This is a genomic window from Embleya sp. NPDC055664 (assembly GCF_053618075.1).
In genome coordinates this window covers 1-56,576 of sequence record NZ_JBSHGZ010000042.1, presented here as the reverse complement: position 1 = coordinate 56,576, position 56,576 = coordinate 1, and the positions used below count along the sequence as shown (strand labels likewise).

Genomic DNA, 56,576 nt, shown 5'->3' with positions numbered 1-56,576 from the left:
GACGGGGAGGCAATTGACGAGTGGGCAGACGCCCATTCATAGTGGGCACATGCCCACTATACCGTCGGGGCAGGAGCACACCCCCCGACCCGACCCCCCGATCCCACCCCACCGACACCGCGAGACGGCGGAGTCGTTCGGCGTGGACGCCGAGCGCTACGACCGGACCCGCCCCCGCTACCCGCGGGCCCTGGTGGACCGCATCGTCGCCGCCGCCCCGGGCCCGGAGGTCCTGGACGTCGGCTGCGGCACCGGCATCGTCGGCCGACGCTTCCGGGCGGCCGGATGTACGGTGCTCGGCGTCGACCCGGACCCGCGCATGGCCGACTGGGCGCGCGGACGCGGACTCGACGTCGAGGTCGCCACGTTCGAGGACTGGGACCCGGCCGGACGCACCTTCGACGCGCTCGTCTGCGGCCAGGCCTGGCACTGGGTGGACCCGGTCGCGGGCGCGGCCAAGGCGGCGCGGGTGCTGCGCCCGGGCGGCCGGCTCGCCCTGTTCTGGAACGCCGCCTCGCCCGAGCCCGAACTCGCCGCCGCCTTCGCCGAGATCCACCGCCGACTGCTGCCCGACTCCCCCGCCGCACTGCCGACCCCGGCGGACATCGACCGGGCGTACGCGACCATGTGCACCCAGGCGGCCGACGGCCTCCGGGCGGCGGGCGCATTCGCCGAACCGGAGCAGTGGCGGCTCGACTGGCGACACACCTACAGCCGGGACGAGTGGCTGGACCAGGTCCCCACCATCGGCGTCTACACCCGACTCGCTCCCGAAGTCTCAACCGAACTCCTGGCCGCCCTCGGCGCCGCGATCGACGCGGCGGGCGGCAACGTCCCCGTCGACTACGGCACGCTGACCCTCACCACGACCCGCAACCCCGCCTGACCGCCTGACCGCCTGACCGCCTGACCGCCACAAGCCTGCCTCGCCCCATCGGCGGGCGCAGTCGAGGGTGGTCGAGGGGTTGTGACCTTGGGGGGTGGGCGTGTCTGATGGTCGCACTCATCGCGAGGGTGGAGGCGTTCGGTGCCTCCCGCGCCGACCCGTGATGCCCGCTCCGCCGCTGCCGTCTTGTCACCGTGCCCCGGCTCGGGAGGTCGATCGTGGATCACGAGGGACTTCGGCGCGCCCTCCTGCACCGCATGCTGATCGGATATCGCACCCGGCTGGTCCCGGCCGTACCCGGGCTCGGCTTCGCGGGCGCGGCGAACCGGGTTCCGCGCCAGGAGGACGTCGCCGACCGGGCCCGGGTAAGTCTGCGCTGGTACGGGCATCTCGAACGGGGCGACCGGGTCGCCTTCGACCCGCATCGGCTCGCCCGGGTCGCGGACACGTTGCGCGTCCCGCACCGCGAGCGCGGACTGCTGCACCTGCTGGCCACGGGGCCGGACTCGACGGTGTTCCCCCGGCCCGTGCCCAGACCGGACCCGGACGTGTCGCACGACGACCGGGAGACCCTGTGCCGGTTGTCCCCCAATCCGGCGATCCTCACCGACCACGCCTGGAACGTGCTCGCCGCCAACGACATGGTGTTCGCCTGCTTCCCCGCGCTGCACCACCGCCGGGCGCCGGCGGGCCCGCCGAACGTGCTGGACTGGATCTTCGGCGACGAGGCGGCGGCGACCTTCGCCGACATCGACGCGGTCCGCCGCGACGCGGTCACCACCGCGCAACTCACCTACGTACGCTACGGCGACGACCCGACGGTCGCCGCGCTGGTGCGGACCCTGCTGGCCCATCCGGCCGCCGCGACCCGCTGGCACCGGTGTGTACTGCCGTGCAGTCCGCGACTGCGCCACCACGTACGGCTCCGGGTGTTCGGCACCTGTGAGGTGGTGTTCCTGCACCACGAGGACACCGACGGCCGACACCTGTTGGCCATGCTCCCGGCGGTCGAGTCGCGGCCGTCCTGAGCCGCGATCCGCGGCCCGGGCCGGACGCCGGGCGTGGTCAGGGACATGCCGGTTGCGCCGAGCCGAAGGTACGGCGGTAGGTGTGGGGGCTGACGCCGGTGGTCTTCTTGAAGCGGTCGCGGAAGGCGGTGGGCGAGCCGAACCCGACCTGGGCGCCGATGCGTTCGACCGGGTCGCCGGTGGTCTCCAGGAGGTGCTGGGCCTGGCGGATGCGCGCGCGGTGCAGCCATTGCAGCGGCGTGGTGCCGGTGTGCTCGCGGAAACGACGGATCAGGGTCCGGGTGCTGGTTCCCGCCCGGGCGGCGATGTCGGTGAGGGTGAGTTCGGCGCCCAGGTTGTCCCGCAACCACGCGAGCAGCGGTTCCAGGGCCGAACCCTGCGGTGTCGGGACATGGTCGTGCACGATGAACTGCGCCTGCCCGCCCTCGCGTTCCAGCGGCATGACGGACAGCCGGGCGGCGTCGGCGGCGACCGCCGAACCGTAGTCGCGGCGGATCATGTGCAGACACAGGTCCATCCCGGCGGCGGCGCCGGCGGAGGTGAGGATGCGGTCGTTGTCCACGTACAACACGTCCGGATCGACCTCGACGGACGGGTGGTGTTCGGCCAGGAGATCGGCCGCGATCCAGTGCGTGGTGGCACGCAGGCCGTCCAGCAGCCCCGTGGCGGCCAGGGGGAAGGTGCCCACGCAGATCGACGCGATCCGGGTCCCGTTCCGCGCCGCCGTGCGCAGCGCTTCGCGCACGGCGGGGCTGAGCGGGGTCAGCGGGTCGGCGGTCCCGGGCACGATGATCGTGTCCGCGCCCACCAGCCCGTCCAGCCCCCACGGCGCCCGCAGGGTGAACAGGCCGGCGTCGACCTCCGGCTGCTCGGCGCACACCCGCACGTCGTAGCCGGGCCGACCGTCCGGAAGCCGGGAGAGGGTGAACACCCCGATCGGGGTGGCCAGATCGAACGGGATCACCCCGTCCAGGGCGAGGATGGCGACGATGTGCATGGCAGGAATGTACTCGGCCACCGGAAAACCGCCACAGCCGCACCCGGGGTCGGGCATCGTCCGCGCGCCGCCCGACCCGGCCCGGTCCGGCCCGGACAGCCGCTCACCTCACCTCTCCGGCGGGAAGTCCGCGCCCAGGCTCAGCTGCCGCCACGCCGCGAACCCGTCACGCAGCGCATCCAGTCGGGCCTCGGCGATGTGCACCGCCGCCTCCCCGAGCAGCAGCCGCAGCGGGGGTTCGGGGGCGTCGACCACGGCGGCGATCGCGGCGGCGGCACGGTCCGGGTCGCCCGGCTGCCGCCCGTACGTCGCGCGCGTGGCGGCCCGGCGAGCGCCGGCGGTGTCCGCGTAGTCGGCGATCCGGACGGCGGACTCCCGCATCGAAGGGCCGGACCAGTTCGTCCGGAACGCGGCCGGCTCCACGATGGTCACCCGGATCCCCAGCGGCGCGACCTCGGCTGCCAACGACTCGGTTGGTGCAAATGATGCAGTCCTGGGATCGGCAGCCGGCCGTCGTACTGGGTCGCTACATGGACATCCTGGCCGCGAACACGCTGGGCGCGGCGCTGTTCGATGGGCCCGAACGCAACCTGCTCAGGCTGCTCTTCCTCGATCCGGCCGGGCGCACGTTCTACCCGGACTGGGAGCAGGCGGCGCGCAACACCGTCGCGTCGCTGCGCTCGTGCGCGGGCGATGATCCCGGGGACCCGGCGCTGGTCTCGCTGGTGGGCGAACTGTCGCTGCGCAGCCAGGACTTCGCCCGGCTGTGGGCCCGACACGAGGTGCGCCGCAAGAGCACCGAGGCCAAACGTTTCCGGCCTCGCGCGGTGGGCGAACTGGAGTTGTCCTACGAGTCGTTGACGGTGAACAGCGCGCCGGGGCAGCAGTTGGTGGTGTATCAGGCGGAGCCGGGCAGCGCCACCGAGCAGGCACTGTGCCTGCTCGGCAGCTTGGCGGCGGGCCGGGCGGAACCCGAAGACGAGCCCCGATAGGGCGGGTCCGCGAGCCCTATGCCCCGGCGTGGCGGGTGTGGCGAGTGTGGCGGGTGTCCCCGGTCGTCCCGGCCTTCCTCACAGTGGCTTCACCTTGTTCGACGCGACCGCGACCGTCACCGACCGGGTGCCGCCGAGGAGGCCCGCCAGGGTGAAGGCGACCTCCAGTCGGCCGTCGAACCGGCTGCCCACAACGACGCCCCGGGTTCCGGCGGGGACGGATTGGGTGAGGCCGCCGCCCAGGTCCCCGACCGCTTCGACCCTGGTACCGATGTCCATGGGATGTTCCTCCGTCCGGGCGGGCCGACTACGCGCGCGGCGCGGATTCGGCGCCCCGGTCCTGTTGCAGCCGCCACAGTTCGGCGAACAACCCGTCGTGTTCCGCGAGGAGTTCGTCGAACGTGCCCTGCTGGGTCACCCGCCCCGAGTCCATCACCACGATGTGGTCCGCGACCGCGACGTTGGCCAGTCGGTGGGTGACCAGGACGACGGCGCTGTCCCGGGCGATCTCGCGAAGGCCCGCGAAGATGCGGTGTTCGGCTCGGGGGTCGAGGGCGGAGGTGGGTTCGTCCAGGCAGATCAGCCCCGGCTCGCCGTACAGCGCGCGGGCGATGCCGAATCGTTGCCACTGACCCACGGACGGGTCGACGCCACCCCACCATTCGCGGGCCAGGAGGGTGCCGAGACCGCGTGGGAGGCCGGCGATCACGTCGTCCGCGCCCGAGGCGCCGGCCGCGCGCTCGATCGCTTCGTCGTCGTCCTCGCGGGGTTGGCCGAGGTTGATGTTCAGTCGGGCGGACAGCGGCCAGCGGGCAATCTCCTGCGGGACGTAGCCGACGTGGGACCAGGCCGCGTGCGGATCGAGGTCGCCCACGTCGTCGCCGTTCCAGGTGACCCGGCCCTCGTGGGCCAGGTACAGGCCGCACAGCAGACGGGACAGGGTCGACTTGCCGGAACCGTTCTCCCCCACCAGGGCCAGGATGGTGCCCCTGCGCAGCTCCAGGTCGATGTCGGCGACGGCGGGTGCGGCCTTGCCGGGGTAGCGGTAGGTGACGTTCTCGGCGCGGACCACGACGGGCGGCTTGGGGACGAGGTCGCCGCGCGTCATCGCGTGGCCGCCGGCCTCGTCGAGGAAGCGGGCCCAGTCGTCGAGGTACAGGCCGACGCTGTAGAGCCGACTGCCGGAGACCACCAGACCGCCCAGGGCCGTACCGACCGTACGCAGCGCGATCACCGCGGTGCCGGCGGCGGCCACCGACATACGGTCCGTGGACAGCAGGTACGCCAGCGCGGCCCACACCAGGCTTGCCGCCAGCCCGCCGACGGCGGCGCCGACCAGGCCGATCTTGGCGGTGGTCCAGGCGCCGGACTGGGTGACCCGCTGTACCCGATCGGCCGCGACGGCGTAGCGACCGAGCAGGAACGGCGCCATGGTGCCGGCCCGGAGCTGGTCGGCCCAGCGCTGGTCGGAGATGTGCCAGCGCAGCATGTTGAGCAGCCGCCGCTCGTCCTGGGTGTGCAGCGTGGTCAGGTATTCGACGCGCGCGCCGCGTACCGCCGCCACTCCGCGCGGCAGCGCGCCCAGGAGCAGCAGGGGCAACAGCACCGGGTGCAGGAGGGTGAGTACGGACGCGGCGGCGATCAGCGAGGCGCAGGCGGCGAGGACGTCCTGGGACTGCGGCATCAGGCCGCGCATCGATTGCAGGCCCCGGTCCGCGGCGTCCCATCGGTCCTGGTAACCGGGGTGGTTGTAGGCGGCCAACTCGGCCCGGGAGGCGGCCTGGAGCAGCAGCCATTCGGACTCGCGGGTCAGCCGCGGGGTCACCCGCGCGGACAGCGCCACCACGGCGATGCCGAGCACGGCGCGCAGCCCGACCGCCGCGCTCAGCAGGAGGATCGAGGGCAGCGCGTCGCGCAAGCGGTCGGTGACGTCACCCGACGCGATCAGCGCGGTGATCGTGCCGGTCGTGGCGAGCAGTCCGCCGGCTTCGAGGACGCCGGCCAGGACCTGACATACCATCAGCGCGACCAGGGCTCGCGGGTCGGCCTTCCAGGCGAGGCGCATGGCGCGCACGAGCAGGTGCGGCAGGCGGGCGGCCATGGCGCGGGTGGTGATCTTCGTCAGCGCGACGGCGGTATCCCGGCCCGGGGGCGCGAACGCCAGTTCCTGGTCCGGGCGTTCGTCGGCGGGCGGGGCTTCGGCGGGGTCTTCGGTCGAGGCTCGGGTCGGCGCTTCGGCGGGGAGCTCGGGCGGGACTCGGGTAGAGGCTCCGGCGGGGCGCTCGGTCGGGACGCGGGTCGGGACTTCGGTGGGGACCTCGGGCGGGGTCTCCGCGGGGGCCTCGGGCGTGGTGGCGCTCTGGTGCGGGATGGCGTTCGGCCCGGGTTTCGAGCGGGCGTCGCTCAGGGGGGTGGGATCTTCTCCGGCGGGTTTGGGGGTCACGACGGCGCCTTCCGATCGTGCGGGTGGGATCGCTCGGCGGAGCGTCCGCCAATGCTGGTGCGGTGGGGTGACACCCCGGCAGAGCGCACCGGTGTGAGAGCGAGGCGTGGAACCGAATCGGGCGCCTCGAACGGGCGCTCGACCAAACGATTCGCTGCCCGGCTCCGCCGACCGATCGGCGCCGGACACTCCACGACACGCGCCCTCGTCCGATCGACCACACCGCGCGCCGGGCGCGCCCGGGAGGCGCGTCGGCCGGCCGGGGTGACGCGCGACGAACGACTCCCGCCCTCGCGTTGGCGCGTGTCTTCAAGCCCCCGTCGGGCTCCGCGGCGTGAGCGCAGCGAGGAGCCCGACGGGCGGATGCCGTGCATCGGCGTGCCGGAGAAGCAGGTGCACAGTGGTTCCATTCGCCTGTTTCTCCGGGGCGGCGAGGTGCGGTGCCGGGCGTCGTGGAGCTCGGCGGGAGATTGAAGACACGCGCTAGGGGCCGAACCGCCGCGCACGCCGCCGCCCGCTGCCCCGTCGGGGCGCGGCGCCGAGGGGCTGCCTATCCTGGCGGGGACGGAGCGGCCGGACCAAGGGTGAGGTGCGACGATGAGCGCTGCCGTACGAACCATTCGCTGGGGCATCCTGGCGACCGGCGGTATCGCCGCCGAGTTCACCGAGGCGCTGCGGAGCCTGCCGGACACCGAGGTGATCGCGGTCGGGTCGCGCAGCACTCCGAGCGCGAAGGCCTTCGCCGAGCGGCACGAGATCCCCCGGGCGTACGGCAGTTGGGCCGAGTTGGCCGCCGACGACGACATCGACATCGTCTATGTCGCCACCCCGCACTCGGCGCATCGCGAGGCGGCGGGGCTGTGTCTGGCGGCCGGGCGGGCGGTGTTGTGCGAGAAGGCGTTCACGCTGAACTCGCGCGAGGCCCGCGAGCTGGTCGAACTGGCGCGGGAGCGCGGGTTGTTCCTGATGGAGGCCATGTGGACGTACTGCCACCCGCTGATCCGCCGGATGCGTGAGCTGGTCCGGGAAGGCGTGATCGGCGAGGTACGCAGCGTGTCCGCCGCGTTCGGCTTCGCCGAGGACCTCCCGCCCGAGCACCGGCTGCGCGACCCGGCGCAGGGTGGCGGCGCGCTGCTCGACCTGGGCGTCTACCCGGTCTCCTTCGCCCAGTTGCTGCTCGGCGAGCCCGACACGGTCCGGGCCTGGGCGCACCGGACCCCCGAGGGGGTGGACGCGAACACCGGGATCGTCCTGGGCTGGAACAGCGGTGCCGTGGCCACCCTGGGCTGCTCCATGACGGCCGACACCGATGCGCCCGCGACCGTCGCCGGCACCCTGGGGCGGATCGAGTTCACCGACGGCTTCTACTACCCGGACCGGTTCGTCGTGCAGCGCCGGGGCGAGGAGCCGCGGACCGTGCTGCTCGCGGACGTCACCGACGATCCCGAACGCGGCACGATGCGGCACGAGGCGATCGAGGTCATGCGCTGCCTGCGCGCGGGCGAGACCGAATCCCCGCTGGTGCCACTGGCGGGCACGCTGGCCGTGATGCGCACGCTGGACACCGTGCGCGAGCACATCGGGGTGCGCTACCCGGGCGTCGATTAGCCGACGCGGGCGGGCCGCCGACGCGTCCGTCGGCGGGCCCGATCCAGGCAACCGACGTGCCGGCCAAGGCCGTTGCCGTGCCCGACGGCTCAACACGGCCCCTGGCGCTCTGCCGCGAGCAAGCGCAGCGCCGCGACATGCGCCCCGTCGGTCCGTACCCGACCGGCAACCGCCGCGGCGCGCTGCGCCGGCTCGGGCCGCAGGACGTCGTCGAGCGCCGCGATGAGCGAGTCGGTGGTCGCCGTCCCGGGCGCGTGCGCGTGTCCGATGCCGAGTTCGACCACCCGCCGGGCGAAGTAGTGCTGGTCGTAGTGCCGCGGGACGATCACCTGCGGCGCGCCCGCCCGTGCGGCCGCGGTGGTGGTACCGGCCCCGCCGTGGTGCACAACGGCCGCCACCCGGCGAAACAGCGCCCGATGGTTCACCTCGCCGATCGACAGGCAGTCGGATTCCCGGTCCGGGATCGCGAGTTCGGCCCAACCTCGGAGCACGATCGCACGGCGTCCGAGCGCCCGAGCCGCCTCGATCATGCTCTTGCCGAGGTCGTGCGGGGCACGGACGCTGCCGAAGCCGAAGTACACGGGCGGTTCGCCGGCGTCGAGGAATGCCTCCACCTCGGCGGCGAGCGGGCGTTCGTCGGGCAGGATCCAGGCGCCGGTCTGCACCACACCCGAATCCGCCGGCCCGGGCCAGGGCGCGAGCGTCGGATCGGCGGCCAACCACGGCTGTTCGGTGAACATGTGGCCGCGCACGTCGTCGACCGGCCCCAGTCCGAAGCCGGCGCGATGCGCGTCGAGAGCGGGCCCCCAGAGGTCGTTCAGGCGCCGGGCGTCCTCGGCCCACAGCGCGGCGTGGTCGGCGCCGCCCTCGCTCGGCGGCCGTCCCGGCATCGGGGGCGGCGCATGCCGGGTGGACGGCAGGGCGATGGGGCAATAGCTCGCGTAGACGTAGCGGATTCCCATCGACTCGGCCACCGAACGCGCCGCGATCTGCAGGGCCGTGGCCGCCACGATGACGTCGCAGTCCGCGGCCGCCGCCGGGATGGTGTCGAACTGGGTCGCCACCGTGCCCTCGATCAGCCGCCGCCGCTGCTCGGGCGTGGGCGGACCCGCGGCCGGGTCGGCCTTTGCGGTCCCGGCCAGTTCCGGACCGATCGGCACGAACTCGATCCCGAGTCCTTCGAGCCAGGCCCGGAAGTCCGGCGGCGCGCACACCCGTACGTCCTCCCCGAGGTCGCGCAACTCCAGCGCCAACGCGACGATCGGTTGCACATCGCCCCGCGACCCGATCGTCGACAACAACACACGCATCGAAACTCCCTCTCCCGCATCGACCTCGGACCCGGCCGTCGCGACACCGTCGTGGTCACGATCAGCCGGTAGTCGATCACCGTGAGTCGGCATTGTGGGCCCGCACGGGGGCCTTGCCGCAAGTCCCCCCGCCCGCCCCGACCCGAACATGCGCGACGAACCCCCTCCACCGGCCGCTTTGTCCGGGCGGCGGGCTAGAAAGGGGCCATGGCACACAACTTTCAGGCGATCGACGACGAGGGTGTGGCCGCGGCCGTCACCGGGTTGCTCCACACGGGCGGGAGTTGGCGGGGCGCCTCGCTCGCCGGCCTCGAACGCGTCGGCGGATACCTGGCCGGCACGTGGGACCCGCCCGCCGGGCATCCCGCCCCCGAGCCCGTCGGGCACGGCGAATGGGCGGCGCTGATCGGCCGGATCGGCGCGATCGCGTTGCGCGCCGCGGCGCCGTCGGCCCCGGAGGAGGCCCGCGAGCGCCTGCTCGCCCTGTTGGAGGTCTGGTCCGACACCGCATTCGTCGATGCCGACGCCCGATGGCGCACCGGAAAGGTGTCCGAACCGAGCGTGTTCGCACCCGGGATACGCGACGAACACGGCGCCACGATCAAGCTGTTCCACGTCTGGAAGGGCATCCGCGTCCTGGAGTTTCGGCGCGGGGCCGCCGAGGCACCCGAGTTGGGCCCGATGACCGATGTCGTCGACGTGCCGCGCGGCGCCTGGGGCAGTGCCGGGCAGATCCGCGAACTGGTCGCCCTGGTGCGGACCCGCGGCCCGATGCCGTGGGACCCCGAGGCGGTTGCCCTGCTCGTCGACGCCACCGGGATCTCCCGCGCCGCGGCCACCCTCCTGCTGGCCGCCAACCCCGGGACGCCGTCCTCCCCCGACCCGTTCCCGGCGCGCGAGGAGCGCCACGCCCTGGGCCTGACCACCACCGAGGCCAAGCCCGCCGAGGCCGAATTGGCACCGCTGACCGACACCGACCGGCTCGACCTGTTCGCCCACGCGCTGCCGGCCGACCCCGCCGAGTTGTGGTCGCCGACCGGCCCGCGCGAGGTCGCCGGCCGGATCGCCGCCGCGTGGCGGGCCCGGCGCGGTCACCACGCCCCGATCCCGGAGACCTCACGGGCGCTGATCGCCGCGCAGAAGCCGCGGACACCGGCCGCCGAGATCTGCGCGACCCTCGCCCACCCCGCCGACGAGCCGCTGGTCGCCAAGGATCTGGACACCCGGCCGCACGCCTCGGAGACCTCCATCAGGCTGGTCGACGCCTCGGGCACGACGGACGAACCCCGGCGCCTGGCCCACCTGCTGCAGGACGTGGCGATGCTCGTGCCGACCGTGTACGCCGAACTGCCCGCCGGGGACCCGATCCGGGAAAGTCTGCCCACCCTGATCGAGGAACTTCGCGCGCGACTGGCCCATCCCGGACTGCTGCTCCACGGCGGCGACGGCCCGCGAGAAATCACGGACGACGACCTGCGCGCGCTCTTCGGCCCGGATCCCTACCGGAGCCCGGAGCCGTTGACCGCGCCGGCGTTCGACGACGGGCTGACCGTGGCGATCGGGGCACCGCCGCCGTCGCACTACGGCCGGTACCGGCACTCCCCCCAACTGTGCTTCCGTCCCGCCCTGTTGGATGTCGACGCCGAGCGCACGAGGCAACTCACCGACAGGCGCAACGGCTTCCATGGAAGGGGCGCCGTCGACCACGTCCGGCGCATCCGCAGCGACTACTTCACCGGCGTGGTCGAGCGAGTGCGTTCCGGCGCGCTGCCCCCGGGCGCGTACGAGGCGAACCCCGCCGCGAGCGTCCCGGAACTGGTCGACCGGGTCGCCGCGTCACTGGCACTGTCGCCCGACGCGGCGGCCCTGTACCTGCAACTGCTGGTCCTGGAGGCCCCGACCGACCGCAGGGTGCGCACCTGGAACGGCTGGACCCCGACCCGCCATCGCAAGGCCGCGACGGCCCTGATCGACGCGGGCCTGGCGGTCCCCGACAAACGCTCCCGGGCCTACCGGGGCCTCTTCCTGCCGGGCCCGTGGGCGGAGGCGCACACGCCGGAATACCACTCGATGGAGACCTGGAAGGCGACCTTCCTCGGTATCCGTCTCGTACCCGACAGCCTCACCATCTACTTCCGCGCCGACTTCGACCGGACCCTGCCGGAACTGTTCGCCGACGCCTGGAAGCGCGTCGAACAGGGCAACGGCCCCCGCTGACCCACCGATGGGCGGGATCGGGATCCCGCCCACCTTGCCGAGGGTTACTTCGCGGCGATCGCCGCGGCCGTCGTGGGATACCAACCACCCATGACGGCATCGGCGTTCACGAACAGCTGGCCGCTCGGCTTGTCGAGCGCGTGCACCGGCAGCCGTTTGCCGGTCTGCCCGGCCTTGTTCGCCTCCACCGCCACCTGGATGTCGGCGATCTCCGAGCCGCCGCCCGGGGCCGGCGGTGCCGGGTGGAAGGCGGCGTAGGCGGTGCCGCCGGGCTTGAGCGTCTGGAACGGGTATTGGTAGTCGTTGCCGTGCTCGACGTCCCGGCCGGCCGTACCGCCCGCGTACACCTGCGGCCAACCCGGCAGCACACAGGCCGCCGCGCCGGTGTTGGTGCCCACGACCAACAGCACGTCCTTGTGCCCGGCCGGGTAGTCGACCTTGAGCGAGATCTGGTCCTGTGCGCACTCCCCGCCGGGGGTACCGGTCGACTTGGCGGTCGAGGTCGGCGTGCCGGCGGGCCTGGTCGCGGCGCCGGAGGCGGTCGGGGAGGGTGTGGTGCCGGTCGCGGCGGCGGTGGCCGGGGCGGTGATGGCCCGGCCTCCCGGGTCCGCCGTGGTGGCCTTCTTTTCCTTGTCCTCGTCGTTGCAGGCGGACAGGCCCAGCACCGCACAGCCGGCGATCACGACCGCGCCGAGGCGCACGAAAGCAGACATGGTGATTCCCCCGTGTAGTGCCCGGTTGTTGGTTCCCCGGGCAGAGCGCAGATCAATATAGGGGTACGAATCGCCTGCCGTACGCGTGGTGCGGTCGGTGATCATTCGGTGACGGAGGGGTCGTGGGCACCCGCGCGGGGGTCGGCCCCGGCCCGACCCCCACGGTCCGCGAGGCCGTCGCCCGCCACCGCGCCCGACCCCCGCCCGACCCACACCCGTCGACGTGATCCACGCGGGTCCCATCGGTACCGCCGGTCACGCTGGACGGGCGAACGGGCCGGACGGGTCAGCGGATTCTGGCTCCGTAGACGTGGTCGACCGTCATCGTCATCAGCACCCGACGATCGGACACCATCACCGACCGGTACTCCGCCCAGTCCGGGTGCTCCCCGGCCGCCGCGCGGTAGTAGTCCACCAGCGCGTCGACCTCGGGACCGTCCGGGTCGGTGCCCGGTCCGATCAGCGTCGCGACGCCCTCGGCGGTGGCCCAGGAGCCGCCGTCCGAGCTGGTGACCTCGAGTGTCGCGCGCGGGTCGCGGCGCAGGTTCGCGGTCTTGGCCCGGCCCTCGGTCATCGAGACGTGCAGCACGCCGGCCGCTCGATCGTAGAAGGGCATCACGGGGGACAGTTGGGGGCGGCCGTCCGCCTTGATGGTCGCGAGCACGCCGAGGCGGCTCTGCGCGAGCAGCGAATGCGGGTCGAACGATGAGGTGCTCATGTCAGGGCCCAATTCCCGATCGGGCGCCGCGTATTCCCCCCGCGCCCGGCCCGATCGCCGATCACGGGCGGGTCCCGGCCGGCGCACGGAGCTGTTCGATCACGGCCGCGTAACCACTGCCGCCGTGCCCGTCGGCCACCGCCCGCTCGGCCACGGCCCGGACCAGCCTCGGGAACGCGGCGTCGACGCCCAACGATTCGCTCTCGTGCACCAGGTGTTCCATCGACGCGAGGTGCGTGTCGATACTGGCGTCGAGCACCGGATAGCTGCCCTCGTCGATCTGCGCGGCGTAGCCGGCCAGCCAGTCGGCCACCGTCGCCAACCCCTGCCGGGCCACCGGCGCGAACGTGCCCGCGCTCACCCCCGCGGTGTCGAGCAGCGCGGCCCCCTGCAGGAAACCGTTCAGGATGCCCCACATCAGACCGAGCATGGACGCGTCGTAGAGCGCGGAAAGACCCTGGTCCGCGCCGAGGTACGCGGTCCCGCCGCCCAGGCTCCGCAGCGCCGCCTCGTGCCGCTCGAAGGCGGCCGGCGGGCCGCTGTACAGGATCACCCCCTCGGGCGTACCGATCGCGGTCGGCGCGCCCAGGATCGCGCCGTCGAGGTAGTCCGCGCCGTGCCCCGCCGCCCACGCGGCGGTCTCCCGGGCCTCCCGCGAGGTGCCCGTGGTCAGGTTGACCAGGGTCCGACCGGCCAACGTCCCGGCCGGCGGGTCGAGCAGTTCGCGCACGGCGGCATAGTCCGTGACGCAGACGACCACGAGCGCGCCGGCCGCGACGGCGTCCGCGACCGACGGGGCGAGCCACGCGCCCCGCGCGACGAGGTCGTCGGCCTTGGCCGGCGAACGGTTCCACACCGTGGTGGGGTATCCCTCGCGCAGGAGGGTGTCGGCCAGTGCCCGACCCATGTGCCCCAGACCGATGACCGTCACGGGTGTGCGGTCGACGTCGTGCCTTCCCATCGTGGCTCCTTCGTGTGACGCGATGCCTGTGGCAGGATCATCGACGTTCACACCGGTATGAAGGTCAACCGCGAAGGTCGACCACGAACGTCCACCAGGAGCGCGCACGTGCTGATCGGGGAACTGAGTCGACGGACCGGGGTACACACCCACCAACTGCGCTACTACGAGGCCCAGGGCCTGCTCGAACCCGCGCGCGGCGCCAACGGCTATCGCGAGTACGACGCCGATGCCGTCCTCACCGTCACCCAGATCCGCAGCCTGCTCGAAGCCGGGCTGTCCACCCAGGACATCGCGTATCTGCTGCCCTGCGCGATCGGCGCGGCCCCCGAGTTCGCCCCCTGCGGCGAGCTGACCGACTTCCTGCGCACCCGCCTGGACGGACTGGACCAGCGCATCGACGCGCTCACCCACACCCGCCGGGCGCTGCACACCTACCTCGACGCCTCCGAACGCGCCGGCGCCCCGCACTGACGCCCCGGCCGTCGGCGGACCTGCTCAGGGCTCGTGACCCAGTTCGCGGATCGCCGCGCGCCCCTTCTCGATCGGCGAATTGCTCGGACGCACCGTCGAGGTAGTGCCCGGAGTCGGTCACGCCCGGAATCCTCCCCCGCGCCCGACTCCGGGAATCGCCGCCGTCCCGGGGCGGGATCGACCCCGATCACCCGTCCAGGCGCGGGTAGTCCAGGTAACCCTCGGCACCGCCGCCGTAGTGGCCGGTCTTCAGCGGTCGGTTGAACACGGCGCCGGCGGCGAGGCGTCGGGGCAGATCGGGGTTGGCCAGGAACAGTCGACCGAAGGCGTACACGTCGGCGAGCCCGGTCCGCACCGCGTGCTCCGCCCGTTCGTGGCCGCCCGGTTCGGCGCCGTCGTACGTCGCCATCAGCGTGCCGCCCCAGCGCGGCCGCAGGTCGGCCAGCGCCGGATAGACCCCCGACTGCACCACGTGCAGGTACGCCAGCCCCATCCCGTCCAGCGCGCCGACCAGTCGGCGGTAGCGCGTCGCCGGATCGGCCTCGATGATGTCGAGCTGCGTGTTGTCCGGGGAGATCCGCAAGGCCGTGCGCTCCGGCCCGATCGCGGCGGCGACCGCCTCGACGACCTCGATCGGGAAGCGCACGTGGTCGGCGTAGCCGTCGGCGCGCCGGTTGGCGCTGTCGGCGAGGAACTGGGCGAGCAGATAGCCGTAGGCGGCACTGATCTCGACTCCGTCGAAACCGGCGTCGACGGCATTGCGCGCGGCCTCGGCATGCGCCTCGACCGACGCGGCGACCTCGGCGGTCGACAACTCGCGCGGGCGCACATAGGGCTTCGGGCCGGCGGCGGTGTGGATGGCGCCGGAGGTGATCGCCACGGCGGAGGGGGCGACCGGCCTTGCCCCGTCGAGGAGATCGGGGTGGCTGACCCGGCCCACGTGCCACAGCTGGGCGAAGATGCGCCCGCCTTCGGCGTGTACCGCGCGGGTCACCTCCCGCCAGCCGGCCACCTGCGCCGGGTCGGTCAGGCCGGGCACGCCGGGGCCGCCCTTGCCGAGGCGATGCGGCCAGATGCCCTCGCTGACGATCAGGCCGGCGGCGGCGCGCTGGGCGTAGTAGGCGGCCATGATCGGCGTAGGGACCCCGGTGGCGTCGTCGGCGCGCGAGCGGGTCATCGGCGCCATCGCCGCCCGGTTGGGCAGGTGCAGGTTCGGGCCGCGATAGGGGTCGAGCAGGGGAGAGTGCATGGGGGCTCTTTCGCCGGAAGCGGAAACGGGGGCGGTAGCGGCACCGATTGTGTGCATGTACCTGCACTCGACCCTGCCCGCCCCGGGCCCGCGCTGCCAGACCTCCGTTCCGCTCAGGACCGCCGTTCCTACCACTGCCAGGGTCAGCCTCGGCCCCCGCGCCCGCCCGCCCGGCCGTGGACAATGAACGACATGAACGGCACGAACGGCGTCCACGATCGCATCCGTACGGACGAGGCCGCGCGCCCCGGCGGGGGGCGGCCGATCGATCCGCGCGACGGGATCGGCGAGTTCCTGCGCACCCGGCGGGCCCGGCTCGGCCCGGAGGACGTCGGGCTGCCGGTCACCGGGCGGCACCGGCGCGTACCGGGGCTGCGCCGTGAGGAGTTGGCCCAGCTGGCCGGGGTGTCGGTCGCCTACCTGACCCGGCTCGAACAGGGCAAGGGCCACAACGTGTCGACCGAGGTGATCGACGCCATCGCCCGGGCGCTGCGGCTGACCGAGATCGAGCACGCCCACCTCACGCACCTGTCCAAGTGCCGGCACCAGCCGCACCGGCGCTACACCGCGTCGCGGCGCCAGCAGGTGCGGCCCGGCCTGCGGGCGCTGCTGACCGCCATGGACACGATGCCCGCGTACGTCACCGGTCGGCGGCTGGACGTCCTCGCCTGGAATCGCCCGGCGGCGGCCCTGTTCGGCGACTGGGACGAACTCCCGGACCGGGAGCGCAACTGGGGCCGGCTGGTCTTCCTGAACCCCGGCTACCGCCGCCTGTTCGTGGACTGGGAATCGAAGGCGGTGGACGTCGTCGGCACCCTGCGCCTGGACGCCGGCTGCTATCCCGACGACCCGCGCCTCACCGCGCTGGTGGACGAACTCTCGTCCGGGAGCGAGGAGTTCCGCCGGTTGTGGGCCCGGCACGACGTCCAGGAGCAAAGTCACGGCAGCCGGCGTCTGCACCACCCCGTGATCGGCGAGCTGACCCTCCCGTTCGAGACCCTGCGCCTGCCCGACGACCCCGAACAGTGCCTGACGATCCACCACGTGCCGACCGACCCGATCGCCGCGGAAAACCTGCGCCTGCTGGCCAGCTGGGGCACCGACCCCACACCGCAGGAGCTACCGGACCCACGCCCCTGACCGGCACACCGGGCCGACGCCCCCGGCGTCACAGGCCGTGCCGACGCTCCCCCAGCACCTTCTCGCACACCCGCGCCTCGCTCGCGGCCGAGAACACGTCCCGGTACGCGGCGACCGCGCGCCGGGTGTCCTCGGCGACCAGGTCGGCGTTGATCTGCGCGCCCGCCGCCGCGCCCCCGGCCGCCGCGGCGCCGACCTGCGCCATCAGGTCGGTCACGTTGCCCGCGAGCCAAACTCCGGGCACCTCGCTGCGGCCGGTCGGGTCGGCGGGGACGTACTCGCCCGCCCCCGACGGATGCGCCACCGCCCGCAGCCCGAGACCGGCAAGGAAGTCGGCGCGTGCCACCATCCGCGTGGCCACCGCCAGCGCGTCGCGCTCGATCAGCGTCCCGTCCGCGAGCCGCAGACCCACCAGCCGGTCGTCGACGACCTCCACCGATGCCACCTCGCCGGCCACCACCCGGATCCCCCGGGCCGCCAACTGCTCGGCCTCCTCCCCGGTCGGCGGCGCCATGGTGTGCGGGAAGAAGGTGATGTCGTCGCTCCACTGCCGGAACAGCAATACCTGGTGCATCGACAGCGGCCCGCTCGCCAGCACGCCGATCGCCCCGTCGCGCACCTCCCAGCCGTGGCAGTACGGGCAGTGCAGCACGTCCCGCCCCCACCGCTCGCGCAGCCCGGAGACCTCGGGCAGTTCGTCCACCAGCCCGGTGGTGACCAGGAGCCGCCGGGCCCGCACGGTACGCCCGTCGGCCAACGCCACCATGAAGCCGTCGGCCTCCCGGGCCACCGCGTCCACCTCGCCGGTCACCACGTGCCCCCCGTATCCGCGCACCTCCGCCCGGCCCCGCTCGACCAGTTCGGCCGGTGGCATGCCCTCCCGGGCCAGCAGGCCGTGCACCCCCCCGGCCGGGGCGTTGCGGGGTGCGCCCGCGTCGATCACCACCACCGAGCGGCGCGCCCGGGCCAGCATCAGCGCCCCGTTCAATCCGGCGGCACCGCCACCGATCACCACCACGTCATAGCCGTCCATCAGCCGATCGGTCATCGCGACCACCTCCGATTACGACCATGCGACGCATCCACAATTCCGGCAACATTACTTGCCGATATGGCAAACTCGACGGCATGGACGACGATCTCGACTCCGCCCTCACCGCCGTCGGCCCACGCCTGCGCGCGCTGCGCCGCGACCGCAAGATCACCCTGGGCGACCTGGCGGCGGCCACCGGCATCTCGGTGAGCACGCTGTCCCGCCTGGAATCCGGCTCCCGCCGCCCCAACCTCGAATTGCTGCTCCCGCTGGCCCGGGCACACGGGGTCACCCTCGACGAACTCGTCGACGCCCCGCCGACCGGCGACCCGCGCATCCATCTGCGTCCGATCACCCGCTTCGGCATGACGATGGTGCCGCTGACCCGCCGGGCGGGTGGCATCCAGGCGTACAAGCTGGTCATCTCCGCCGGCGGCCTGCGCGGGGAGCCCGACCCGCAGACCCACGAGGGCTACGAGTGGCTGTACGTGCTCAACGGGCGGTTGCGGCTGATCCTGGGCGAGCAGGATCTGGTGCTCACGCCCGGCGAGGCGGCCGAGTTCGACACCCGCGTGCCGCACTGGTTCGACGCGGTCGACGCCCGATCGGTGGAATTCCTCAGCCTGTTCGGCACCCAGGGCGAGCGCGCCCACCTGCGCGCCCGCCCCACCACGACGCCGCCGGGCAGCGCCTGATCCCCGGCACGACGACCGACGACTACCCGGCGGTCGACTGCTCGGCGCGCACGTGGGCGACCAGCGCGTTGGCGTGACCGTGGCCCAGGCCATGCTCGCTCTTGAGCCAGGACACCAACTCCATGTGCTTGGTCAGCGGCGAGGAGCGGACCAGGCCCAGCCACTCCTCGATCGGCCGACCGTACTTCTCCTCGATCGAGGGAAAGTAGGCCGCCGGGCCCTTCGGCTTGTCGCTCATGTCCGTATTCCTCACGCGGTCGTTCCGATGCCGTCGAGGATAGGACCGCCGGCCCCCCGGGAACTCATCGATATGCCGTGGAGATCCGGGTCACACCCGGTTCGACCGGCGGTGGGCGGCTGCTTCGGGACGGTCCGGAGTTGCCCCCGACCCCGTCCCGGGGGTGTCCACCCAGGTCGTCCGGGCGCTTCCCCATCGCGCGCGGCGCGCCGTCCTTCTCCACGATCCAGGACTGCCCCACTCCCGCGTCGCGGTCGCGGAGTCGGATCGGCGCGCCGTTCGCGGGAGCCGGCCGCCCGACGGCGCCACCACGCCACCGCCGCACCGGCCGTCCGGGGTGCTCTCCCGTCCGGGAAAACCGGCCGCCCCGAGGGGTGTTCATGCCTCGCGCGGGCGCCGCAAAGCGGCCGAGCGCGACCCCGCCCGCGACGGCCCGGCGGCGGATGATTGGGTGGAGTATCCCGACGGATGGCGCGTAACGTCGGCGGGCGGCCCGGGAACGCGCGCACGAGAGAAATGGCACGGCATGGCGGAGGCGGCGTTCATACGTTTGTTGTGCCACGCCGACGCCGCCGAAGTGGAGGCGGTGGCCGCGCGGTTGGGCGCCCCGACCCGCGGTCGGCTCGTGGCCGGGGCACTCGGCAGCCCCGACGCCCTCCTGGACTGGATGTACGCACACGGCGACGACATCGACCGGATCGTACTGGCCGGCGATCTCGAGTTCCGGGCCAAGCCGGGACACCTCACCCACTACGACAGTCCGCTGTGGGACCTGTACCGCCGCGCCGAGCCGGACACGAACGCCCTTCTCTACCAACCCGATTCGCCGCTGATGTGCCGGCTGATCCTGGCCGGCGGTCCACCCGGATGCCTGCCGCCGACCGAGCGGGTGGCGGCCGGGCTCGTGCCGGTCGGACCGGTACCCGTGCATCCCGCGCTCCGGGCCCGCCTGCTCGCGACGACCGAGTACACCGTGCTCGCGCCCGCCGTGGTCGCGGCCGATCCCGACCTGGTCCGGCACACGCTGCACACGCTCGGCGCCGACGGTCGGCTCACCCGCGCCGAACGGGCCTTGGCCCTGCTGCGGCTGTGGGACCTGGAGGGACCCGATGCCGTGCGACCGTGGACGCGCGATCTCGACGGCGCCTATCGGGGACTGCACCGGCAGATGCGCGAGGCACTCGACCGGCCCAAGGTCCGGGCCGACGTGGAGACCACCATCCTCGACGCGGCCCGACCGGAGGGCTTCGTCCGGCGGTTGCGAGCGATCGAGGACCCGTCGCGCTCACGTCTGTCCCCGGCGGTGAACCGGGTCATGGTCGCCCCGCACACCTTCGCGTGGGGCCCGGTCCTCGACGCCCACCACCGATCGCCCCTGTTCTCCGACGACGTGGTCTGCCTCGTGCGCCGGTACGGGCTCGACCACGCGGCGCTGCGGGCGCTGGTCGGCGTCGGCCCCGACGGCCGGCCGCGGCTGGAGCGGTGGCCCGCGGCCGAGGGCGTGGACGACGGCGATCTCACCGCCGCCCTGTTGGACGCGTGCGAGCCCACCCGTACCGCCGACGCTCCGGCCGCGGCCGACCTGGTCGCCGAGGCCGCGCCGGCGTGGGCGTTCCTGGAGAACTACGTCCAGGCCGCGGCGCGACCGGCGACGCAGCGACGCCGGCGGGAGCGTTTCGCGCTGGTCGACGCCGAACTGGCCCGACTCGTCCGCGACCGGCTCGGTGACGACGTCCCCGGGTGGCTGCACCTGGCCCGGCTCGGCCCGGAGTACCCCGGCACCCTGCCCGATCTGCTCGACGCGGCGTCGGCGGCGGCCGACGGCCCGGACCCCGCCCCGCCGATCTGGGCCGACTACCTCCGGCCCTACAGCCACGACTCCGGCCGGCAACGCCACGCCGCGTTGTGCGCACTGTTGCGCGAGACCACCCCGGACACGATCGCGCGCGTCGCCGCCCATCTGCCGCCCGAGTTCACCGCCGATCTGTACGGCCGGCCCGGCGGCGCCGACGTCGACGCCGCGCTGCTCGCCGCCGCCGCTCCCGCGATCGACGTGGGAATCTTCACCCGTCCGCGCACGTCGCCGCGGGTTCGGGAGCGGTTGCTGCGCGACCCCGCCCGGCTGCCCGCGCTGCGCCGGACACTGATCGCCATCGCCGTCGAAGACCCGACCGCCCGGCCGTCCCGGCTCTATCGCGACCACTACCGGGCAACCGTCCACGAGTCGCTGCACGCCTACCGCGCGGCACTGGCCGTCGGAGACTCGCGCGTCACCGCCATGCTCGCCCAGAACACCCTGCACCCGGACGGCGCCGACCACGTCCGGGAAAACCTCGGCACGGACCCGAGCGGGGTGGTCGCCCGGGCGGACCGGGCGACACCCGCCGATGCCGATCGGCTCCTGGCGGAAACCATCACCGACTGGGAGGAGCGGGCCCGGGCGGGCGGCGTGGTCGCGTTGTTGCCGAGCCTGGGCGCACGCGGCTTCCTGGAGACCGTCGCCGACCCCGGCTGGTCGACGATCCTCGCCGCGCACCGCGCCGAACCGCTCTCCGTCAAGGCGCTCGAAGTACTCGCCGACGTCCGGCCGGACCTGCCCGAGGAACCGACCCGGGCACTGGCCGAACACGCCGGCGAGTACTGCGACCTGGCGGAACTCGCACGGCATGCGTGGCCCCTCGCTCGCGATCTCCTGCGCGCCGTGTACCCGTTCCTCGGCCGGCGCCGATCCGCCGCCGATTGGCCCGGGTTGATCACGGACGCACTCACCGACGGCGCGGTCGACCCCGAGCAGTGGCTCCGGCACGGCCGCCCCGCCGGCATGGTGCTGCGCACGTTGACCGACGCGCCGCACGGCGTCGTCCCGCAGGCGGTCGACGAGGCCTTGGACCTGCTCGTCGACATCCACCTGGCGGGCAGCCCCGACGCCTGGACGACCGCCTACGCGATGTTGCCGGACTTCACCGGCACGGTGAGCGAACTGCTGTCCACCGCCCGCGCGGCGACCGGCACGTAGGCACCGGCACTCGCTCCGGCACCGGTCAGTGCTTCGCCCGCTCCCGGTCGCGCAGCCAGGCGAGCAGTTCCGGGACGTCGGTCTCGATCAGCCCGAAGTGCGCCCCCAAGCTGCCGCCGTCGGCGACCCGCGCATGGATCCGGTAGACGATGTCATTGCCCAACTCGCCGAGTTCGGCCACCAGTCTGGTGCTGTACGCGATCTTGACCCGTTCGTCCCGCTGCGCGTGCGAGACGCGGATCGGCACCGGGATGGTCAGGGCGGGATTGGTGCGTTCGACCTGGCGCAGGAACTCCCGCTGATGCGGATTGGGATCCTGGGTGAGGCTCCCCCGGAACTGGGCGTTGCCCTTGATGCCGCCCCACGCCTCGCACGCGGACAGTTCGACCCGGCATCGGTCGGCGGAGGCGGTGAACAGCGTGTACGCCTCGGTGCTCAGCACCTCCAGCGCGTCGATGGCCGGCCGCTCCTCGGTCGCCTCCGCCCGGGAACCGATGATCGCGCCGGTCAGCAGCAGGGGCGTGAAGGCGAGGCCGCCGGTGTAGCCGTCGTAGTCGCTTCCGGCGATCAGGTCCTCGACGATGTGCGAGGCCGGGGCCAGGGCCGCCACGCCGAGCAGGGTGAACTCCGGGATGCGATCGGCGTGGTGGGCGGCGAACAGCGCTCCCTGGCCGCCCTGGGAGTGGCCGACGAGGGCGAACCGGTCGGAGATCACCGGGTACAGCCGGCGCGCCGCGCGGACCAGGTCGAGCACGCCGTGCGCCTCGGATCGGCCCAGCAGGAAGGGATGCGGGCCGGGTGTACCCATACCCTCGTAGTCGGTCATCGCGACCGCCCAGCCGGCTTCGAGCAGCGCGTTCAGCAGCACGTGCGGGGACTGGTTGATCTCGTGGTGCTCGGGGAGTTCGGCCGCGATCTCCTCGTTGTCGCGCGAGGGCGCGCACTTGTCACCCAGTCCGAGGGTGCCGTGCGCCCAGCCGATCAGCGGATAGCCGCCGTCGGGCGCGGGCGCGGGCGGCAGCGCGACGATGCCGGACACCGCGATCGGTGTGCCGTCGACGGCTTCCGAACGATAGAGCACCAGTTCGTTGTGGCTCGCCGAGCGGAGCGCGGCCACGCCGGTGAGCGGGCGGGATCGGATCACGTCCCCGTACTCCCCCGGCGGCAGCGGGACGGGTGGAAGGTAGAAGTCGTCGCCCTCCGGCGGTACGACCCGTTCGGGTGCGGTCATCGCGACCCCGCTTTCCGAGAGGTGTGCCGGTCGCCCTGCCGGCGCGCGGCGCGTATGGGGTCATCCTGGACACCGTCGCCCGCCGGCGAGGCCCACTTGACCAAACTTGGCTCGAAGCCACCCGCGCCCGGCCGCCGGAGCGACTCGGCTCGGCGTGGCGACTCGGCTCGGCGCGGCGGGTCGGCTCGGCGTGGCGGGGTCCGGTGAGCCGGAAGGTGGGCGGACTTGGCTGGCATCGTGATCACCCGTCTTCACGCGCGTCGTCGCCCGGAGTGACCTTTGCTGGTATCCGATAGCCCCGAGGGTTCCCGCTGGGGCACCCTGCGGACCGACTTCGAAGTGCTCGCCGTCGTCCGCACGCTCACCTCGGCCACGCGTCTGCTCGACGTGCTTCCCCTGCTGCGTCCCGAGCACGGCATCCAGGTGTCGTTCACCATCAACCCCGGCTCGGCGTTCGCCAACGGGCTGCCGGAATACCTGGGTTCGCTCGGTGTGCGGGTGTTGTCGTGGGCCGAGGCGACGAGTCGTCGCTTCGATCTCGCGGTGGCGGCGGCGGTCCACGCGGACATGCGGCACCTGGACGCGCCGCTGGTGGTGATGCCGCACGGCGCCGGATACAACCGCCTGGTGCCGGCGTCGACGGGGGACGGCGAGTCGCCGGCGGGGTTGTCCCGGCGGGAGTTGACCCACGACGGGCGGGTGTTCCCGGCCGCGATCGGGCTGTCCCACGAGGAGCAGTGGGAGTTGCTCGCCCGCACGTGCCCCGAGGCGCTGCCGGTTTCGGTGGTGATCGGCGATCCGTGCTTCCACCGGATCGTGCTCAGCCTGTCCCGGCGGCGCCGCTACCGGCAGCCGTTCGGCGCGGTGCACGGCCGGCGGCTGGTCGTGGTCAGTTCGACCTGGAGCGAGCATTCGCTGCTGGGTCGGCATCCGGAGCTGCCGCTGCGGCTGATCGGCGAACTGCCGGTGGACGAGTTCGTGGTGGCGGTGGTGCTGCATCCGAACGTGTGGAGCTATCACGGGCCGTTCAACGTGCGGGACCGGCTCCTGGCCGACGCGCTGGACGCCGGGTTGCTGATCGTGCCGCCCGAACGGGGTTGGCAGGCCGCGCTGATCGCCGCCGACTGGGTGGTCGGCGACCACGGTTCGGTGTCGTTCTACGGCGCGGGCCTGGATCGGGTGACGCTGCTCGCGGCGACCGGCGAGGGGGAGGTCGATCCGGCCTCGCCCACGGCCGCGTTCGCCCGGGAGGCGCCCCGGTTGGACCCGGACGGGGATCTGTACGCGCAGCTGCTCCGGACCGCCGAGGAGCACAAGCCGGGAGCGCTGCACCCGATCACCGCCCGCTCGTTGGGGGCGATCGGCGAATCGCCGCGCCTGCTGCGGGATTTGCTCTACGCGCAGCTCGGCCTGCCGCCCTCCGCCGAGGAGCCGGTGGTGCGGCCGGTCGCCGATCCGCGCCCGGAGTTCGGCGGCGGTCCCACCCGGTGGGATGCGACGGGTTCGGTGGTGCCGGCCGAGGCGACGGCTTCGACGCGGGCGACGGCCACGGTGACCGTCCGGCGGTTCCCGGTGTTGCCCGGGCACGACGAGGCGCGGGGGTTCTACGCGGTGACCGCCGACGAGGTGGACCTGCGGCGCCGGGCCGGCGCGGAAGTGGTGGTACGCACCGACCCGTTCGCGGAACCGGCCGCGCCCGCGTGGGCGGCCGAGACGGCGGGCGAACTGCCGGGGCTGAGCGTGGCGGTGGCCGCGCTGGACGAGGGCCGACATCTGGTGCGCCTGCGCGGCGGCATCCTGCTGGAGGCGTCCACCGTGCGGGCGTGGGGGACGAACCGGCCGTGGCTGGACCCCGTGGTGCTCGGCTGTGCGCTGCATCTGTGGGCGATGGCCGGCGGACATCCCACGACGCTGCGCGAGGGCATCCGGATCCGCACGGGCGAGCGGGAGGTGGAGGTCGCGTTCACCATGGAGACCCCGGGGCCGGGGACGGGGTCGAGCCGGGGCTGATCGGCGTCGCCACAGCGGTGGTTCGGGGCGGTTCGAGGTCCGAGCCCGATGCGGTTGCCGCTCGGGCCCGGCCGGCGGTCAGGGCCGGTCGGCCCCCGGCTCCGGCGCCGGCACGCCCAGTTCGCGGTACAGCACGCCCAGTCGGGCCCGGCCGTGTTGCTCCAGGTCGGCGTCGCCCGTGTGTACCGCGACCTCGACCAGCGCCTCCAACGCCTGGGCCTCCTTGACGTGTTGCCCCAGCCGCGCGGCCGTCCGCACCGCCTCGGTCAGGCTCGCGACGGCCCGGTCCGTGGCGCCGAGCGTGTGCTGGACCCGGCCGCGCACGATGGCGATCCGCGGCCGCATCGCCTCGTCGCCGGCCGCGTCGGCCGTGGCCAGCGCCTCGTCCAGCACCCGCAGCGCCTCGTCCGGCCGACCGGCGGCCAGCAGCGCCCCGCCGAGGTTGTAGCTCTGCACCACGATGCCGTGCGCGTCGCCGGCATTGGCCTCCCGGGCCCGGGTGAACGAGCGCACCGCGTCCTCGGGGCTCGACCGGGCGAGGTGCAGCAGGCCCTGGGTCTCCCACACCACCCCGCTCAGGCGCGGGTCGGACACGATCGACAACAGCTCCTCGGCCCGCCGCAGTTCCGTCTCGGCCCGCTCGTGGTCGCGCAACTCGTGAAACGCGCGGGCGAGTTGATTGCGCATCCGGACCTCGGCGTCGGGTCGGCGCTCCCACTGCGCGGCCACGATGCCCAGTTGATGGCTCTCGATCCAGTCGGCGTAGTGCTTGCGACTGTGGTACAGCGCCCACAACGACTCGCACAGGCGCCACACCGCGTCGTGCCACCCCCGGCTCGCCGCCGCCCGCAGCACCGCGAGCAGGTCGGCGCGTTCGGCGTCCAACCAGTCCAGCGCCTCGGCGCGCCCGGCGAACCGCGGGGCGGTCGGCGTGGCTGCCGATGCCGTACTCGCGTCGCCGCCGAGCCGGAGCCGGGAGCCGAGCACGAGGCGGTCGGCGGTGTCGGCAGCGACCAGGTGATACGCCACGATGCGGCGCAGCGCCGCCTCCCGTTCCGGCTCCGGATCGCGCAGCGCGTGCCGCCGGGCGTGCAGGCGGGCCAGGTCGTGGAAGCGGTGGCGCTCCTCGCCGGTGCCGTCGGGGTCGATCTCCTCGACCAGGTGGGCGTCGACGAGTTCGTCCAGGTGTGCGGCGGCATCGGGTTCGCCGGTCGCCGCCGCGGCCAGGGCCGGGGTGAAGGTGGGGCCGGGGTGGGCGGCGAGCATGCGATACAGCCGTTGGGCCGCCGGCGAGAAGCTGTCGTAGACGGCGTCGAAGACCCGTTCCACGTGCACCCCCTCGTGGTTGGCCAGGGCGTCCAACCCGTGCTCCGCGTCGGCGAGTTCGGTCAGCACGCGGTCCACGCTCAGCCGGCGGCGCCGGATCAGGCGCGCGCCCACCGCACGCAGCGCCAGCGGGAGTCCCCCGCACAGCCGCACCAGTTCGGCCAGTTCGCCGTCGGCGGCGCGGCCGTCGCCCAACCAGCGGCGGATCAGCAACGTGCCGGCCGGGACGCTCAGCGGGTCCAGGACCACCGCGCGGGCGCCGTCCAGGATCAGCCCGTCGATGCGGGTCCGGCTGGTGGCGATGACCATGCCGGAGGCGGGCAGCAGGGCGCGGACCTCGGCGGCGTGCCGGGCGTTGTCGAGGAACACGAGCAGTCGGCGGCCGGCGGTCGCGGAGCGGAAGGTGGCGGCGCGCCCGGCCAGGGTGGGCGGGATGTACGCCTCGTCGACGCCAAGGTCGCGCAGGAACGCGCCGAGCACGCTGCCGACGTCGATCGTGCCCTCGAACCGGCTCTGCCCGAGGTCGACATAGAGCTGTCCGTCGGGAAAACGGCCGGCGGCGCGCGCGGCCCAGTGCGCGGCGAGCGCGGTCTTGCCGACGCCGCCCAGACCGGTGAGGGCGACCACGCCGGGGCCCGGGCCGTGCAGTCCGCCGGCCAGGACCTCTTCGAGGGCTCGGAGTTCGGCGTCGCGGTTGACGAAGTCGCGATGCGAGGGCGGGATCTGTCGGGGGATCAGACGTGTCGGCACGGGCGCGAGGGCGACACCGCCGAAGTCGCGTCCGGGCGACGCCCGATGGCCGTCCCCGTCGGCGAACCCGTTTCCGGGACCGCCGTCTTCGGCCGTCGTGTCCCGTGTGTCCTCGCCCCGATCGCCCACCCGATGTCTCCTCCGCAACGACCGGACCCGCCGACCCCAGGATGGCCGTTCGCCCGCCGATCCGACACCGGACACGCCCATTCCCGACCACCCGAATCATCACCGAACCGCGACCGGATCATGCCTGCGGGTGACCGAAGGGGCGCCGCGACGGGGTCTCGACCCCGATCCCGGCGTCAGCCCCGGTCCCGGTCCGGGTCGTTGTCGAGCGCCCGGGTGGCCGCCGCGGCGACCACGGCGGTGAGTCCGGGTTGGTCGGTGGGGGGCAGGAGCGCGTTGCGCGGGGTGTTCTCGATCAGCGCGTACACGGCGGCGATCCGGGCGTGGCCGGTGATCGCACGGCGGGTGGTGGTGGCCGCGGTGAGCAGGCCCGGGAGGGCGTGCAGCGGGCGTGGCCCGGTGGTGGTGGCGCCGAAGGCGGGCGGGGTGTCGGGACGGGCGCGCAGGACCGGGACGCCCGGGGGCGGGGTGGCGAAGGCGGTGAGGTCGACGATCAGATCGGCGCCGTCGGCGATCGTGTGCAGCGCGTCGGCACGGTGGGTGAACGGGTCGAACAGGGTCAGGTCGGCGATGCCGCAGGCGATCAGCAGTCCGGCGAGGTCGCCGCCGGCGGCGGGGTCGACCACGATCACCCGGGCGGAGAGCGGGTTGAGGCCACGGTTGACCAGGGCGTTGACCGTGGCGGCGGCGGTGGCCGGCGCGAGGCCGTCGTTGATCGTGTCCAGGAGCAGCACCGGCGGGGTCGGGCCGAGCGCGGCGTGCGTGACGGTGACCCGGTCCAGGCGGGTGTGTACCAGCACCGCGGCGGCGAAGCCGGGGGCCAGGATGCGTACCGCGCGGGCGATGTCGGTGACGTCGGGGGTGGCCACGGGCAGCGGGAAGACGTCGAGTCCGGTGGCCCGGCGCAGGTGTACGGCCTGCGATTCGAGGGCGGGCAGGACCGCGTCGGCGGGCAGTTCGTCGAAGCCGAGGACGGCGCTGGCGTCGCTGATCAGCGCGACGCGGTGGCCGCGTCCGGTGTAGCGGTCGATCTGTTCCGGGTGTGCGGCCAGGTGCGAGACGACCCGGCGGTCGGCGTCCGCGTCCAGGAGCGCGACGTCGTGTCCGGTGCTGGTGGCAGCGCAGACGCGCAGGGTGAGTTTGCCGGTGGAGGCGGTGGTGAAGACGGGGTCCTGGGCGTGCAGCAGGTCGGCGCCCAGGCGGTGCGCGAGGGTGCGGGTGAGCCAGGCGAGGGTACGCGGGCCGTCGGCGTCCAGGGTGATCCGCCGCGCGCCGGTCACGTCCGGTTCGTCCGCCCGGCGGACGACCGTGCCGGGGGCGTCGGCGAGCACGCTCTCCACGATCGCGTCGGCGTCGGGCGGGATGTGGATCCGGACGCTGTAGGCGGGATTGGGCACGGGCCGTTCCGCGTCGCCCCGCCCCCGGCTCAGCACGGCGAGCTCCCGGCCCCATCGTCCGCGGCGATGGCCGCGGACGCCCCCGGCGTCGTCGCACGCAGGTCTTCGAGCAGGCCCACCTGGTCGGTGAGCAGCCCGGTCAGGATCCCGCGCGCGACCGCGAGCAGGTCGGCCACCCGCGGACTGGTCAGCGTGTAGTAGACGGTCGAGCCCTCGCGGCGGCTGACCGCCACCAGGTTCGCCCGCCGCAGCACGGCCAGCTGCTGGGACAGCCGCGAGGCTTCGATGCCGACCTCGGGCAACATCTCGGCGACCGCGTACTCGCGCTCGCTGAGCAGTTCCAACACCCGGATGCGGGCGGGATGACCGAGCGTCTTGAAGAACTCGGCCTTCATTTCGTACAGGGGTGTGCTCACCGCTCCACGTCCTTCCCGCGCGCCGTGCCCGGCCGAAACCGGCGCACGCCGAGGCATGCTCCTCGCATCTGCGCGGATTGAGCAATCGCACACCTTAGCAAGTCCCACCGCAGCCCCGCCGCCCGGCTCGGGCGGCGGAGGCCGTCCGGGCCGGGTGTGCGGGGTTACCCGGGCCGGGTGTGCGGGGTTGTTACCCGAGGACGTCCTCGTGGTTGTGGACGACGAGCCAGCCCTGGGGGAAGCGGCGGGCCACGGCGGTGTTGCGGATGTGTTCCGAGGGCAGGACGGTGCCGTCGGCGGCGGGGGCGAAGTCGACGCGCAGGTTGTAGCGGGCGAGGGCGGTGTCGTCCCAGATGTCGATCACCTCGTCGCTCGCGTGGATCCCGGTGACCACCGGGGCGTCGGGGCCGACCGGGCGCTCGGCCCGGATGCGGTCCAGATCGGCGCGGCCGAAGAGGAGTTCGGGGGCGGCCGAGTCCCAGATGGTGGCCTCGGGGTGGATCCGGCGGTCGATCCGCTCCCGGTCGCCGGCCGTGAAGCCGGCGTAGATGTCGAGCAGGGCGCTCCACACGGCGGCGCGGTCCTCGGCCGACCCGGCGGGGCGGTGGGCGTCGCGGGAGGTGGAAGGGGTGGTCATCGGTGCGGGTCCTATCGGAGAGGGCGGTCGGGCGGCACGCGGGAGGTCAGACCGGTACGTCCTCGCGGACGACCTCGCCCTCCAGCATCACGAAGGACATCCGGCCCATCGCGCCGAGGTCGCTCAGCGGGTCGCCGTCGACGGCGATCAGGTCGGCCGCGTAGCCGGGGGCGATGCGTCCGAGCCGGTCCTCGGCCCGGATCAGCCGGGCCGCGGTGACGGTGGCCGCTTGGAGCACGCGCAGGTTGTCCAGGCCGCCCTTGGCCATCAGGTACATCTCGTGCACGACGGCGGACACCCCGTCGACCCGATCGCCGGGTGGCACGTCGGTGCCGTTGACCACCTGTACGCCCGCCTCGACCGCGCGCCGGAAGCTCTCCTGGTGCGGCGCGATGGCGTTCTTGGCGTTGACGACGGAGCCCTCGTCGAAGTGGTTGTCCCGCATCCAGCCCAGCGAGTTGGTCACGCACAGCGTCGGGGTGACGAACGCTTCGCGCTCGGCGAGCAGGCGCGCGGTCTCCGCGTCGAGGGCGTAGATGTGCTCGAACGAGCGCACGCCCAGTTCGACGGCCTGGCGGATCGCGGCGGACTCGCCGGCGTGCGCGACCACGTAGGCGCCGTGCTCGTCGGCCGCCTTGACCGTGGCGGCGATCTCCGCGTCGGTCATCTCGGCGTGTTCGAAGTCCTCGCCCTCGCGGGCCAGGCCGGAGTTGATGAAGATCTTGATGTGGTCGGCGCCGGCTTCCAGTTCGCCGATGGCCGCGTGGTAGAAGGCGTCCGCGCCCTTGACGTAGACGCAGTCCGAGCCCTCGCCGTGGCCGCCCGGCGTGGACAGCGCACGACCGGCGCCGAAGACGCGCGGGGCGCGGATGAAGCCCCGGGCGCGCGCCTCGCGCAGCACGAAGTCGATCCGGTTCTGCTCGTGCACGCACCGCATCGTGGTCACCCCGGCGTGCAGCGCGTCGGCGGCCCGCTGGGCGGCGCGGAACGCGGTCAACTCGGCCGGCTCGTCCTCGCGCGTCTCGGAGAAGGGGAAGACGATCGACATGTGCGAGTGGCACGTGATCAGCCCGGGGAGCAGGTGCCGCCCGCCCAGGTCGTGGACGTCCGCGTCCGCCGGCGCGGCGGCGGCCACCTCGACGATGACGCCGTTGTCGATGTGCACGCTGCGATCGCGCAGGACCTCGCCGGTGACGACGTCGACGACGTGACAGTTGGTCAACCACATGGGTGCGGTCACCCGACTTTCGTGAGAGCGGGAGCGAGGATCGAGCAGGCGGCCCTGCGCTCCGGGAGGAATTCCACCAGTGCGGGCTCGTCCACCCCGCACGCGTCGGTGGCGATCGGGCAGCGCGGGTGGAACCGGCAGCCGGTGGGCGGGAAGGCGGGGTCGGGAACGTCGCCGGGGAGGTCGACGGGCAACTCGCCGCTGCCGTCGGCGCGCGGCACCGCGGAGATCAGCGCCTTGCTGTACGGGTGGCGCGGGTCGTCCCAGACCTGCGCGGTGGGGCCGCTCTCGACCACGGTGCCCAGGTACATCACGGCGACGGTGTCGGCGATCTGGCGCACGATGGACAGGTCGTGCGAGATGAACAGCAGGCCGACGTTGCGCTCCCGGGCCAGGTCGAGCAACAGGTTGGCCACCGACGCCTGTGCGGAGGCGTCCAGGGCGGCGATCGGCTCGTCGGCGACGATGCACGACGGCTCGGCCGCCAACACCCGGGCGATGGCGATGCGTTGGCGCTGCCCGCCGGAGAACTCGTGCGGGAAGCGGTCGTCGAACTCGGCGGCCAGGCCGACACGTTCGAGGAGTTCGCGGGCCGTCTCGCGGCCGCGTTCGCGGGTGCCGCCGGCCAACACCACGGCGTCGGAGATCTGTTCGCCGATCCGGCGGCGCGGGTTGAGCGAGGCGTAGGGGTCCTGGAAGACCATCTGCAGGCCGCGCTGGTCGCTCGGCCGCGGCTTGAGGCCCAGCGTGTCGACCGCCCGGCCGTTGAAGGTGACCCGGCCGCCGGCGGGCTTGAGCAGCCCGACCGCGGCCTTGCCCAGGGTCGACTTGCCGCAGCCGGATTCGCCGACCAGGCCGACCACCTGCCCCGGGGCCACCGCCAGGCTCACCCCGGCCACCGCGCGCACGTGCGGGCGGCCCGGCGAGCGGTAGGTCACGGACAGGTCGTGCAGCCGCAGGCCGACGTCCTTGCTGGTGACGGTGAGGTTGGAGGTGGAGAGCGCGGTCATGGGGTACCCACCTTCGAGGCGGTGACGGCCAGGGGGTCGATCGGGCAGGCGCCGGCGTGGGTGGGGGTCAGCGCGAGCAGGTTCGGCCGCTCCTCGGCGCATCCGGCCACGGCGTGCGGGCAGCGCGGGTGGAACGCGCAACCGCTGGGCGCCTGGCCGAGCTTGGGCGGCGAGCCGACGATCGGCACCAGCGCGGCGTTGCCCCCGTCCGGGTGCGGCAGCGCGTCCAACAGGCCCCGGGTGTACGGGTGTCGGGGTTCGCGCAGCACGTCGGCGCGCGGCCCGCTCTCCACGATGCGGCCCGCGTACATCACGCTGACCCGGTCGGCGAGGGCGGACATCACGCCGAGGTCGTGCGTGATGATCAGCACGGACAGGCCGTTCTCCCGGCGCAGTCGGTCCAGCAGGCGCAGGATGCCCGCCTGGACGGTGACGTCCAGCGCCGTGGTGGGCTCGTCGGCGAGCAGCAGCGCCGGGTCGCAGGCGAGCGCGATGGCGATCGCGATGCGCTGGCGCATGCCGCCGGAGAACTGGTGCGGGTAGCGGCCGAGCGCCCGTTCGGGGTCGGGGATGCGCACCGTGGTGAGCAGTTCCACCGCGCGGGCGTTGGCCGCGCGCTTGTCCAACTTCTTGTGGTGACGCAGGTGTTCCGTGAGCTGCTTGCCGACGCTGAGCATCGGGTGCAGCGAGGTCATCGGGTCCTGGAAGACCATCGCGACCCGGTTGCCGCGCAGGTCGCGGACCTGACGCGGGGTCATCTTCAGGACGTCGTCGCCCTCGACGAGCATCTGCCCGGCGGCGGTGCCGCCCTGCGGCAGCAGGCCGAGCAGGGCGAGCGCGGTCATCGTCTTGCCGGAGCCGCTCTCGCCGGCGAGGCCGACGATCTCGCCGCGCCCGACCGTGAGGTCGACGCCGTCGATGGCGCGCAGCGGACTCCCGTCGGGGCCGGGCAGTTCGACGACCAGATCGCGAATCGCCAGCACGGGTTCCGCGCCGGATATCGACTTCTCGCGGGTCGAGGCGGCGGGCGTCGAAGCGGGGTTCTCGTTCATCTCCGTCACTTTCGGAGTCACTTTCGAATCGCCCGGGCCGTACGCGGGTCGAGCGCGTCGCGCAGGGTGTCGCCCAGGAAGTTGAAGGCGAGCACCGAGAGCAGGATGGCCGCGCCGGGGAAGACCGCGACCCACCACGCGTCGAAGTTCGCCGATCCGGCGTTGACCATGGCGCCCCACTCGGCGGCGGGCGGTTGCGCGCCCAGGCCGAGGAAGGACAGTCCGGACAGCAGCAGTACCGCGTTGCCCAGGTCGAGCGCGGCGAGCACGGCGACCGGCCCGGCCAGGTTGGGCCGCAGGTCCACGGCGAGTACGCGCCATCCGGAGGCGCCGAGGAGTCGGTCGGCCTGGACGAAGTCCGATTGCCGCAGCGTCAGTACCAGGCCGCGCACCACGCGGGCGTAGGTCGGCCAGCTGACGATCACCACGGCGAGGACGGCGTTCGTCAGGTTCGGCCCGAGCGCGGCGACCACGGCCATGGCCAGGATGATCGCCGGGAAGGCGAGCACCAGGTCGGCGCAGCGCATGACGACCATGTCGATCCAGCCGCCGAAGTATCCGGCGACCGCGCCCAGGACGGTACCGATGACCATCGCCAGGACCACCAGGAGCAGCGCCAGCGGCAGCGAGATCCGGGTGCCGTGGATGACTCGGGACAGGATGTCGCGGCCGAGTTGGTCGGTGCCGAACCAGTGGTCCCCGGAGGGGGATTGGTACTTGGGCCACTTCTGCGCGAGGGGGTCCTCGGGGGAGATCAGCGAGGCGAATACGGCGGCGAAGAGGAAGACGCCGATGATGGCGAGGCCGGTGACGGCCAACGGGCTGCGCCAGGGCGACTTCCCGGCGCGCCGGGGCTTGCGCCGGGGGGCGTCGTCGTCCGGGCTGGGGGTGCGGTCGGCTCCGAGCCGATCGCCGAGGAACAGGCGCGTGGCGTTCACGAGAGGCGAATCCTCGGGTCGATGACCCCGTAGAGCAGGTCCACGAGGAGGTTGATCACGACGTAGACGACCGCGACGAACAGGCAGACGCCCATGATGGACGGCAGGTCCAGGTTGAGCGCGCTCTTGTAGGCGTACTGGCCCAGCCCCGGCCAGGACAGCACGTTCTCGACGAGCACGGTGCCGGCGAGCATGCCGCCGAAGGTGAGTCCGGCGACGGTCAGGATCGAGGTGAGCGCGGGGCGCAACACGTGCCGACGGATGACCGTGCTCTCGGGAAGCCCCTTGGCCCGGGCGGCGCGCACGTAGTCGTTGCCGAGGGCTTCGAGTACGGCGGCGCGGGTGAAGCGGGTGAGTACGCCGATGTTGAAGGCGGCCAGAACGCAGGCGGGCAGGATCATCCGGGAGAAGGCCTCACCGAAGGTCCCGGTGTCGCCGACCAGGAGCGAGTCGAGCGTGTAGAGGCCGGTGATCTCGTCCGGGGGGATCGCGCCGGGGGAGAGCCGACCGCCCGCCTGGATCCAGCCGAGCTTGAACGAGAAGAGGTAGAAGGCGACTTGGGCGAGCCAGAAGACCGGCATGGACACGCCCGCGAGGCTGACCACCCGGATCACCCGGTCCGGCCACCCGTTGCGGGTGACGGCGGCGACGATGCCCAGACCGACGCCGATCACCAGGGCCAACACGATGGCGAACAGAGCGAGTTCGATGCTGGCGGGGACCTTGTCGGCCAGGTCGTCCCAGACGGGCCGGTGGGTCTGCTGGGAGGTGCCCATGTCGCCGTGCAGCAGGTTGCCCAGGTAGGTGAAGTATTGCGAGGGCAGCGAGTCGTTGAGCCCGTTCTTCTCCTTGAACGCGGCGACCGCGGCCGGGTCGTTCTGGGCCCGGTCGCCGAGGTTCGCGGCGACGGGGTCGCCGGGCACGGAGTGGGTCAGCACGAAGGCCAGGACGGTGATGCCCACGCACAGCAGCAGACCGATGGACAGGCGCACCAGGACGAACCTGGCGAAGGGGTGGGAGCCGCGCGCGGCCCGGGGCCCGGGGGCCGCACCCCCCGTGGGGGATGCGGCCGGCCGGGGCGTGCCGGGTCGGGCGGTGGGATCAGCCGAGCTTGTCGACATCGATGTACCAGATCGGGTTGTAGCGCAGGTTCTTGACCGAGTTGTTCGCGGCGATCACCTGGGCGGGCTGGAGCAGCGGCATGAAGGGGCCGGTCTTGTTCATCGACTCCTGCAACTGCTTGTAGGCCGTCACGCGTTCCGCGTCGGACGTGGCCGTCTTGGCCTTCTGCGCCAGGCCGGACACCTCGGGGTTGGCCTCGGCCTTCCAGCCGGCGCGCAGGCTGACCAGCTCGCCGGGGGTGAAGGCGAGGTAGTCGCTGGCGTCCGGGTAGTCGGCCTGCCACCACCACAGGCCCATCGCCTCGGAGCCGTTGCGGTACGAGTCGAGCGCGGTCTGGGTGGGGGCCGGCTTGAGGTTGATGTTGATGCCGACCTCCTTGAGGTTGGCCTGCACCCGGGCGGCGAGGTCGCCGAAGTTGATGCCGTTGATCGTCACGTCGGACGCGTAGTACAGGTCGACGCTCGGGTTGTTCAGCCCGGCCTTGGCCAACGCGGCCTTGGCGCGCGGGACATCGCGCTGGACGGCCTTGCCCGGGTCGAGCGCGCCGGTGAAGAAGCTGGGCACGATCCCGGCCGCCTGGGCGGATCCGGCGCCGGCCACGTCCAACAGGCTCTTGTAGTCCAGGCCGTAGCGCACGGCTTCCTGGAAGTCCTTGTTGGAGGTGGTCGGCGAGATCGCCGGGTTGTCGTTCGTGAACAGGAACGCGGTGGTGGGCGTGGGCTGTTGCAGCACCTGGGCCTGGCCCTTGACCTTGACCGCCTGGTCGGGCGACATGTCGAGGGAGATCTGGCTCTCGCCGCTGAGCACGTTCAACTGCTGGGTGTTCGCGGGCACGTTGCGCACCACGACCTTGGCGTACTTGGGCTTGGCGCCCCAGTAGTTCTCGTTGCGGGTGAGGATGACCTCGGTGGACACGTCGTACTTGGTGATCTTGTACGGACCGCTGCCCTGCGAGTCGCCGTTGAGGAACTGCTCGGCCTTGTCGCCCTGGTCGGCGCCGGCCGCGTCGGAACCCCCGTGCGCGGCCACGGTCTTGGAGTTGACCACGCCGAGCGCCGGGGTCGCGATGCGGAAGGGCAGCGCGGGGTCGGCGGCCGCGGTGGTCAGCACCACCGTGTGCTCGTCCTTGGCGGTGGCGGTCACGCCGTCCAGCAGGAAGGCCGGGTTGCCCTTGAGGTTCTTGACCCGGTTGAAGGAGAAGACGACATCCTTCGCGGTGACCGGGGTGCCGTCGGAGAACTTGGCCTCCGAGCGCAGCGGGAAGGTGAAGGTCTTCGCGTCGGGCGAGGCCTCGTAGGAGGAGGCGAGCAACGGCACGGGCTTGGTCACGTCGCCGTTGGCGAAGGTGAGCAGCGTGTCGTAGACGGGCCGGGTGACCATGATGCCGGTGGGCTCGAAGGTGCGGCCCGGGTCGGCGGTCTTGAGGCTGAAGGAGGTGTCGACCACGAGGGTGCCTCCGCCGCCTCCGCCCTTGTCGTCGGTGTTCTTCTTCGCGCCGCCGCACGCGGCGAGCATCATGGCGGCGGCCACGGTGACCGCGACGGGCGCGGCGGCGCGTCGCACGGCCCGGCGGCGGGCGGATCTGCTGCCTGCCGACCTGCCCGCGGTCGTGCTGCCGCTGTTGTCCCCGATGGCTTGATTGCCCTGCATGGCGCACCTTTCTCAAGGCACCCGATCGGCCGATGACGGAACCGAGTGTTTGACCTGGCTGAACGGTGGGCTCGAAAGTAGGCGCGGGTCGAGGTGGTGGTCAATGACTTTTTTCCACATCTCGACATGTGGGACCAAAAATTTATGTTTGGTGATCAAGGATCCACATGGAGCGATCATTCTCCGCTTTGATAACGCTTTGATGACTGCTCGCCGGCTGCTCGATGACTGCTCACAGGCGTTGTCGGGGACAAATGCCGACAGCGGCGACCGGGGAGCGACGAACCCGCTTTCGCCGACGCGTACTTCGCTCGCGGTACGCCGGGAGGGCGTGCTTCACCCCCACACCGAGCCAATCGATCTTGACGGGGGATCAGCACCGTGCTTATCTTCGCCCCGAAGCGTTCAATCACGTTGAACAAGTCGATAGCACAAGCCAGGATCCACGAGTCGAGGGTACTCGGCAGCGAAGCGAACGGGATCGGACATGCTGGGTGACCGACTGCGCGAACTACGGCAGGCGCACGATCTGACCTTGCGTCAGTTGGCCGCCGCAGCCGGTATTTCCGCGGGCATGCTCAGCCAGTTGGAGAACGGCGCCGCGGAACCGAGCCTGAGCACGTTGCGCAAGCTCGCCCGCGTCTTCGACACCTCCATCGCCACCCTGTTCGACGACCCCGACGTACCGCGCGTGGCTGTCACCACGCGTGAGCGGCGCATGCGGCTCGGTGCCGCCCGTCAGCACATCACCTACTCCAGGCTCACCCCCGGAACGGGTGATCTGGAAGTGCTGGAAGCGGACATCGAGCCGGGCCAGGCCTCCTCCGACGAGCCGTACAGCCATCCCTCCACGGAATGCGCCACGGTACTCGCCGGAGAACTCGACGTCGAGGTGGACGGTCGCGTCCACCACCTGCACGAGGGCGACGCGATCACGTTCGACTCGCGTCTGCCGCACCGGTTCGTCAACAACTCCGACGCCCCGGCACGGCTACTGGTCGCGGTCACGCCGCCCATGCCGTGAGGCGCGGGTGCGCCCGAGGCACCGGAACGCGGGTACTTCCCACGCCGTAGCGCGGCGGGCGGTCCCGGCGGACCGGTGGTCGCGGGTACACCCGTTGCCGTAGCGCGGCGCGGTTCTCGGGCCGGCACGGCTTCGGGTGCTCCCGAGGTGGTACGGCATGGGTGTCGCCCGCGCCGTACAGCCCGCGGGTACACCCGTCGCCGTAGGCACGGGTCCGCTCGACGGCCCGCGACGTGCGGGCGTCGCGTCGCCACGGCGCGGGTTCCGTTTCGCGCGGCGCGGTCGGTCTGCGCGTCCGGGGTGTGGTCGCTCCCCCACACCCCGGACGCGCCGGCCGACCGCGCCGTACGGCCGGAGCGCACGTACAGGCCCACCGGTGCCGAACGGCCCGTGTGTGTCGGATCCCGGGTTTGTGTCCCCGAAAGGATCGAGGGCATGGACCGCACCACCGTCGACTGGCACGGCTACATACCGGCCGTGACCACCCCCTTCACCTCCCAGGGCGACCTCGACCTGGCCGCCTGGGACGAACAACTGGAATGGTTCGCCGCCGAGGGCTTGGACGGCGTGGTCATCGCCGGCACCACCGGCGAGTGGTACACGCTCACCGCAACCGAACGCGCGACCCTGTTCACCCACGCCGCCCGCCGGGTCCGCGGCCGATACACCCTGCTCGGCGGCTGCAATGCCTACACCGCCGCCGCCGCGATCGGCCACGCCCGCGCCGCCCGGGCCGCCGGCCTCGACGGCATCCTGCTCACTCCGCCGCCGTACGTGGTGCCCAACGCGCGCGAGACCATCGCCTTCTACGAGGAGGTCTCCACCGCCGTCGACATCCCGCTGTGCGTGTACAACTGGCCGCGCGGCACGGGCGTCGACCTGGACACCGACACCCTGACCGCACTCGCCGACCTGCCCACCGTGGTGGCGATCAAGAACTCCACCGGCGACTTCGGCGGCTTCGTCCGCGGCCTGGTCGCCCTGCACGAGCGGGTGCGCTACTTCGGCATCACCACCGACGCGGTCGGCGCCGCCCTGATGCGCGGCATCGGCGGCGACGGCCTGATGGGCGCCGGCGCCGTGCTCGGCCGCGACCACCCAGCCTTCTTCACCCACCTCGCCGCCGGCGACGAGGCCGCGGCGCTGGCCGTCGGCGCCCGCGACCGGGTGCTGATGCAGGCGTGGTTCACCCGCGACTACGGGCCGCGCTTCGCCAGCGCCCCCGCCATCCTCAAGCACGCCCTCACCCTGCGCGGCGTGCCCGCCGGACACCCGCGCCGTCCGCTCCTTCCGCTCACCGTCGCCGAGGCCGACCAAGTCCACGCCACCCTCGCCGAGTTGGGACTCGTCTCCTGATGGAACGCACCGAAGTCCTGGTCATCGGCGGCGGATTGCTCGGCTGCGCGGTGGCCTACCACCTCGCCCGCGGCGGTGCCGGCGTACATCTGATCGAGAAGGACCAGCTGAACCGGCACGCCTCCGGCCAAAACGCCGGCAGCCTGCACTTCCAGCTCGAATACCGGATGATCCAACACGGCCACGCCGTCGCCGCCCGCGCCGCCGAGGCACTGCCGCTGCACCTGGACGCGATGAACTCGTGGGCGGGCCTGGAGGACGAACTCGGCGAACCGTGCGGCGTGCGCCGCGGCGGCGGCCTGATGCTCGCCGAGAGCCCCGAGGACCTGGCCCTGCTCGCGCACAAGACGCACCTGGAGCACAGCCACGGCCTCGACGTCGAACTCCTCGACGCCCGCGCCACACACGAGTTGGCCCCGTACCTGTCCGAGCGGGTCGTCGGCGCCGCGTGGTGCCCCGGCGAGGGCAAGGCCGACCCCCGTCTGGTCACGCACGCCTACGCGCGCGCCGCGCGGCGGCTCGGCGCCCGGATCGAGACCGGCGTACGGCTGACCGCGCTGCGCCACGACGGCCGGCACTGGCTCGCCGACACCGCCGCCGGCCCGCGCCTGAGCGCACGCGCCGTGGTCGTCGCCGCCGGCGTGTGGACCGCCGAGGTCGCCGCGATGGCCGACATCCGGCTGCCCGTGGTCCCCGTCGCGCTGACCATGACCGTCACCGCCGCCACTCGGCCGCTGGTTCCGCACCTGGTGCAACACGCCGGCCGGCGGCTTTCGCTCAAGCAGAGCGCGGAGGGCAACATCCTGATCGGCGGCGGCCGGGCCGCCAAGTTCGTCCAGCACGCGGGCACCCTGAACCTGGACGCCCGCCCCGAACTGCGCCTGGACTCGGTCTTCGCCGGCGCCGACGCCGCCCGCGTGGTGCCGGCCGTACAGCGGCTGCCCGTGTTGCGCGTGTGGTCCGGCGCCACCTCGCTCGCCCCCGACCAACTCCCGCTGCTCGGTGCCGTTCCGCGCCGCCCCGACCTGTACGTCGCCACCGGCGGATCCGGCTTCACCCTCGGCCCCACCTACAGCCGCCTGCTCGCCGAACAGATCCTGACCGGAAGTACCGCCCTGCCCCTGGACGACTACTCCCCCGCACGGTTCGGAGCGTTGAACTTTGTCTGACCACTCCCCCTCCGGCCGTCCGGGGCAGGTGACCATCACCCTCGACGGCGTCCCGCGCGAGGTGCCGGGCGGTCGTTCGCTCGCCGCCGCGCTGATCGCGATCGACGAACCCGTCACCCGGCACGACCGCGCCGGCCGGCCGCGCGCGGCCTACTGCGGAATGGGCGTGTGCTTCGAGTGCACCGTCACCGTCGACGGCGCGCCCCTGATCCGCTCCTGCCAGGAACCCGTACGCGCCGGCATGACCGTGGACACCACCGGCGAGGAAGCCCGATGAACACCACCACCCCCGACCTGCTCGTCGTCGGCGCCGGCCCCGCCGGGCTGGCCGCCGCCGTCACCGCCGCCACGCACGGCGCCCGGGTCCTGGTCGTCGACGAACAGCCGCGCCCCGGCGGCCAGATCTGGCGCCGCCCCGACCCGGGCAACCCCGGCCCGGACCCGCTCTCCGCCCCCGCGTACGCGGCCGGCCGCGCGCTGCTCACCCGCGCCGCCGCGCATCCGGGCATCGCCTTCGCCCACCACACCACCGCCTGGGGCGTGTTCGCCACCCGCACCGCGCCCGACGGCTGGGCGGCGCCGCCCGGCACCCCCGTCCCGGCCGGGCCCCGGGTCGCGGTGCACGGCCCCGAGGGGGTGGAAGTCCTGCTGCCACGCGCCCTGTTGCTCACCGCCGGCGCCTACGACCTGCCGGTGCCGCTCCCGGGCTGGACCCTCCCGGGCTTTCTCACCGTCGGCGGCATCCAGGCCCTGCTCAAGGGCCACCGCACGCTCGCCGGTCGGCGGATCGTACTGGCCGGCGCACACCCGCTGCTGCTGATCGCCGCCGCGCAACTGGTGCGCGCGGGCGCGGACGTGGCCGAAGTCGCCTTCGCCCAGCACCTGCCCGCCCCCGCCGACCTGATCCGCGCCGTCGCCGCGCTGCCCGGCAACCGGGCCAAGGTCGCCGAGGGCCTGGCCGCGCTGCGCACGCTGCGTCGGGCGGGCGTTCCGGTGCACACCCGCACACTGCTCCTGCGGGCCGAGGGCGAACAGCACGTCACCGCCGCCGTGTTGACCCGCGTCGACCAGGACTGGCGCCCGGTCCCGGGCAGCGCCCGCACCGTCGGCTGCGACACCGTGGGCACCGGCTACGGCTTCGTCCCCTCCACCGAACTGGCCCGCCAGGCGGGCTGCGCGGCGCACTGGAACGGCCCGGCCGGCGGCTGGGTACTCGACCACGACGACGCGATGCGCACCTCGCTGCCGCACATCTGGGCGGCCGGTGAACTCACCGGCGTGGCCGGCGCCGAACACGCCGTGGCCACCGGACGCCGCGCCGGCCTCGACATCGGCCGCAGCCTGGGCCTGCTCGAATCCGCCACATACGACCGGGAACTGCGGTCCATCGAGGCCGAGTTGGCCGCCACCGGGCGGATGGCGGCGTTCCTGGACCACACGTGCGCACCGCACCGGGCCGGGCTGCACGCGCTCGCCGACGACGACACCGTGCTGTGCCGCTGCGAGGAGATCACGTTCGGCGAGGTCCGCCGCACGCTGGCGGACAACCCGGGCCTGGACACCGCCGACGCGGTCAAGCTGATCACCCGCGCCGGCATGGGCCCCTGCCAGGGCCGGATGTGCGGGCCGGCCCTGCTCGAACTCCTGCATCGGGAAACCGGCTTGCCGAGGGAGACGATCGGCGCCTTCACCGCCCGGCCACCGGTGAAACCGCTCCCGGTCGACGCGCTGGCGCGCGCGCACGACGCGACCACGACGGCGGAATCACCGACGGACGCGGGGCCGGCGGTGAGGTAGCGGCTGTGCCGGACTGGCGCGGGCTTGGGCTTCGGCGGGGACGCGGGTCGTCATCTCCGCGCGTCGACGTCGGGTCGGTCGGGTCGGTCGCTGGTGAGGTGGCGGTCGAGCAGGTCCCGGGCGTGGGCGACGGTGAGCGGGGAGACGCCGTGCGCGGCGGCCGACAGGAGAGCGTTCTCCATCTCGGCGTACGCGCCGTTGCGCCCCGCCCGGATGATCGCCGCCTCGGCGGCCGACGCGACGGGCAGGCCCGGTCCGTCGCGCGTGACGAGGCGGATCCACAGCGGCCATCGGTCCGAGTACACGCCGACCCCCGTCGGGTCGGCCGGGACCCCGGGCCGCGCCCACACGTCGTGCGGTGCGCGGGCGAGGGCCACCGCGTGCATCAGGCCGGCGGCGTACATCGTGTGGAAGTCGTGCCGGAAGGCGTAGGTCTCACGTTCCGTGCGGGTGGGCGTGCCGAAGAGCGTCGGCTGCCGGTCGGGATCGGGACCGGGGCCGGGCAGGAACCCCACCTCGGTCCACAACGCGTCGAGGGCGTCCCGACACAGCAGCGCGGTGCGCGACACCGGGCCCGGCAGGAGCAGCACGGCGGTCAGCAACTCCGCCACCACGTCGGGGTTTTCCTCGAAGAGGTGCCAGAGCAGGCAGGCGTCGAGGATGCGCCGCAGCTCGATCGGGTCGGCTTCGTCGGGGAGTTCGCGGCGGCCGAAGTCGGTGAGGTGGAACAGGGTGTGCGTGAGCGCATGCAGGTCGGCGAGGCTCATGTACAGCGGGTGCGGGTGTGCGGCCAGGATCGAACCCTGGCGGTGTGCGGTGTGGTCGACCGGTTCGCCGCCGCACTGGGCACGCAGCCAGGCCGCCTCGAGGCGGCGGTGCGGTGGCCGTTCGACGGCGTCCACGTGGCCGGTGGCGAAGGCACGACGCAGCGTGGCCGCGAAGTGGGGGTCTGGGACGCCGAGTTGCTCCAGGGCGAGATGCGTGATGCCGAACGGCACGGCGGTGCGCGGGTGTCGGACGAGCAACGCGGTGCGCTCGGAGGTGCGGGCGAACGGGGCCAGCAGGGTCGCGATGCGGTGGAGCGCGGATCGGATCTCCGGTGCGGAGTGCGGGATCCGGTCGGCGATCAGCACGAGGCGGGCGGTCTCCACGACGAACTGCTCGGTGGCGCTGCGGTCGGGGTCGGGGCGGGTCGCCGGCTCCCGGTGGGGGCCTTGGCGTTCGAGGCGTTCAAGGCCCAACTCGGCCAGGGTGAGCACCTGGAGCAGTCGGCGGCGGGCCGGCGCGGGTGCGGGTGCGGGTGCTTCGTCGGGGTGGCCGGCGTCGTTGCCGGCCGAACGCGCGGCGCGGCTCGCCGGGGTCGAGCCGGCGTCGGGGGCGGCGTCTCGGGCGGGGGTCGAGTGAAGGACCTCGGCCCCCCGCGGTTCCGGGATCACGCCCGCTCGGCGGACTGCGTACCGGCACCCGCGCCGGCACCGTCCTCGCTCGCCATCGACCGGATCCCACCGACTTCCACGCCCTGCCCCCACTCACCCATCGGATCCCCCGCCAAGTCGTCGGTATTCCTCCACCCGGACCCTCAAGCCTGACACCACCGTGGGCAGTTCGTCAGGTAAATCAGCAAATCGCCTCGTATTGCGTACTCATGGGCGAACCATGCACGACCATGGGTGGCCGCTATGACCGCGGCGGCCGGCCATACACGGCCGGAGCATCACAAACCGCTCACGATCGGGCCGTACGTCGCCGCCATACCCGCACGCGGGGCGCGCGCCGGTCGCACCCGGATCGCGCACGAACCACGCGCGGACGGTATCCGCACCATCGTGTCGCCCCACCCCGGCATACCCGGGCGTCCGTTCCGGTTCACACCCACGGAGGACGTCCACGATCGTCCGCCCGGCCGTCCACCCGCCGTCGACCGACCCCACAGGAAGCGCCGAGCCTCATGTACACCACTCGTACCACCCATCAGAATCCCGATCCCACCCCCAACCGGTCCGATGAGAACCAATACCCGGTCCACACTCGTGGGTTCTGACGATGAACCCCAACGACAAGCGCATCGACCATCTCCTCGGGGCCTTCGGCGCCGGAGCTCTCGTCAACGCCTGGATCGACGCCCTGATCACCGACGACCACCTCGACCCGGCCGCGGCCACCCGGGTGGCCTGCGACCGTGTCGCCGACCTCTCGCCGTGGCTGATCGCCGCGCCGGGCCAAACCTGGCGACTACGCGAGGAATTCGAGCCGAACGCCGACTTCTCGCCGCGCCTGGTCCTGGTCCAAGGCGTCCGACACGCGCACGGCACCCATCCGCGCGACGGCACGGCGGCGATCCTGATCGCCGACGCCGAGGACGACCCACGCCATGCGGTGGGCTGGATGGACGTGGACGACTTCGCCGTCTGCTACTCCCTCGAGGAGTGGCCCGCCCCGGAGGTCCGCCGGGTCGACGACAGCGACGCCACCACGACCCCGACCCCGAACTGAGCGAGGGCGGCGTTACGGGCGGATGGCCGTCATGTACGGCATGCCACGCACGTCGATGGACAGGATCTCGACGTTCGAGCCGGGCTTGGGGGCGTGGATCATCTTGCCACCGCCGATGTAGATGCCGACGTGGTGCAGGTCCGAGTAGAAGAAGACCAGGTCCCCGGGCTGGAGTTCGGACTTGGCGACGGGCCTGCCCACCCGCACCTGCTCCTGGGACGTGCGCGGCAGCGAGACGTTCGCCGTCCGCCAGACGAACTGGGTCAGCCCCGAACAGTCGAACGAGTCGGGGCCGGTGGCGGCCCAGCGGTACGGCTTGCCGAGTTGCGCGTAGGCGGCCCGTACCGCGGCGGCTGCCCGGTCGGACGTCGCCGGGGAGGTCGTCTCGTACTGCCGCTTCGCCGCGGCGGCCTCCCGGGCCTTGCCGTCACGTTCCGCCTGTTCCTCCCGGCGCAACCGCTCCCGGTCGGCGCCGGACAGCCGGTTGACGACGTCCTGCGCCTGGCGCAGCTTGGCCTCGACGGTCTGCTTGCGCGCCGTCATCTCCCGCTGCGTGCGGTCGAGTTCCGCCATCCGCTCGGCGACTTCCCGGCGCTCCTGGTCGAGTTCGCGCCGCTGCCGCTGCACGAGACCCAGCGCCTCCTGCTGCCGCGCGCTCAGTTGGCGATCGAGGGAGATCCGGTTCAGGAATCCTTGGGGGTCATCGGTCATCAACAGCCGCAGGCTCGGATCCACGCCACCACCGCGATACTCCGCCGCCGCGATGCCCCCGAGCATCTCCCGCTGACGGGCAAGCGCGGCCTGCTTGTCAGCCAACCGCTGCTGCAACACCGCGACTTGCTCCTGCGCTCTACGATTCGCATCGGCCGCACCGTTGTACCTCTCGGTCGCGGCCTCCGCCTCCTCGTGCAGCGCGTCGACCTGCTCCTTGGCCTGCTGCAGCGCCGGCTGCGGCTCGGCCTGCACGGGCGAAGCGGCGAACACCATCACCCCGACCGCCGCCGAGGAAACAATCGAAACCCCGACCCGCCGAGCAACCCGAGGCCGAGATCTGGCATGCACACCCATAAACGCTGCACTCCTCCGGTCCGGCCGCCCACACAAAGCAGACGCCGCCAGGGCGGCACCTCAACGGCACCGCCAACCCTATTACTATGCAGCGTAGTAATAAACCCCACCCAAACCCCGGGAAGCTCGGCCGTACGCCCTACGCCCTACGCGCAATGCGCAATGCGCTACGCGTACCTCACTCCACCACCCCGGAGTCCCCAACCCGCCTCAACGCCGCCCGCAGAGCGGCCGATTCCACCGGATCGAGCCGCTCGACAAAGCCCAACAGGGCCGCCGCACGGTCCTGACTATCGGCAAGCGTTTCGGCCATGATCCGCGCGGTGTAGGCATCCTTGTCCTCAACCGGCACATAGGTACCCACACGCCCCGAGAGCCGACGATCGAGCCACCCTTTGGCAACGAGCTTGTTCAACACCGTCATGACCGTCGTGTAGGCAAGTTCCTTCTCCCGACGCTCATTCAACGCCGCAACAACGTCATGCACCACGACGGGCCGCCCCATGGACCAAACCACGTCCATGGCCTCACCCTCAAGACTCCCCAACCCCCACACCCCTCCAGCCTACCGACCCCCCGAGAACACCAGCTCTGCACAGCCGCCCCGAGTCGCGGGCCGACCCGCCCCCGGCACGGGAGACTCCGAGCCTCCGGCCTCCCAACGAGAGTGATGCGCCGGCCGGGTAAGTCGGATGTCTCCGGCGGACGTTGCGCGTGTGGTCGCGCGGGGCCGGTCCGGCGCGGGCCAGAGTCGGCGGGTGGGCCGCCGCCGGCGTGCGGGGCTCCGAGACCCGGCGCTCGCAACGAGACGCTTGCCTTGCTCGGCGAAAACCGGCCGGCAGCAGCGGGCAGGGAAGGCGGTCTGGTCGAGTCCACGGGTGGACCTTCCCGAGTGAGCCGTGTCTCTTCGGCGGACGTTGCGCCTGTGGTTGCGCAGGCCCGGTCCGGGGCGGGTCAGAGCCGCCGGGTTGGCCGCCGCCGGCGTGCGGGGCTTCAAGACCCGAAGCTCCCGACGAGACGGGTGCGTTGCTCGGCGAAAAAGCGGCCGGCAGCGGCGGACAGGGGGGCGCTTGGGTCGGGTTCGCCGGGCGTGCGTTCCCGGGTGGGTCGGGTGTTTTGGGCGAGCGTTGCGCCTTGGGTTGCGGGTGGCCTGGTGCGGGGCCGGTCAGAGTCGGCGGTGGGCCGCCGCCGGCGTGCGGGGCTCCGAGACCCCGGCGTCCCGGCGAGGCGGGTGTGTTGGTCGGCCTAAAAGCGACCGGCAGCGGCGGACAGGGAGGGCGCTCGGGTCCAGTTCGCCGGGCCTGCGTTCCCGAATGGGCCGGGTGTCTCCGGCGTGCGTTGCATCTTGGGTTGCGGGTGGCCTGGTGCGGGGCCGGTCAGAGTCGCCGGGTGGGCCGCCGCCGGCGTGCGGGGCTCCGAGACTTCGAGGTCTCGACGAGGCGGGCGCGTTGCTCGGCGAAAAGACCGGCTGGCAGCGGGGGAGCGGGTGGGTTGGTCGGGTCGGGTTCGCCGGAGGCCTTCCCGGGTGGGTCGGGGTGTTTGGAGGGCGTTGGGGGGAAGTTGGGGTTGGAAACCGGATCGCGGTGGGTGGTTGTGGGCTTCGAGCTTCGGTGACCTGCGGTTTTGCGGGGTCGGGGCGGAAAGTCGGGTGTCGAGTGCCGGTTTCGTGTGTTCCGGTCTCCTCGGCGCCGGTGTGGAGATCGAAACTGCCCGGTGGGGGTCGGCTTCGGGCGCTGCGACCTCGCAGAGGCTGTCGAGCGGGCCGAAAGTGCCCAGTGGGGGCCGAAACCGGATCCCGAGGCACCGCAGACGTGTCCGCCGCGCGCTGACCTGCGGTTTTCTCTCGCGCCGAGACTGCGGCACCTCACGCTGTCCGGTTTCGTGAACTCTCGCCCCCTCACACAGCACTTCGAAATGCCCCTGCCCGGCCCACTCGGGAGGGCCCTCCGGAGAACTCGACCCGAGCGCCCTCCCTCCCCGCCGCTGCCAGCCGGTTTTTCGCCGAACAACGCGCCCGCCTCGCCGAAGACCCGCCGTCTCGGAGCCCCGCTCGCCGGCGGCGGCCCACCCGGCGACTCTGACCGGCCCCGCACCAGGCCACCCGCAACCCAAGGCGCAACGCTCGCCCAAAACATCCGACCCACCCGGGAACGCACGCCCGGCGAACCCGACCCGAGCGCCCCCCTGTCCGCCGCTGCCGGCCGCTTTTAAGCCGACCAACACACCCGCCTCGTCGAGACCTCGAAGTCTCGGAGCCCCGCACGCCGGCGGCGGCCCACCCGGCGACTCTGACCGGCCCCGCACCAGGCCACCCGCAACCCAAGATGCAACGCACGCCGGAGACACCCGGCCCATTCGGGAACGCAGGCCCGGCGAACTGGACCCGAGCGCCCTCCCTGTCCGCCGCTGCCGGTCGCTTTTAGGCCGACCAACACACCCGCCTCGTCGAGACCTCGAAGTCTCGGAGCCCCGCACGCCGGCGGCGGCCCACCGCCGACTCTGACCAGCCCCGGACCGGCCCTCCGCAACCACCAGCGCAACGCCCACCGAAATCGACCGACTTACCCCGGAAGGCTCGTCAACGGACTCGACCCGAGAGCCCTCCCGCTCGCCGCTGCCAGATGGTTTTCGCCGAGCAACACACCCGCCTCGCCGGGACGCCGGGGTCTCGGAGCCCCGCACGCCGGCGGCGGCCCACCTGGCGACTCTGACCAGCCCCGGACCGGCCCTCCGCAACCACCAGCGCAACGCCGGCCGCAGAAACGCGGGCCACTCGGGAAAGCATCCCGGCAGACTCGACCCGACCACCCTCCCTGCCCGCCGCTGCCGGTCGGGTTTCCGCCGGGCAACGCGGTCGTCTCGTCTAGAGCGGCGGGTCTCGGAGCCCCGCACACCGGCGGCGGCCGACCCAGCGACCCTGGCCCGCCCCGGGCCAGCCCACCGCAAGCACAAAGCTCGCCGAGGAGACGCGGGCCGCTCGGGAGGCCCCCGGCGGAGCCGAGCAACGCGCCCATCTCGTCGTCCCGGCGGGCGGCCGGCGCCCGCCCTGAGGGGCTCGCGCGGCTGTGATCGGGTGGGCGGGGGCGGTGGGGGCGGCGGTGGTTAGGGTTCGGGGGGCGATTGGGTTGGGTGACCGGTGGGGGTGGGTGTGGGGGGTCTGCTCGTGGTGCTCTTCGGGTATGGCCTGGGGGTGAGTTTCGGGCTGCCCTGGTTGTTGTCGGTGGGGCGGTGGGTCGAGCGGGCGCCGCGAGTTGGGATTGTGTTGTGGCAGGTGGGCAGTCTGTCGGCCTTGGGCGCATTGGTTCTGGTCGGGGCTGTGATGGTGGTGCCGGTCGGGGCGGTGGGCGTGGCCGTTGGGGAGGTGTTCGGGGTTTGTGCGGCCGGCTTGCGTGGGCATTACGGGTGGTCGGGGGTTGCCGGGGCGCCGATTGTGGGTGCGGTTGGCGCCGGTGGGGTGAGTCTGTGGGTCGTGGGCAATGTCGGGTATGAGCTTGTGGCGGCGGCGCGGGCTCGGCGGGCGCATCGTGAGCGGTTGCGGCTGCTGGGGTGTCCGGCCGGGCCGTCGGGGGCGCTTGTCGTTCCGTTTGCCGAACCCATGGTGTACTGCCTGCCGGGGCGCCGGCCGACGGTCGTGTTGACCTCGGCGGCGGTGGCGGCGCTGACGTCGCGTCAGCTGCGGGCGGCCCTCGCCCACGAGCATGCCCACATCCGCCAACGGCACCATCTTGCCCTCGGGTTGGCCGCCGGGCTGCAGCGAGCCATGCCGTTCCCGCCGCTGTTTCGCCGCGCCCGCGCCGAGATCACGTTGCTGATCGAACTCGCGGCGGATGACGCGGCCGCGCACCGTCATGGCCGGCGGGCCCTGGCCGAGGCGGTTGTCGCGGTGGCCACGCCCGAAACCACCACGCCCGAAACCACCACGCGCGGGCTCGGCGCCGGCGGGGTGTCCGCGCTGCATCGGGTACGCCGACTCGCCCGTGCCGACGCGCCGTTGGGCCGCCTGCGCCTCGCGGCGGCGATGGCGCTGGCCGTCGTCCTGCTCACCGGTCCCGCTCTACTCGCGTTGGCGCCGCTCGGGCACGCCGCAGGGGCCCACCACTGTGCGTCCGCCCCGGCCGACGGCATCGATCCCGACACGGCCGCCCGCATCGCCGTGTGACGATCGTCGACGTCGCACGGCGGACGGCGCAGGTAGCCGCCGCCCCTCGCCGTGCGGGAATTCGGCGGCGGAGGGACGGCGGCGGCGTTCGAAGCCGGCTAGTGGTTCATGCCGGGCATCGACGGCGAACTCGGGGTGGTACCGCCCTTGGCGGCAAGCATTTGCCGCATCTGCTGCACCTCGGCCGCCTGCGAACTCTTGATCTGCTCGGCCAACTTACGCGCGGCGGGATCGACGCCTTGGGCGAGTTCCGTCTCGGCCATGGCGATCGCCCCGTTGTGGTGTTCGATCATCATGGTCAGGAAGCGCCGGTCGAAGTCGGCGCCGGTGGACGCCTTGAACGCGGTCATGTCCGCCTCGGACATCATGCCGCCGCCATGGTTCATGCCACCCGGAGCCGAGGTCGGCTTGCCCCACGCGGTGAGCCGGCCCTTCATCAGCTTGATCTCCGGTGCCTGCGCCGCCTCGATCGTCGCGGCGAGCTTCTTCACCTCGGGGTCGACCCCCTTGGTCGGCGCCTCCTTGGCCATCTCCACGGCCTGCTCGTGGTGCGGAATCATCATCTGCGCGAACATCACATCCGCGTCGTTGAACGCACCCGCCGACGCCGAAGCCGAGGCGAGGGCGGACGCCGCAGCCGGAGCGGACGCCGAAGTGGACGCCTGCGCCGAGGACTTGTCCTTGTCGTCGCTACCGCACGCGGCGAGGACGAGCGCGCCGGACAACACGGCGGCGGTCAGGGCGAGGGTACGGGTACGGGTACGGGTACGGGTGAATCGCTTCATGGTCGTACTTCTCCTGGGAGTGCGCGGCCCGCCCGTACGGCGGGCTCGGCGATGCGGAACAGGGCGCGAAGTCCCCGGCCGTGGCCCGGGACCGGACGTCGGCCTATATGCGCAGCACTCGCAGGAGGGCGAGATCGGGTGTCCTCGGCGGCGGCAATCCCATTACGAACGCCGCCAGTCGGGCCCTCGGCCGAAGTCGGCGCCGGGTCCGGGCGCGACGCAGGGCGCGTACGGCCAAGGCCGCCACCACGACGCCGAGGCCCGCGAGCAGCACGGCCAGGCAGATCATGGTCGGGTCGGAGCCGTGGCGGGGGCCGCCGTCGGTGGAGCAGTCGCCATCCGGGCAACCGCCGTGATGGCCGGGCGCCATCGGCTCCATCGCGCCGCGGCTCGCGCCGACCGCATCCGCGGCCTCGGTCGCCGACCCCGGCGCAGCCGCCGACGCCGGATGGCCCAGTGTGTGCATGCCCATGACGCCGAGGGTCAGCAGCAGAAGGAGCAGGCCACGCACGAGGACACGGTCGATGCCACGCGGCGCGCGTGCCACCGGTCCCGCCGTCCGCGCCGCCACGTACCCACCCTCCGCTTCGCGTCGCCCATACCCCACGTTGGTATCCAGACTAGGCCCAGGAGCAACACATCGACGAATGGGGTCCGATGAAATGATCTTCTGGTCATGCATACCCCCGGCCCGTAAACTCGCCGGGCGCTGTCGCGCCGCAAGTACACACGGGAGAGACATTCATGACCACACACCACGAATCACCCGCCGAACACCAACACGCGGAAAATCACCACTCCGAGCACCCACACGGCGGCCACGGCGACGACGGCAACAACCACGGGGAGCACCAGGAGCACGGGGAACACGCAAACCACGGGGATCACGAAAAGCCCCACGAAGAGCACGCAAACCACGTGGGTCACGAAAAGCACCACGGGGGTCACGAGGACCACGGAAGCCACGACGGCCATGCAGGCCATGCAGGCCATGCAGGCCATGCAGACCACGCGAACCACGCAGGCCACGCCACCCAAGACCCCGCCTCCTGGAAAATGGCGGCCATGGCCACGCTGCACTGCCTGACCGGCTGCGCGATCGGCGAGGTCCTGGGCATGATCATCGGCACCGCCCTCGGCTGGTCGAACCTCGCCACGATCATCACCGCCATCATCCTGGCGTTCGTCTTCGGATACGGCCTCACCATGCGCGGCGTCCTGCGCGCGGGTGTCGATCTGCGCCAGGCCGTCAAGGTCGCGCTCGCCGCCGATACCGTGTCGATCATCGTCATGGAAGTGATGGACAACAGCGTCATGATGCTCGTGCCCGGCGCGATGCACGCCGGACTCGGCGACCTGCTCTTCGGGGCCAGTCTCGCGCTGTCGTTCGCCGTCGCCTTCGTGATCACCGTCCCGGTCAACCGTTGGCTGATCGCACGCGGCAAGGGCCACGCGGTCGTGCACGCATACCACTGACCGAGCCCCTCAGTCCCACTCCGACAGCGCGTCGGGCCGGGCGTGGTGGTGCCGGTCGATCACATAGGCATGCCGGTGCCGCCACCCGGCGGCCGAGGGCACGGCATCGACCAGGTGCGGGTGGTCGGCGGGCAAGTCGCGGTGCACGTGCACGAGTTCCGTACGCTCGCGACGGGGCCGACCCGCCGCAGCACCGACCACCCCCGCCAGGGCGATGCCGCTGAGCACCATCGCGGTGACCGGCATACCGGCACCCGCAGCCAACCATCCGGCGAGCGGATAGGTCACCAGCCAGCACCCGTGGGACAGCGAGAACTGGGCGGCGAACGCGGCGGGCAGGTCCGCGGCCCCCGCCGACCGCCGAATCACCCGCCCGGCCGGGGTGAGCACGAGCGAACACGCCGCGCCGATCGCCGCCCACGCGACCAGGAGCAGCACCCAGGACCGCGTATTCGGCGCCGCCGCGGTAACCCCCGCGACGACGGCCAGTACGACCGGAAGCGCGCACGCCGCGGCCGACATCACGCCCCGATCCGCAAAACGGCGCAGCAGGCGCGGCAGCAGCAGGGCCGCCACCATCGAACCCCCGCCATACGCGCCCAGGGCCAGCGACACCGCACCTGCGCTCCGCCCGAAGTGCTCCCGAACCAAAACCACCGTATTGACGAAGACGATCGCACTCGCCGCCGCGACCGCCAGATCGAGCGCCAACAGCGCTCGCAGCCCCGGCGTCTCCCGGAACAGCCGGAACCCGAGGCCCGCTTGCGCATACCGGCCCCGCACACCATCGGCCCGCTCCGCCGGCGCCGGCCGAGGCAACACGGCCGAGACGACCAGGGTGGCCGAGGCGACGAAGCCCACCGTCGTACCGGCGAACAGCCAGTGGTACGAGACCAGTTCGAGGAGCAGTGCGGCCAACACCGGGCTGAACAGGCTTTCCAGGTCGTAGGCGAGCCGAGACATCGACAGGGCCGCCGTGTATTCGCCCTCCTCGGGCAGGAGTTCGGGGATGCCGGCCTGGAACGTGGGCGTGAAGATCGCCGACGCGCCCTGGAGCAGCAGGATCAGCACGTAGATCTGCCACACCTGGGTGACGAACGGCAGCGCGAGCGCGACGAAGGCGCGGACGAGGTCCATCGCGACCAGCAGTCCCCGGCGGGAGACCCGATGCCCGAGCGCGCCGGCGACGGGCGAGACGACGACGTACGCGACCATCTTGATCGCGAGCGCCGTGCCCAGTACGGCGGAGGCGTCGGCCCCCGCGATGTCGTAGGCGAGCAGGCTCAGTGCGACCGTGGCCAGCCCGGTACCCACGAGCGCGACGACCTGCGCGGTGAACAGACGGCGATAGGTGCGATTTCGCAATACGGCAAGCATCGGCATCGGCCTCGTCCCGTTCGGCGGCATCGAGGAGCGAGACCAGCGTACTCATCATGTGCGTACACATGCACGCGTTGATCATCACGAATCCCACCGGAGGCGCGTGGCTCCACACGCGTCAATCGTGCGGCGGCAGTTCGCCGATCGTGTGGTCGGCCACCTGGAGTGCCTCGTCCACCAGTCGCCGCAGATGGCCGTGGCGCAGCGAGTAGACGACGCGGCGCCCGTCCTTGCGGGCCGTGACGAGGCCGGCCAGCCGCAGCTTGGCGAGGTGCTGGCTGACGGAGGGGCGCGGCGCGGCGCAGTCCCGGGTCAGCGTCGTGACGTCGGCCTCACCCCGACCGAGCCGGTCGAGCAGGGCGAGCCGGGTACGGTCCGCGAGCAGGGCGAGGACCGAAGCGGCGACCTCCAGGCGTTCAGCGGCGGCCGATTCCTGCGTCATCGAGGCACCTGCGTGTCGTTCGCCCGTACTCATGCGCACATCGTAGGGCGAATCCCGGAGCCGCGACCGAACGCCACGGCCCCGCCGCGACGGGGGCGCCGCCACATCTCCTACGATACGTAGGAGGTAGGCCGGCCGCTCGAAGCAGCGGTCGCAATTCGGGACGGAGGGGTCCGCGCGTGGGTCGTTCGTCCGCCGCAGGGCAGGTCTGCGCAGGGGATTTCGCCGGACGCAGCCGTGGCCGCACTCGCGACCGCACCCGTGGCCATGGCCGCGCCCGTGGCCGCGGGTTCCGTCGGGTGATTCCGTTGCTGCTGCTCCTGCTCATGGCCTGCGCGACGGTCGGCACGGTCGAAACCTCCGGCACGAACGAGGCGACCGCCGCGCCGATCCCGGCGCTCGGCGCCCCCGCCGCAATGGCCGCCACACCGGCCGGACACCCGGATCCGGGCTCCCCGCACGGCGCGCTCGGCGCCGACTGCCGCCCCGGGGACCGCCATTGCGCGGCCGTACTGACCCCCGGCCCCGTCGTCCCGCCCCGATCGTCCCCCGCTCCCGACGATCTCGACACCACGGCGGCGCACGCGACTCTCCGCGCCGTCCCGCCCTCGACCGTCCCCCGGGATCCGCCCGACACCCGGGAGTTGTGCGTCAGTCGGACCTGACCACGACCACCCGACTCGCCCGCGCCGCGACACCGGCGCGCCCCGGCGAGCGGGATCCGTCGTCGATGTCACCGAGACGCCCGAGGGACACCCATGGACCAGCAGGACCGGACCCACCCGTCCGCAGCCGACAAGAACAAGCCGAGCGAACCGAACCGGCCGGGAAACCAACCGGGGAACCAACCCGACAAGTACTCCAACAAGCCCTCCAAAAAGCAGTCGAAAGCCGAACGATCCGCCAAAATGGCCGAAACCCGCCGTCGCGTCGCCGCCGAACACGACCGGCAGCGCCGAGCGCAGCGCCGCCGAGCCCTCGCGGTCAGGGGCCTCGTGACCCTGCTCGCCACCGGCGTGATCGCGGCCCTGGCCATCGTCGTATCGCGGAGCAACGACGACGCGAACAACCGTGCGGACCAAGCCGGTTCGAGTGACGGCACGCTCGTCGCCGAGGTGAAGTCCGCCGCCGGGATCTCCTCCCCGATCCGGGGAGTCACCACCTACACCGCGTCCCAGGGCCACGAGGCCAAGCGGGAGATCCGCTACGAACAGGTGCCGCCCGTCGGGGGACAACACGATCCTGCGTGGCTGAACTGCGGTACATACGCCCAACCCGTCCCGGCCCGCAACGCGGTGCACTCGCTCGAACACGGCGCGGTATGGCTCACCTACCGCCCGGATCTGCCCGCCGACCAACTCGCCCCGCTCACGGCCAAGGCCAAGGCGTCGTACGTGATCCTGAGCCCCGTCCCGGACCTCCCGTCGCCGGTGGTCGCCAGTGCCTGGGGCATACGACTGCCGCTGGACGACGTCGGCGATCCGCGTCTGGACGAGTTCCTGAAGACGTACCGGGAGGGGCCACAATCGCCCGAACCCGGCGCGCCGTGCAGCGGCGGGGTGAGCAAGTGAAGGCGCTCGGCGCGATCGTCGAACTCACCCCGTTCCTGGTGGTCGCGTTCGGGTTCACCTACCTCATCCGCGCGATCCTCAACGCCGACCGCCGCGAGCGCGCCCTGCTGGACGCCCGCGACCGCGCGGCGGCACCAACGACGTCGGCCACAGCACCGGCACCGATGCCAATACCGGCACCGGCACCGGCACCGGCACCGGCACCCGCATCGGCCCAGCCCGCAAACCCTCCTGAGGCACGAGAACACGCGAGTGACGACCCGGCAAAGCCCTGACCGCACCCAAGATCTCGACCTGGCATCTTCATCCCGGCAACGAGGTGTTACCGGATGTTTTCCTGGTTACGCTGCGAAGTGGCCGACGTTTGATCTTCGTTCGTGGAAGGGACGTTCACCATGTCCGTTTGCGAGCTGTTGGCACCGCCGCATGTGTGCGACGCCGTCGACGATCGTGTCGACCTCGATCGACACGGGCGGCGCGACCTGACCGTACGGATCACCGCCCCCGCGGCGGTGTGCGGGCCCGGCGACGGCCTCGTGGTGACGTGGGCGCCGCGATCCCCCACCCTCGTCGGGGCGTTCGAGGTACACACCGCCGTCGCGCGGGTCGGCGCGGTCTACGTCACCCTCCCGCACGCCAAGGTCTGCTGGAGCGCGGGCGCGGCCGTGCAGGTGACCTACCGACTGATCAAACCGGACGGCAGAACCTTGGAGGCACCCAGCGGCGCCGTCGTCGAATGCGTCAGCGAATACCCGCCGTTGCTCGATTTCGCCGACGTCACCGAGGCCAGCAACGGACACATCAGCCTGGACCGACTCGACGCGCGCGGCGCAACCGTCACCGTGCCGTACGACGATGTCCCGGTCGACAGCGGCGACACCGTCGTCGTCACCTGGACCCCACGACCGTCCGGCGTCGAGCCGTTCGAGACCCGCTTCACCGTCGAACGGGCCCGGGGCGACGGCTCCGCGCAGATCCCCCTGGACCGGGTACGCGCCTGCGAGGGCAGCAGCGCCGAGATCCACTATCGCGTCATCAAACGCGGCGGCGTCGGCGAAGCCACCTCCGGCCGCAGCGTCTTCGCGATAGACCCCACCCCACTCCCCCACCACCCCTGGCCGACAACCCCCCGCCGCCGCCCACTCATCTAGGTCGCGTATCGGGTTGTGATCAATTTGTGGGATTCGTCGTCAAGGCGGTCCTGGTCTGGTAGATCGTCTTGGTGTGACGCGAAGGCAACTG

The 56,576-nt window shown here is 72.6% G+C and carries 52 protein-coding genes; 22 read left to right on the top strand and 30 right to left on the bottom strand.

Going from position 1 to position 56,576, the window contains the following annotated elements:
- The first annotated feature begins 49 nt into the window (after positions 1 to 49).
- Together ACWGR4_RS41235 and ACWGR4_RS41230 are read left to right on the top strand one after the other, a co-directional pair.
- Positions 50 to 886 carry a class I SAM-dependent methyltransferase gene (locus ACWGR4_RS41235; protein WP_452129115.1) on the top strand — a complete coding sequence of 279 codons (837 nt, stop codon included), beginning with the start codon at positions 50 to 52 and terminating at the stop codon, positions 884 to 886.
- Between the two features lie 218 nt (positions 887 to 1,104).
- Positions 1,105 to 1,914 carry an MmyB family transcriptional regulator gene (locus ACWGR4_RS41230; RefSeq protein WP_452129116.1) on the top strand — a complete coding sequence of 270 codons (810 nt, stop codon included), beginning with the start codon at positions 1,105 to 1,107 and terminating at the stop codon, positions 1,912 to 1,914.
- A 37-nt stretch (positions 1,915 to 1,951) separates the two neighbouring features.
- On the opposite strand, the gene ACWGR4_RS41225 is transcribed toward ACWGR4_RS41230, so the two are convergent.
- Both ACWGR4_RS41225 and ACWGR4_RS41220 read right to left on the bottom strand, forming a co-directional pair.
- On the bottom strand, positions 1,952 to 2,911 hold the full coding sequence (locus ACWGR4_RS41225) for a GlxA family transcriptional regulator (RefSeq protein WP_452129117.1): 960 nt from the start codon (positions 2,909 to 2,911) through the stop codon (positions 1,952 to 1,954).
- A 108-nt stretch (positions 2,912 to 3,019) separates the two neighbouring features.
- Positions 3,020 to 3,376 carry a hypothetical protein gene (locus tag ACWGR4_RS41220; RefSeq protein WP_452129118.1) on the bottom strand — a complete coding sequence of 119 codons (357 nt, stop codon included), beginning with the start codon at positions 3,374 to 3,376 and terminating at the stop codon, positions 3,020 to 3,022.
- A 17-nt stretch (positions 3,377 to 3,393) separates the two neighbouring features.
- Here ACWGR4_RS41220 and ACWGR4_RS41215 point away from each other — a divergent pair, with 17 nt between their 5' ends.
- The gene (locus ACWGR4_RS41215; protein ID WP_452129119.1) at positions 3,394 to 3,903 is read left to right on the top strand and encodes an MmyB family transcriptional regulator; all 510 of its coding nucleotides are present in this window, start codon (positions 3,394 to 3,396) and stop codon (positions 3,901 to 3,903) included.
- A gap of 78 nt (positions 3,904 to 3,981) precedes the next feature.
- Here ACWGR4_RS41215 and ACWGR4_RS41210 read toward each other — a convergent pair whose 3' ends face one another.
- Both ACWGR4_RS41210 and ACWGR4_RS41205 read right to left on the bottom strand, forming a co-directional pair.
- A complete protein-coding gene (locus tag ACWGR4_RS41210) occupies positions 3,982 to 4,182 on the bottom strand; it encodes a hypothetical protein (protein WP_380009387.1) in 201 nt (66 codons plus the stop codon).
- Between the two features lie 28 nt (positions 4,183 to 4,210).
- Positions 4,211 to 6,346, bottom strand: a complete 2,136-nt coding sequence (locus tag ACWGR4_RS41205; protein ID WP_452129120.1) for an ATP-binding cassette domain-containing protein — start codon at positions 6,344 to 6,346, stop codon at positions 4,211 to 4,213.
- 597 nt (positions 6,347 to 6,943) lie between these two features.
- Between ACWGR4_RS41205 and ACWGR4_RS41200 the strand changes: the two genes are divergently transcribed.
- Positions 6,944 to 7,954, top strand: coding sequence for a Gfo/Idh/MocA family protein (locus ACWGR4_RS41200; protein ID WP_452129121.1), 1,011 nt, complete (start codon positions 6,944 to 6,946; stop codon positions 7,952 to 7,954).
- 89 nt (positions 7,955 to 8,043) lie between these two features.
- Here ACWGR4_RS41200 and ACWGR4_RS41195 read toward each other — a convergent pair whose 3' ends face one another.
- Entirely contained in the window at positions 8,044 to 9,264 is a 1,221-nt protein-coding gene (locus ACWGR4_RS41195) for a glycosyltransferase (RefSeq protein ID WP_452129122.1), read from the bottom strand.
- Positions 9,265 to 9,471: 207 nt separating this feature from the next.
- Here ACWGR4_RS41195 and ACWGR4_RS41190 point away from each other — a divergent pair, with 207 nt between their 5' ends.
- Positions 9,472 to 11,481, top strand: coding sequence for a hypothetical protein (locus ACWGR4_RS41190; protein WP_452129123.1), 2,010 nt, complete (start codon positions 9,472 to 9,474; stop codon positions 11,479 to 11,481).
- A gap of 44 nt (positions 11,482 to 11,525) precedes the next feature.
- Here ACWGR4_RS41190 and ACWGR4_RS41185 read toward each other — a convergent pair whose 3' ends face one another.
- The 3 genes from ACWGR4_RS41185 to ACWGR4_RS41175 all read right to left on the bottom strand — a co-directional run bounded on the left by ACWGR4_RS41185 (position 11,526) and on the right by ACWGR4_RS41175 (position 13,873).
- Positions 11,526 to 12,194, bottom strand: a complete 669-nt coding sequence (locus ACWGR4_RS41185) for a DUF4232 domain-containing protein (protein ID WP_380009405.1) — start codon at positions 12,192 to 12,194, stop codon at positions 11,526 to 11,528.
- 286 nt (positions 12,195 to 12,480) lie between these two features.
- A complete protein-coding gene (locus tag ACWGR4_RS41180) occupies positions 12,481 to 12,912 on the bottom strand; it encodes a TIGR03618 family F420-dependent PPOX class oxidoreductase (protein WP_439679186.1) in 432 nt (143 codons plus the stop codon).
- A gap of 61 nt (positions 12,913 to 12,973) precedes the next feature.
- The gene (locus ACWGR4_RS41175; RefSeq protein ID WP_452129124.1) at positions 12,974 to 13,873 is read right to left on the bottom strand and encodes an NAD(P)-dependent oxidoreductase; all 900 of its coding nucleotides are present in this window, start codon (positions 13,871 to 13,873) and stop codon (positions 12,974 to 12,976) included.
- A gap of 108 nt (positions 13,874 to 13,981) precedes the next feature.
- Here ACWGR4_RS41175 and ACWGR4_RS41170 point away from each other — a divergent pair, with 108 nt between their 5' ends.
- A complete protein-coding gene (locus ACWGR4_RS41170; RefSeq protein WP_452129125.1) occupies positions 13,982 to 14,347 on the top strand; it encodes a MerR family transcriptional regulator in 366 nt (121 codons plus the stop codon).
- Positions 14,348 to 14,534: 187 nt separating this feature from the next.
- On the opposite strand, the gene ACWGR4_RS41165 is transcribed toward ACWGR4_RS41170, so the two are convergent.
- A complete protein-coding gene (locus ACWGR4_RS41165) occupies positions 14,535 to 15,596 on the bottom strand; it encodes an alkene reductase (protein WP_452129126.1) in 1,062 nt (353 codons plus the stop codon).
- A 192-nt stretch (positions 15,597 to 15,788) separates the two neighbouring features.
- On the opposite strand from ACWGR4_RS41165, the gene ACWGR4_RS41160 reads away from it, so the two are divergent.
- Positions 15,789 to 16,736 carry a helix-turn-helix domain-containing protein gene (locus tag ACWGR4_RS41160; protein WP_452129127.1) on the top strand — a complete coding sequence of 316 codons (948 nt, stop codon included), beginning with the start codon at positions 15,789 to 15,791 and terminating at the stop codon, positions 16,734 to 16,736.
- A gap of 28 nt (positions 16,737 to 16,764) precedes the next feature.
- Here the strand turns inward: ACWGR4_RS41160 and ACWGR4_RS41155 are convergent, their stop codons facing one another.
- Positions 16,765 to 17,784, bottom strand: a complete 1,020-nt coding sequence (locus ACWGR4_RS41155) for an NAD(P)/FAD-dependent oxidoreductase (RefSeq protein ID WP_452129128.1) — start codon at positions 17,782 to 17,784, stop codon at positions 16,765 to 16,767.
- Between the two features lie 80 nt (positions 17,785 to 17,864).
- Here ACWGR4_RS41155 and ACWGR4_RS41150 point away from each other — a divergent pair, with 80 nt between their 5' ends.
- Complete coding sequence (locus ACWGR4_RS41150; protein ID WP_380009426.1) at positions 17,865 to 18,464, top strand: helix-turn-helix domain-containing protein; 600 nt, start codon at positions 17,865 to 17,867, stop codon at positions 18,462 to 18,464.
- Between the two features lie 22 nt (positions 18,465 to 18,486).
- On the opposite strand, the gene ACWGR4_RS41145 is transcribed toward ACWGR4_RS41150, so the two are convergent.
- Complete coding sequence (locus ACWGR4_RS41145) at positions 18,487 to 18,702, bottom strand: DUF4287 domain-containing protein (RefSeq protein WP_380009429.1); 216 nt, start codon at positions 18,700 to 18,702, stop codon at positions 18,487 to 18,489.
- Between the two features lie 526 nt (positions 18,703 to 19,228).
- Here ACWGR4_RS41145 and ACWGR4_RS41140 point away from each other — a divergent pair.
- Positions 19,229 to 21,718 (top strand): hypothetical protein, encoded by a 2,490-nt coding sequence (locus ACWGR4_RS41140; RefSeq protein ID WP_452129129.1) that lies wholly within the window; start codon positions 19,229 to 19,231, stop codon positions 21,716 to 21,718.
- A gap of 25 nt (positions 21,719 to 21,743) precedes the next feature.
- On the opposite strand, the gene ACWGR4_RS41135 is transcribed toward ACWGR4_RS41140, so the two are convergent.
- Positions 21,744 to 22,949, bottom strand: a complete 1,206-nt coding sequence (locus tag ACWGR4_RS41135; RefSeq protein WP_452129130.1) for an alpha/beta fold hydrolase — start codon at positions 22,947 to 22,949, stop codon at positions 21,744 to 21,746.
- 279 nt (positions 22,950 to 23,228) lie between these two features.
- Between ACWGR4_RS41135 and ACWGR4_RS41130 the strand changes: the two genes are divergently transcribed.
- Positions 23,229 to 24,959, top strand: coding sequence for a hypothetical protein (locus ACWGR4_RS41130; protein ID WP_452129131.1), 1,731 nt, complete (start codon positions 23,229 to 23,231; stop codon positions 24,957 to 24,959).
- Positions 24,960 to 25,037: 78 nt separating this feature from the next.
- Here ACWGR4_RS41130 and ACWGR4_RS41125 read toward each other — a convergent pair whose 3' ends face one another.
- The 10 genes from ACWGR4_RS41125 to ACWGR4_RS41080 form a co-directional block, all read right to left on the bottom strand.
- Positions 25,038 to 27,164 carry a hypothetical protein gene (locus ACWGR4_RS41125; RefSeq protein ID WP_452129132.1) on the bottom strand — a complete coding sequence of 709 codons (2,127 nt, stop codon included), beginning with the start codon at positions 27,162 to 27,164 and terminating at the stop codon, positions 25,038 to 25,040.
- A 176-nt stretch (positions 27,165 to 27,340) separates the two neighbouring features.
- Positions 27,341 to 28,561, bottom strand: coding sequence for a malic enzyme-like protein (locus ACWGR4_RS41120; protein WP_452129133.1), 1,221 nt, complete (start codon positions 28,559 to 28,561; stop codon positions 27,341 to 27,343).
- Positions 28,562 to 28,590: 29 nt separating this feature from the next.
- Complete coding sequence (locus ACWGR4_RS41115; RefSeq protein WP_452129134.1) at positions 28,591 to 28,977, bottom strand: ArsR/SmtB family transcription factor; 387 nt, start codon at positions 28,975 to 28,977, stop codon at positions 28,591 to 28,593.
- Positions 28,978 to 29,167: 190 nt separating this feature from the next.
- The gene (locus tag ACWGR4_RS41110) at positions 29,168 to 29,614 is read right to left on the bottom strand and encodes a DUF4440 domain-containing protein (RefSeq protein WP_452129135.1); all 447 of its coding nucleotides are present in this window, start codon (positions 29,612 to 29,614) and stop codon (positions 29,168 to 29,170) included.
- A gap of 46 nt (positions 29,615 to 29,660) precedes the next feature.
- Positions 29,661 to 30,854 carry an amidohydrolase family protein gene (locus tag ACWGR4_RS41105; RefSeq protein ID WP_380009453.1) on the bottom strand — a complete coding sequence of 398 codons (1,194 nt, stop codon included), beginning with the start codon at positions 30,852 to 30,854 and terminating at the stop codon, positions 29,661 to 29,663.
- Positions 30,851 to 31,852 carry an ABC transporter ATP-binding protein gene (locus ACWGR4_RS41100; protein ID WP_380009456.1) on the bottom strand — a complete coding sequence of 334 codons (1,002 nt, stop codon included), beginning with the start codon at positions 31,850 to 31,852 and terminating at the stop codon, positions 30,851 to 30,853. Before ACWGR4_RS41100 ends, ACWGR4_RS41105 begins: the two co-directional genes overlap by 4 nt.
- On the bottom strand, positions 31,849 to 32,904 hold the full coding sequence (locus tag ACWGR4_RS41095) for an ABC transporter ATP-binding protein (protein ID WP_452129136.1): 1,056 nt from the start codon (positions 32,902 to 32,904) through the stop codon (positions 31,849 to 31,851). Before ACWGR4_RS41095 ends, ACWGR4_RS41100 begins: the two co-directional genes overlap by 4 nt.
- A 17-nt stretch (positions 32,905 to 32,921) precedes the next feature.
- Complete coding sequence (locus ACWGR4_RS41090) at positions 32,922 to 33,842, bottom strand: ABC transporter permease (RefSeq protein ID WP_380009462.1); 921 nt, start codon at positions 33,840 to 33,842, stop codon at positions 32,922 to 32,924.
- On the bottom strand, positions 33,839 to 34,834 hold the full coding sequence (locus ACWGR4_RS41085; protein ID WP_380009465.1) for an ABC transporter permease: 996 nt from the start codon (positions 34,832 to 34,834) through the stop codon (positions 33,839 to 33,841). The genes ACWGR4_RS41090 and ACWGR4_RS41085 overlap by 4 nt, the downstream gene beginning before the upstream one ends.
- A 109-nt stretch (positions 34,835 to 34,943) precedes the next feature.
- A complete protein-coding gene (locus ACWGR4_RS41080) occupies positions 34,944 to 36,614 on the bottom strand; it encodes an ABC transporter substrate-binding protein (RefSeq protein WP_380009468.1) in 1,671 nt (556 codons plus the stop codon).
- A gap of 487 nt (positions 36,615 to 37,101) precedes the next feature.
- Here ACWGR4_RS41080 and ACWGR4_RS41075 point away from each other — a divergent pair, with 487 nt between their 5' ends.
- From ACWGR4_RS41075 to ACWGR4_RS41055, 5 genes are all read left to right on the top strand, one after another.
- Positions 37,102 to 37,638: a helix-turn-helix domain-containing protein gene (locus ACWGR4_RS41075; protein WP_078980568.1), complete on the top strand. Its 537-nt coding sequence runs from the start codon at positions 37,102 to 37,104 to the stop codon at positions 37,636 to 37,638.
- Positions 37,639 to 38,073: 435 nt separating this feature from the next.
- Positions 38,074 to 38,994, top strand: a complete 921-nt coding sequence (locus tag ACWGR4_RS41070; RefSeq protein WP_380009472.1) for a dihydrodipicolinate synthase family protein — start codon at positions 38,074 to 38,076, stop codon at positions 38,992 to 38,994.
- Positions 38,994 to 40,163, top strand: coding sequence for an NAD(P)/FAD-dependent oxidoreductase (locus tag ACWGR4_RS41065; protein WP_452129137.1), 1,170 nt, complete (start codon positions 38,994 to 38,996; stop codon positions 40,161 to 40,163). The genes ACWGR4_RS41070 and ACWGR4_RS41065 overlap by 1 nt, the downstream gene beginning before the upstream one ends.
- Entirely contained in the window at positions 40,156 to 40,440 is a 285-nt protein-coding gene (locus tag ACWGR4_RS41060) for a (2Fe-2S)-binding protein (RefSeq protein ID WP_395796093.1), read from the top strand. The genes ACWGR4_RS41065 and ACWGR4_RS41060 overlap by 8 nt, the downstream gene beginning before the upstream one ends.
- Positions 40,437 to 41,960, top strand: coding sequence for an FAD/NAD(P)-dependent oxidoreductase (locus ACWGR4_RS41055; RefSeq protein ID WP_452129138.1), 1,524 nt, complete (start codon positions 40,437 to 40,439; stop codon positions 41,958 to 41,960). The genes ACWGR4_RS41060 and ACWGR4_RS41055 overlap by 4 nt, the downstream gene beginning before the upstream one ends.
- Before the next feature lie 50 nt (positions 41,961 to 42,010).
- Here ACWGR4_RS41055 and ACWGR4_RS41050 read toward each other — a convergent pair whose 3' ends face one another.
- Entirely contained in the window at positions 42,011 to 43,396 is a 1,386-nt protein-coding gene (locus tag ACWGR4_RS41050) for a DUF6895 family protein (RefSeq protein WP_452129139.1), read from the bottom strand.
- A gap of 607 nt (positions 43,397 to 44,003) precedes the next feature.
- On the opposite strand from ACWGR4_RS41050, the gene ACWGR4_RS41045 reads away from it, so the two are divergent.
- Complete coding sequence (locus ACWGR4_RS41045) at positions 44,004 to 44,453, top strand: hypothetical protein (RefSeq protein ID WP_452129140.1); 450 nt, start codon at positions 44,004 to 44,006, stop codon at positions 44,451 to 44,453.
- Between the two features lie 12 nt (positions 44,454 to 44,465).
- On the opposite strand, the gene ACWGR4_RS41040 is transcribed toward ACWGR4_RS41045, so the two are convergent.
- Both ACWGR4_RS41040 and ACWGR4_RS41035 read right to left on the bottom strand, forming a co-directional pair.
- Positions 44,466 to 45,440, bottom strand: coding sequence for an NlpC/P60 family protein (locus ACWGR4_RS41040; RefSeq protein WP_452129141.1), 975 nt, complete (start codon positions 45,438 to 45,440; stop codon positions 44,466 to 44,468).
- Positions 45,441 to 45,699: 259 nt separating this feature from the next.
- Positions 45,700 to 46,077, bottom strand: coding sequence for a BlaI/MecI/CopY family transcriptional regulator (locus tag ACWGR4_RS41035; protein WP_380009493.1), 378 nt, complete (start codon positions 46,075 to 46,077; stop codon positions 45,700 to 45,702).
- Positions 46,078 to 48,990: 2,913 nt separating this feature from the next.
- Between ACWGR4_RS41035 and ACWGR4_RS41030 the strand changes: the two genes are divergently transcribed.
- Positions 48,991 to 49,680, top strand: a complete 690-nt coding sequence (locus ACWGR4_RS41030; RefSeq protein ID WP_452134314.1) for a M56 family metallopeptidase — start codon at positions 48,991 to 48,993, stop codon at positions 49,678 to 49,680.
- A gap of 98 nt (positions 49,681 to 49,778) precedes the next feature.
- On the opposite strand, the gene ACWGR4_RS41025 is transcribed toward ACWGR4_RS41030, so the two are convergent.
- The 3 genes from ACWGR4_RS41025 to ACWGR4_RS41015 form a co-directional block, all read right to left on the bottom strand.
- A complete protein-coding gene (locus ACWGR4_RS41025) occupies positions 49,779 to 50,465 on the bottom strand; it encodes a DUF305 domain-containing protein (protein ID WP_452129143.1) in 687 nt (228 codons plus the stop codon).
- 103 nt (positions 50,466 to 50,568) lie between these two features.
- Positions 50,569 to 50,976 carry a DUF6153 family protein gene (locus tag ACWGR4_RS41020; protein ID WP_452129144.1) on the bottom strand — a complete coding sequence of 136 codons (408 nt, stop codon included), beginning with the start codon at positions 50,974 to 50,976 and terminating at the stop codon, positions 50,569 to 50,571.
- 251 nt (positions 50,977 to 51,227) lie between these two features.
- The gene (locus ACWGR4_RS41015) at positions 51,228 to 51,503 is read right to left on the bottom strand and encodes a hypothetical protein (protein WP_452129153.1); all 276 of its coding nucleotides are present in this window, start codon (positions 51,501 to 51,503) and stop codon (positions 51,228 to 51,230) included.
- On the opposite strand from ACWGR4_RS41015, the gene ACWGR4_RS41010 reads away from it, so the two are divergent.
- Positions 51,384 to 51,941, top strand: coding sequence for a DUF4396 domain-containing protein (locus ACWGR4_RS41010; protein WP_452129151.1), 558 nt, complete (start codon positions 51,384 to 51,386; stop codon positions 51,939 to 51,941). The genes ACWGR4_RS41015 and ACWGR4_RS41010 overlap by 120 nt on opposite strands.
- 9 nt (positions 51,942 to 51,950) lie before the next feature.
- Here ACWGR4_RS41010 and ACWGR4_RS41005 read toward each other — a convergent pair whose 3' ends face one another.
- Together ACWGR4_RS41005 and ACWGR4_RS41000 are read right to left on the bottom strand one after the other, a co-directional pair.
- On the bottom strand, positions 51,951 to 53,318 hold the full coding sequence (locus ACWGR4_RS41005; protein WP_452129152.1) for an MFS transporter: 1,368 nt from the start codon (positions 53,316 to 53,318) through the stop codon (positions 51,951 to 51,953).
- Between the two features lie 121 nt (positions 53,319 to 53,439).
- A complete protein-coding gene (locus tag ACWGR4_RS41000) occupies positions 53,440 to 53,796 on the bottom strand; it encodes an ArsR/SmtB family transcription factor (protein ID WP_380009505.1) in 357 nt (118 codons plus the stop codon).
- A 266-nt stretch (positions 53,797 to 54,062) separates the two neighbouring features.
- Between ACWGR4_RS41000 and ACWGR4_RS40995 the strand changes: the two genes are divergently transcribed.
- The 4 genes from ACWGR4_RS40995 (at position 54,063) to ACWGR4_RS40980 (ending at position 56,485) form a co-directional block, all read left to right on the top strand.
- Positions 54,063 to 54,428, top strand: a complete 366-nt coding sequence (locus tag ACWGR4_RS40995) for a hypothetical protein (RefSeq protein ID WP_452129145.1) — start codon at positions 54,063 to 54,065, stop codon at positions 54,426 to 54,428.
- Between the two features lie 93 nt (positions 54,429 to 54,521).
- Positions 54,522 to 55,334 carry a DUF3105 domain-containing protein gene (locus tag ACWGR4_RS40990; protein ID WP_452129146.1) on the top strand — a complete coding sequence of 271 codons (813 nt, stop codon included), beginning with the start codon at positions 54,522 to 54,524 and terminating at the stop codon, positions 55,332 to 55,334.
- Positions 55,331 to 55,609: a hypothetical protein gene (locus ACWGR4_RS40985; RefSeq protein ID WP_452129147.1), complete on the top strand. Its 279-nt coding sequence runs from the start codon at positions 55,331 to 55,333 to the stop codon at positions 55,607 to 55,609. The genes ACWGR4_RS40990 and ACWGR4_RS40985 overlap by 4 nt, the downstream gene beginning before the upstream one ends.
- 120 nt (positions 55,610 to 55,729) lie before the next feature.
- Positions 55,730 to 56,485, top strand: coding sequence for a hypothetical protein (locus tag ACWGR4_RS40980; RefSeq protein WP_380009516.1), 756 nt, complete (start codon positions 55,730 to 55,732; stop codon positions 56,483 to 56,485).
- The last annotated feature ends 91 nt before the right edge of the window (positions 56,486 to 56,576 follow it).

Coding starts and splice junctions, on each gene's coding strand:
- ACWGR4_RS41075 (WP_078980568.1), top strand. CDS start 37,102: ATGCTGGGTGACCGACTGCGCGAACTACGGCAGGCGCACGATCTGACC.
- ACWGR4_RS41135 (WP_452129130.1), bottom strand. CDS start 22,949: ATGACCGCACCCGAACGGGTCGTACCGCCGGAGGGCGACGACTTCTAC.
- ACWGR4_RS41195 (WP_452129122.1), bottom strand. CDS start 9,264: ATGCGTGTGTTGTTGTCGACGATCGGGTCGCGGGGCGATGTGCAACCG.
- ACWGR4_RS41150 (WP_380009426.1), top strand. CDS start 17,865: ATGGACGACGATCTCGACTCCGCCCTCACCGCCGTCGGCCCACGCCTG.
- ACWGR4_RS41005 (WP_452129152.1), bottom strand. CDS start 53,318: ATGCTTGCCGTATTGCGAAATCGCACCTATCGCCGTCTGTTCACCGCG.
- ACWGR4_RS41070 (WP_380009472.1), top strand. CDS start 38,074: ATGGACCGCACCACCGTCGACTGGCACGGCTACATACCGGCCGTGACC.
- ACWGR4_RS41095 (WP_452129136.1), bottom strand. CDS start 32,904: ATGAACGAGAACCCCGCTTCGACGCCCGCCGCCTCGACCCGCGAGAAG.
- ACWGR4_RS41065 (WP_452129137.1), top strand. CDS start 38,994: ATGGAACGCACCGAAGTCCTGGTCATCGGCGGCGGATTGCTCGGCTGC.
- ACWGR4_RS41160 (WP_452129127.1), top strand. CDS start 15,789: ATGAACGGCACGAACGGCGTCCACGATCGCATCCGTACGGACGAGGCC.
- ACWGR4_RS41225 (WP_452129117.1), bottom strand. CDS start 2,911: ATGCACATCGTCGCCATCCTCGCCCTGGACGGGGTGATCCCGTTCGAT.
- ACWGR4_RS41140 (WP_452129129.1), top strand. CDS start 19,229: ATGGCGGAGGCGGCGTTCATACGTTTGTTGTGCCACGCCGACGCCGCC.
- ACWGR4_RS41040 (WP_452129141.1), bottom strand. CDS start 45,440: ATGGTGTTCGCCGCTTCGCCCGTGCAGGCCGAGCCGCAGCCGGCGCTG.
- ACWGR4_RS41045 (WP_452129140.1), top strand. CDS start 44,004: ATGAACCCCAACGACAAGCGCATCGACCATCTCCTCGGGGCCTTCGGC.
- ACWGR4_RS41080 (WP_380009468.1), bottom strand. CDS start 36,614: ATGCAGGGCAATCAAGCCATCGGGGACAACAGCGGCAGCACGACCGCG.
- ACWGR4_RS41165 (WP_452129126.1), bottom strand. CDS start 15,596: ATGCACTCTCCCCTGCTCGACCCCTATCGCGGCCCGAACCTGCACCTG.
- ACWGR4_RS41100 (WP_380009456.1), bottom strand. CDS start 31,852: ATGACCGCGCTCTCCACCTCCAACCTCACCGTCACCAGCAAGGACGTC.
- ACWGR4_RS41215 (WP_452129119.1), top strand. CDS start 3,394: ATGATGCAGTCCTGGGATCGGCAGCCGGCCGTCGTACTGGGTCGCTAC.
- ACWGR4_RS41055 (WP_452129138.1), top strand. CDS start 40,437: ATGAACACCACCACCCCCGACCTGCTCGTCGTCGGCGCCGGCCCCGCC.
- ACWGR4_RS41180 (WP_439679186.1), bottom strand. CDS start 12,912: ATGAGCACCTCATCGTTCGACCCGCATTCGCTGCTCGCGCAGAGCCGC.
- ACWGR4_RS41235 (WP_452129115.1), top strand. CDS start 50: ATGCCCACTATACCGTCGGGGCAGGAGCACACCCCCCGACCCGACCCC.
- ACWGR4_RS41175 (WP_452129124.1), bottom strand. CDS start 13,873: ATGGGAAGGCACGACGTCGACCGCACACCCGTGACGGTCATCGGTCTG.
- ACWGR4_RS41210 (WP_380009387.1), bottom strand. CDS start 4,182: ATGGACATCGGTACCAGGGTCGAAGCGGTCGGGGACCTGGGCGGCGGC.
- ACWGR4_RS41000 (WP_380009505.1), bottom strand. CDS start 53,796: ATGAGTACGGGCGAACGACACGCAGGTGCCTCGATGACGCAGGAATCG.
- ACWGR4_RS41155 (WP_452129128.1), bottom strand. CDS start 17,784: ATGACCGATCGGCTGATGGACGGCTATGACGTGGTGGTGATCGGTGGC.
- ACWGR4_RS40980 (WP_380009516.1), top strand. CDS start 55,730: ATGTCCGTTTGCGAGCTGTTGGCACCGCCGCATGTGTGCGACGCCGTC.
- ACWGR4_RS41145 (WP_380009429.1), bottom strand. CDS start 18,702: ATGAGCGACAAGCCGAAGGGCCCGGCGGCCTACTTTCCCTCGATCGAG.
- ACWGR4_RS41190 (WP_452129123.1), top strand. CDS start 9,472: ATGGCACACAACTTTCAGGCGATCGACGACGAGGGTGTGGCCGCGGCC.
- ACWGR4_RS41025 (WP_452129143.1), bottom strand. CDS start 50,465: ATGAAGCGATTCACCCGTACCCGTACCCGTACCCGTACCCTCGCCCTG.
- ACWGR4_RS41200 (WP_452129121.1), top strand. CDS start 6,944: ATGAGCGCTGCCGTACGAACCATTCGCTGGGGCATCCTGGCGACCGGC.
- ACWGR4_RS41110 (WP_452129135.1), bottom strand. CDS start 29,614: ATGACCACCCCTTCCACCTCCCGCGACGCCCACCGCCCCGCCGGGTCG.
- ACWGR4_RS40990 (WP_452129146.1), top strand. CDS start 54,522: ATGGACCAGCAGGACCGGACCCACCCGTCCGCAGCCGACAAGAACAAG.
- ACWGR4_RS41185 (WP_380009405.1), bottom strand. CDS start 12,194: ATGTCTGCTTTCGTGCGCCTCGGCGCGGTCGTGATCGCCGGCTGTGCG.